49 protein-coding genes and 1 tRNA gene (2 of these 50 running past the window's edge) are annotated in these 57,671 nt (G+C 65.1%); 31 read left to right on the top strand and 19 right to left on the bottom strand.

What is annotated here, in order from left to right:
- Together ACDH77_RS07050 and ACDH77_RS07045 are read right to left on the bottom strand one after the other, a co-directional pair.
- A protein-coding gene (locus ACDH77_RS07050) for a DUF3298 and DUF4163 domain-containing protein (protein WP_127165951.1) crosses the window boundary here: on the bottom strand, positions 1–437 show its 5' portion. 409 nt of this gene lie to the left of the window's left edge; the window shows 437 of its 846 coding nt (coding positions 1–437); the start codon lies at positions 435–437; its stop codon lies off the left edge, out of view.
- Between the two features lie 51 nt (positions 438–488).
- Positions 489–758 (bottom strand): GNAT family N-acetyltransferase, encoded by a 270-nt coding sequence (locus ACDH77_RS07045; protein WP_057681604.1) that lies wholly within the window; start codon positions 756–758, stop codon positions 489–491.
- 226 nt (positions 759–984) lie between these two features.
- Here ACDH77_RS07045 and ACDH77_RS07040 point away from each other — a divergent pair, with 226 nt between their 5' ends.
- Complete coding sequence (locus ACDH77_RS07040; protein ID WP_005911777.1) at positions 985–1,173, top strand: hypothetical protein; 189 nt, start codon at positions 985–987, stop codon at positions 1,171–1,173.
- A 308-nt stretch (positions 1,174–1,481) separates the two neighbouring features.
- Here ACDH77_RS07040 and ACDH77_RS07035 read toward each other — a convergent pair whose 3' ends face one another.
- Together ACDH77_RS07035 and ACDH77_RS07030 are read right to left on the bottom strand one after the other, a co-directional pair.
- The gene (locus ACDH77_RS07035) at positions 1,482–2,090 is read right to left on the bottom strand and encodes a rhomboid family intramembrane serine protease (protein WP_003483519.1); all 609 of its coding nucleotides are present in this window, start codon (positions 2,088–2,090) and stop codon (positions 1,482–1,484) included.
- Between the two features lie 7 nt (positions 2,091–2,097).
- The gene (locus ACDH77_RS07030) at positions 2,098–3,663 is read right to left on the bottom strand and encodes an oligopeptide:H+ symporter (protein WP_372353777.1); all 1,566 of its coding nucleotides are present in this window, start codon (positions 3,661–3,663) and stop codon (positions 2,098–2,100) included.
- Positions 3,664–4,021: 358 nt separating this feature from the next.
- Here ACDH77_RS07030 and ACDH77_RS07025 point away from each other — a divergent pair, with 358 nt between their 5' ends.
- The 3 genes from ACDH77_RS07025 to ACDH77_RS07015 all read left to right on the top strand — a co-directional run bounded on the left by ACDH77_RS07025 (position 4,022) and on the right by ACDH77_RS07015 (position 8,386).
- Entirely contained in the window at positions 4,022–5,791 is a 1,770-nt protein-coding gene (locus ACDH77_RS07025) for a M14 family metallopeptidase (protein WP_109290655.1), read from the top strand.
- 178 nt (positions 5,792–5,969) lie between these two features.
- Positions 5,970–8,159, top strand: a complete 2,190-nt coding sequence (locus ACDH77_RS07020; protein ID WP_372353891.1) for a beta-glucosidase — start codon at positions 5,970–5,972, stop codon at positions 8,157–8,159.
- A gap of 140 nt (positions 8,160–8,299) precedes the next feature.
- Positions 8,300–8,386: transfer RNA gene (locus ACDH77_RS07015), tRNA-Leu, on the top strand.
- A gap of 131 nt (positions 8,387–8,517) precedes the next feature.
- On the opposite strand, the gene ACDH77_RS07010 is transcribed toward ACDH77_RS07015, so the two are convergent.
- The 7 genes from ACDH77_RS07010 to ACDH77_RS06980 form a co-directional block, all read right to left on the bottom strand.
- Positions 8,518–8,937, bottom strand: a complete 420-nt coding sequence (locus ACDH77_RS07010) for an STY0301 family protein (protein ID WP_317719137.1) — start codon at positions 8,935–8,937, stop codon at positions 8,518–8,520.
- A 155-nt stretch (positions 8,938–9,092) separates the two neighbouring features.
- Positions 9,093–9,554 carry a hypothetical protein gene (locus ACDH77_RS07005; RefSeq protein WP_011346915.1) on the bottom strand — a complete coding sequence of 154 codons (462 nt, stop codon included), beginning with the start codon at positions 9,552–9,554 and terminating at the stop codon, positions 9,093–9,095.
- A gap of 137 nt (positions 9,555–9,691) precedes the next feature.
- Positions 9,692–10,021 (bottom strand): beta-lactamase family protein, encoded by a 330-nt coding sequence (locus ACDH77_RS07000; RefSeq protein WP_228728937.1) that lies wholly within the window; start codon positions 10,019–10,021, stop codon positions 9,692–9,694.
- Between the two features lie 41 nt (positions 10,022–10,062).
- The gene (locus ACDH77_RS06995) at positions 10,063–11,643 is read right to left on the bottom strand and encodes a DHA2 family efflux MFS transporter permease subunit (protein WP_014089768.1); all 1,581 of its coding nucleotides are present in this window, start codon (positions 11,641–11,643) and stop codon (positions 10,063–10,065) included.
- A 6-nt stretch (positions 11,644–11,649) separates the two neighbouring features.
- On the bottom strand, positions 11,650–12,843 hold the full coding sequence (locus ACDH77_RS06990; protein WP_031421872.1) for an efflux RND transporter periplasmic adaptor subunit: 1,194 nt from the start codon (positions 12,841–12,843) through the stop codon (positions 11,650–11,652).
- A gap of 10 nt (positions 12,844–12,853) precedes the next feature.
- The gene (locus ACDH77_RS06985) at positions 12,854–14,344 is read right to left on the bottom strand and encodes an AdeC/AdeK/OprM family multidrug efflux complex outer membrane factor (RefSeq protein WP_181388247.1); all 1,491 of its coding nucleotides are present in this window, start codon (positions 14,342–14,344) and stop codon (positions 12,854–12,856) included.
- A 23-nt stretch (positions 14,345–14,367) separates the two neighbouring features.
- Positions 14,368–14,808: a MarR family winged helix-turn-helix transcriptional regulator gene (locus tag ACDH77_RS06980; protein ID WP_014089765.1), complete on the bottom strand. Its 441-nt coding sequence runs from the start codon at positions 14,806–14,808 to the stop codon at positions 14,368–14,370.
- A gap of 122 nt (positions 14,809–14,930) precedes the next feature.
- Between ACDH77_RS06980 and ACDH77_RS06975 the strand changes: the two genes are divergently transcribed.
- The 3 genes from ACDH77_RS06975 to ACDH77_RS06965 all read left to right on the top strand — a co-directional run bounded on the left by ACDH77_RS06975 (position 14,931) and on the right by ACDH77_RS06965 (position 19,105).
- The gene (locus ACDH77_RS06975; RefSeq protein ID WP_031421870.1) at positions 14,931–15,782 is read left to right on the top strand and encodes a helix-turn-helix domain-containing protein; all 852 of its coding nucleotides are present in this window, start codon (positions 14,931–14,933) and stop codon (positions 15,780–15,782) included.
- Between the two features lie 61 nt (positions 15,783–15,843).
- A complete protein-coding gene (gene parC, locus ACDH77_RS06970; protein ID WP_031421868.1) occupies positions 15,844–18,087 on the top strand; it encodes a DNA topoisomerase IV subunit A in 2,244 nt (747 codons plus the stop codon).
- Positions 18,088–18,448: 361 nt separating this feature from the next.
- A complete protein-coding gene (locus tag ACDH77_RS06965) occupies positions 18,449–19,105 on the top strand; it encodes a thiopurine S-methyltransferase (protein ID WP_031421867.1) in 657 nt (218 codons plus the stop codon).
- A gap of 264 nt (positions 19,106–19,369) precedes the next feature.
- On the opposite strand, the gene bfr is transcribed toward ACDH77_RS06965, so the two are convergent.
- Positions 19,370–19,855 (bottom strand): bacterioferritin, encoded by a 486-nt coding sequence (gene bfr / locus ACDH77_RS06960; RefSeq protein WP_003485327.1) that lies wholly within the window; start codon positions 19,853–19,855, stop codon positions 19,370–19,372.
- Between the two features lie 146 nt (positions 19,856–20,001).
- Between bfr and ACDH77_RS06955 the strand changes: the two genes are divergently transcribed.
- From ACDH77_RS06955 to hpaM, 3 genes are all read left to right on the top strand, one after another.
- Positions 20,002–22,416 (top strand): penicillin acylase family protein, encoded by a 2,415-nt coding sequence (locus ACDH77_RS06955; RefSeq protein WP_109290651.1) that lies wholly within the window; start codon positions 20,002–20,004, stop codon positions 22,414–22,416.
- 416 nt (positions 22,417–22,832) lie between these two features.
- Positions 22,833–24,971: a TonB-dependent siderophore receptor gene (locus ACDH77_RS06950; protein ID WP_372353776.1), complete on the top strand. Its 2,139-nt coding sequence runs from the start codon at positions 22,833–22,835 to the stop codon at positions 24,969–24,971.
- A gap of 441 nt (positions 24,972–25,412) precedes the next feature.
- Entirely contained in the window at positions 25,413–26,465 is a 1,053-nt protein-coding gene (gene hpaM / locus ACDH77_RS06945) for a type III secretion-associated outer membrane-bound protein HpaM (RefSeq protein WP_031421864.1), read from the top strand.
- A 67-nt stretch (positions 26,466–26,532) separates the two neighbouring features.
- On the opposite strand, the gene asnB is transcribed toward hpaM, so the two are convergent.
- From asnB to map, 6 genes are all read right to left on the bottom strand, one after another.
- Positions 26,533–28,227, bottom strand: coding sequence for an asparagine synthase B (gene asnB / locus ACDH77_RS06940; protein WP_011346904.1), 1,695 nt, complete (start codon positions 28,225–28,227; stop codon positions 26,533–26,535).
- A gap of 295 nt (positions 28,228–28,522) precedes the next feature.
- Complete coding sequence (dapE, locus tag ACDH77_RS06935; protein ID WP_011346903.1) at positions 28,523–29,653, bottom strand: succinyl-diaminopimelate desuccinylase; 1,131 nt, start codon at positions 29,651–29,653, stop codon at positions 28,523–28,525.
- 245 nt (positions 29,654–29,898) lie between these two features.
- Positions 29,899–30,255 carry an arsenate reductase gene (locus ACDH77_RS06930; RefSeq protein WP_209260954.1) on the bottom strand — a complete coding sequence of 119 codons (357 nt, stop codon included), beginning with the start codon at positions 30,253–30,255 and terminating at the stop codon, positions 29,899–29,901.
- Between the two features lie 192 nt (positions 30,256–30,447).
- Positions 30,448–31,644, bottom strand: coding sequence for a 2,3,4,5-tetrahydropyridine-2,6-dicarboxylate N-succinyltransferase (gene dapD, locus ACDH77_RS06925; protein ID WP_372353775.1), 1,197 nt, complete (start codon positions 31,642–31,644; stop codon positions 30,448–30,450).
- A 22-nt stretch (positions 31,645–31,666) separates the two neighbouring features.
- Positions 31,667–34,276, bottom strand: a complete 2,610-nt coding sequence (locus ACDH77_RS06920; RefSeq protein ID WP_218488387.1) for a [protein-PII] uridylyltransferase — start codon at positions 34,274–34,276, stop codon at positions 31,667–31,669.
- Positions 34,273–35,049: a type I methionyl aminopeptidase gene (map, locus tag ACDH77_RS06915; protein WP_008576697.1), complete on the bottom strand. Its 777-nt coding sequence runs from the start codon at positions 35,047–35,049 to the stop codon at positions 34,273–34,275. The genes ACDH77_RS06920 and map overlap by 4 nt, the downstream gene beginning before the upstream one ends.
- 290 nt (positions 35,050–35,339) lie before the next feature.
- Between map and ACDH77_RS06910 the strand changes: the two genes are divergently transcribed.
- The 16 genes from ACDH77_RS06910 to bamA all read left to right on the top strand — a co-directional run bounded on the left by ACDH77_RS06910 (position 35,340) and on the right by bamA (position 53,436).
- A complete protein-coding gene (locus ACDH77_RS06910; protein ID WP_008576696.1) occupies positions 35,340–35,891 on the top strand; it encodes a spore coat U domain-containing protein in 552 nt (183 codons plus the stop codon).
- 8 nt (positions 35,892–35,899) lie between these two features.
- Positions 35,900–36,670, top strand: coding sequence for a molecular chaperone (locus tag ACDH77_RS06905; protein WP_109290648.1), 771 nt, complete (start codon positions 35,900–35,902; stop codon positions 36,668–36,670).
- Positions 36,671–36,686: 16 nt separating this feature from the next.
- Positions 36,687–39,038, top strand: coding sequence for a fimbria/pilus outer membrane usher protein (locus ACDH77_RS06900; protein ID WP_109290647.1), 2,352 nt, complete (start codon positions 36,687–36,689; stop codon positions 39,036–39,038).
- The gene (locus ACDH77_RS06895; protein WP_031421856.1) at positions 39,035–40,069 is read left to right on the top strand and encodes a spore coat U domain-containing protein; all 1,035 of its coding nucleotides are present in this window, start codon (positions 39,035–39,037) and stop codon (positions 40,067–40,069) included. The genes ACDH77_RS06900 and ACDH77_RS06895 overlap by 4 nt, the downstream gene beginning before the upstream one ends.
- 48 nt (positions 40,070–40,117) lie before the next feature.
- Entirely contained in the window at positions 40,118–40,450 is a 333-nt protein-coding gene (locus ACDH77_RS06890; RefSeq protein WP_031421854.1) for a hypothetical protein, read from the top strand.
- 2 nt (positions 40,451–40,452) lie between these two features.
- Positions 40,453–41,178: a molecular chaperone gene (locus tag ACDH77_RS06885; protein WP_057680907.1), complete on the top strand. Its 726-nt coding sequence runs from the start codon at positions 40,453–40,455 to the stop codon at positions 41,176–41,178.
- Between the two features lie 421 nt (positions 41,179–41,599).
- Positions 41,600–42,397 (top strand): 30S ribosomal protein S2, encoded by a 798-nt coding sequence (gene rpsB / locus ACDH77_RS06880; protein ID WP_011346896.1) that lies wholly within the window; start codon positions 41,600–41,602, stop codon positions 42,395–42,397.
- Positions 42,398–42,566: 169 nt separating this feature from the next.
- Entirely contained in the window at positions 42,567–43,445 is an 879-nt protein-coding gene (gene tsf, locus ACDH77_RS06875; protein ID WP_008578287.1) for a translation elongation factor Ts, read from the top strand.
- A gap of 277 nt (positions 43,446–43,722) precedes the next feature.
- Positions 43,723–45,246 (top strand): GGDEF domain-containing protein, encoded by a 1,524-nt coding sequence (locus ACDH77_RS06870; RefSeq protein WP_065628302.1) that lies wholly within the window; start codon positions 43,723–43,725, stop codon positions 45,244–45,246.
- A 106-nt stretch (positions 45,247–45,352) separates the two neighbouring features.
- Positions 45,353–46,075, top strand: coding sequence for a UMP kinase (pyrH, locus tag ACDH77_RS06865; protein ID WP_005911727.1), 723 nt, complete (start codon positions 45,353–45,355; stop codon positions 46,073–46,075).
- Positions 46,076–46,262: 187 nt separating this feature from the next.
- Positions 46,263–46,820, top strand: coding sequence for a ribosome recycling factor (gene frr / locus ACDH77_RS06860; RefSeq protein ID WP_005921623.1), 558 nt, complete (start codon positions 46,263–46,265; stop codon positions 46,818–46,820).
- A gap of 17 nt (positions 46,821–46,837) precedes the next feature.
- A complete protein-coding gene (gene uppS / locus ACDH77_RS06855) occupies positions 46,838–47,596 on the top strand; it encodes a polyprenyl diphosphate synthase (protein WP_011346894.1) in 759 nt (252 codons plus the stop codon).
- Positions 47,593–48,420, top strand: coding sequence for a phosphatidate cytidylyltransferase (locus ACDH77_RS06850; RefSeq protein WP_011346893.1), 828 nt, complete (start codon positions 47,593–47,595; stop codon positions 48,418–48,420). The genes uppS and ACDH77_RS06850 overlap by 4 nt, the downstream gene beginning before the upstream one ends.
- Positions 48,421–48,422: 2 nt before the next feature.
- Positions 48,423–49,613, top strand: a complete 1,191-nt coding sequence (locus tag ACDH77_RS06845; protein ID WP_127171364.1) for a 1-deoxy-D-xylulose-5-phosphate reductoisomerase — start codon at positions 48,423–48,425, stop codon at positions 49,611–49,613.
- 26 nt (positions 49,614–49,639) lie between these two features.
- Entirely contained in the window at positions 49,640–50,986 is a 1,347-nt protein-coding gene (gene rseP / locus ACDH77_RS06840) for an RIP metalloprotease RseP (RefSeq protein WP_122273117.1), read from the top strand.
- Between the two features lie 83 nt (positions 50,987–51,069).
- Entirely contained in the window at positions 51,070–53,436 is a 2,367-nt protein-coding gene (gene bamA / locus ACDH77_RS06835) for an outer membrane protein assembly factor BamA (RefSeq protein WP_277574960.1), read from the top strand.
- A gap of 76 nt (positions 53,437–53,512) precedes the next feature.
- On the opposite strand, the gene ACDH77_RS06830 is transcribed toward bamA, so the two are convergent.
- Positions 53,513–53,704, bottom strand: a complete 192-nt coding sequence (locus ACDH77_RS06830) for a hypothetical protein (protein WP_005911715.1) — start codon at positions 53,702–53,704, stop codon at positions 53,513–53,515.
- 128 nt (positions 53,705–53,832) lie between these two features.
- Between ACDH77_RS06830 and lpxD the strand changes: the two genes are divergently transcribed.
- The 5 genes in view from lpxD to ACDH77_RS06805 are tightly spaced (at most 29 nt apart) and all read left to right on the top strand, a layout consistent with a single transcriptional unit that may run on beyond the window.
- The gene (gene lpxD, locus ACDH77_RS06825; protein ID WP_031421847.1) at positions 53,833–54,846 is read left to right on the top strand and encodes a UDP-3-O-(3-hydroxymyristoyl)glucosamine N-acyltransferase; all 1,014 of its coding nucleotides are present in this window, start codon (positions 53,833–53,835) and stop codon (positions 54,844–54,846) included.
- On the top strand, positions 54,843–55,301 hold the full coding sequence (gene fabZ / locus ACDH77_RS06820; RefSeq protein WP_003485378.1) for a 3-hydroxyacyl-ACP dehydratase FabZ: 459 nt from the start codon (positions 54,843–54,845) through the stop codon (positions 55,299–55,301). The genes lpxD and fabZ overlap by 4 nt, the downstream gene beginning before the upstream one ends.
- A 25-nt stretch (positions 55,302–55,326) precedes the next feature.
- Complete coding sequence (lpxA, locus tag ACDH77_RS06815; RefSeq protein ID WP_011346889.1) at positions 55,327–56,118, top strand: acyl-ACP--UDP-N-acetylglucosamine O-acyltransferase; 792 nt, start codon at positions 55,327–55,329, stop codon at positions 56,116–56,118.
- Between the two features lie 29 nt (positions 56,119–56,147).
- Complete coding sequence (lpxB, locus tag ACDH77_RS06810; protein WP_031421846.1) at positions 56,148–57,434, top strand: lipid-A-disaccharide synthase; 1,287 nt, start codon at positions 56,148–56,150, stop codon at positions 57,432–57,434.
- Positions 57,431–57,671 carry the beginning of a ribonuclease HII gene (locus ACDH77_RS06805; RefSeq protein ID WP_051876393.1) on the top strand. Its footprint extends 497 nt past the window's final position, so 241 of the gene's 738 nt are visible here — the first part of the coding sequence; the start codon lies at positions 57,431–57,433; its stop codon lies off the right edge, out of view. The genes lpxB and ACDH77_RS06805 overlap by 4 nt, the downstream gene beginning before the upstream one ends.

Below are 57,671 nucleotides of genomic sequence, written 5' to 3'. Positions count from 1 at the left end.
TCGCCATGCGCACCGCCGGTGTACCTGCTGCCGTCGGCGGAAATCACGATCAGGTCCGGGGTTTGCAACACGGTTTCGAATGCCAACGACAGCTCGTACGGCGCCGGCGGCTTGTCGTTGCCCAGGCCGGAAACCGCCTGCATCAGTTCGGCACGCGCATCCTGCGCATAGCCGCGAATGAGCGCAGTGAGTTCCGGATATGCATCCAGCCCGCGCGGATAGCTGATGCCCACCATGTAGGCCGGTGCATGTTCGATCACATCTTCCAGCGGGCCGCTCTGTACGACAGTCGGCTCTGCAGGCGCCGCCGCCGCGGGCGCCGCATCGGCTGACGGTGCACTTGGCTCTGCCGTTGTCGGTGCGCGCTGCGTACACCCTGCCAACACGGCCAGCACCAGCAAGCCCTGCACTGCCTTGAATCCAAGCAACCGCCCCATTACCACCCGCTCCCCTGATATGCATCGTGTTACGAAAAGAACCGCTGCTGGTCAGGCCAGCAGATCGTGATACTGCGGATGTCGCCGCAGATATGCATCGGCATAGCTGCACGCCGGAATCACCTTCAAACCGTGCTGCCGTGCGAATGTCAAAGCGTCCTCGACCAATGCCGCGGCAACGCCGTGTCCGCTGATCGCGTCCGGCACCTGCGTGTGCGTGATGGTCATGATCTCACCCTCGCGCCGATAGGCCAGCTCGGCGCGATGTCCATCGGTGTCTATGTTGAAACGCTGCCGGTCCGGATCGTGTTCTGCGTGCACTGTCGACGCCTCTTTCAAGTTCTGCGCCAGCAAGAAGTAAGGCGCAGTGTGACCAGCGCGATGCCGCGCCTGCGTGAAAGTGAATCGATGCTGTGATCGGCTGCGCAGCTTGCGCAACGCGCCCTCAAGTTCGCCCGGGGAGCGCCGATAGCTAACCCGAAGGCAATCGCGGCAACCGGTGTGCGGAAGCAGCGACGTCTTCGCCTTACCTACGAGGAGCCACCGCATGAACAACGATTCGGCAGGACACAGCGCAGACAGCGACAGCTCGTTGCTGGAGGGCTTGTTCCAGTTCGCTCTCAAGGGCGACACCCACAATCCGGATTTCACGCAGCTCAACGATACGGTGTACGAGCGCCTGCAGCAGGCCTACGGCGTGGCATCCAGCGCCGATCAGGAACGCAACGCGGCCTGAGCTGGCGCATCGCTGCGCAGCGGCCTCATCCGCTGTGCAGTCGTTGATCCCATCCAATACGTCTGTCGAGACCGTGCCATCGCGCGTGTCTGACATGGCTCGGCCGTATCGGGGCGGCTTTTCACCCGCTTCCTAAAACGCTCCGGTCCGTACACGCCGGCAGTCGTCGGGCATCCCATCGCGCTAGCTGGCAACCACGCGTTCGGCCTGCAGAAGGGACACGCTGGCCGCGCACAAAAGTTCACTTTCTAACCGCGGCAGCGTCCAGCGCGTTGAGCTTGGGCGAGCGTCACCATCGCCGGCCGCGCTCAGCCGAAGCGCGGGTTGGACAGCTGCTCCAGGAACACCTGCCACACGCGCGGTTCCATGATCAGCATGAACATCACGCCGAACGCAGCGCCAGCCAGATGCGCGCTGTGGTTGATGCGATCGCCGCCGCGGCGGTCCATCCACAGGCTGTAGCCCACATAGAACACCGCGTAGAGAATCGCCGGGGCCGGAATGAACAGCACCAGGATGATCGTCCACGGTTGCAGCAGGATGAAGGCAAACAGCACCGCCGACACCGCACCGGATGCGCCCAGGCTGAGGTAATTCGGATTCTTCTGGTTCTTCAGGTAGCTGGGCAGGATCGAGACCACCAGTGCGGCCAGATAGAACAGCGGATAGGTCAGCACGCTGCCGGTGAGCTGGGCCATCACGTTCTCGATCACCCGGCCGAAGAAGAACAGCGTGATCATGTTGAAGATCAGGTGCCCCAGATCGGCGTGGATGAAGCCATAGGTCACCAGGCGATCGTATTGCTTGTGCTTGTCTACCGCCGGCGGCCACAGGATCAGCCGGTCGCTCAACTTGCGATTGTTGAACGCCATCCAAGAGACGATGCCGGTGATGGCGATCAGGATCAGGGTAATCATGCAGACCTCAGACAGTACGGTAATTGTCGACCATGCGATACCGGCGTGCGTACAAGCCGAAGGCAAGTGCCGCCAGGAACGCGAAGGCCGCGAAGAAGAACATCAAGAAGGCCGCTTCACTGAGCCCAGTATCGGCGATATGCGCAGTCACCGTCGCATTGCGCACCGCCACGTTGGACAGCAGCACCCATAGATTGCCGACGGTGGTAGTGAGATACCAGAAACTCATCACCACGCCCTTCATCGACGGCGGCGCCTGGCTGTAGGCGAACTCGATGCCGGTGGCCGACACCAGCACCTCGCCGAAGGTGAGCAGTGCGTACGGCAGGATCTGCCAGGCGATGTGCATCGGCTCGCCACCGTCCATCACCATCTGGATCGCGCCTACCGCCACCCAGGCCACGCCACTGAAGGCGATGCCGCTGGTCATGCGGCGCAAGGGGGTCGGCTCCCAGCCACCACGGCGCAACAGCGGGTACAGCACCAGGTTGTTGAAGGGGATCAGCAGCATCACCAGCAGCGGATTGAGCGCCTGCATCTGGGAAGCGGTGAACCAGGCTGGCATGGTCATTTCGCGCCCCTGCAGCACCCAGGTCGAGGCCTTCTGGTCGAACAACGAAAAGAACGGCGTCACCAGCGCAAAGATCACCAACACCCGCAACAGCGCACGCACGCCTTCCACCGCAACATCCGGATGGGTGCCACGCGCACGTTCTAGCTGCCACCAGGTCCCGCCGCCGATCCCGGCCAGCAACAACACCAGCGCAATGCACAGGCACACGACGATGCCCAATTGCTCGACCAGCGCGAAGCCGGCCAGCGCCAGCAACACCGAGACGACCGCCAGCATCAAGCCCGGACGCCCCTGCCCGGGCGCGTACGTCAATAACGCAGTGCGCACCACCGCGCCGAACCCATGCGGGTCCTTCGGCGGCAGCGGCACCAAGACATAGCGCTTGCGCCCCAGCCAGAACACCAGCGTGGCCACGAACATCAGGATCCCTGGAATGCCGAATGCCCAGGCCGGGCCAAGATTCTTCAGCGCCAGCGGAATCAGCAGCGAGGCGAACAGCGAGCCGAAGTTGATGATCCAGTAGAAGGCGTCGAACACCACCTTGGCCAAGTGCTTGTTGGACTGGTCGAACTGGTCGCCCATGAACGAGGCCACCAGCGGCTTGATGCCACCTGCGCCCAGCGCGATCAGGCCCAGACCCAGAAAAAATCCGTCGCGGCTGCCCTCAAACAGCGCAAGGCAGGCATGCCCGGCGCAATACACCAGGCTGAACCACAGGATGGTGTTGTACTTGCCGAAAAAGCGGTCGGCCAGCCAACCGCCCAGCAACGGGAAGAAATACACCCCGATCATGAAACTGTGCAGGATGTGCTTGGCCTCGGCTTCGCGCCCTGGCCCGCTGATTTCCTGCAGCAACAGCGAGGTGATCAGGAACTGCACCAGGATGTTGCGCATGCCGTAGAAGCTGAAACGCTCGCAGGCCTCGTTGCCGATGATGAAAGGAATCTGGCGCGGCAGCCGCGCCCCGGCAGAAGCGCCTGGCGAGATGGAGGTGGTCAAAGGCAGTCCGGTCGTGCTGAAAACAGGCCCTATCGTACCGGCGCCCGCCCGCCGGCCGCCATTGCCCGCCCGAACATGTCGGACGCAGGAGCTCAGCGGACGCAGCTGGCGGACCTCGCCCAGCGTGATCGGTGTCGTCCAGGTTGGCCGACAACGCCATGGCGCCAAGCGTTGCACGGCAGCCGCGTAGCCTGCGCCTCCTCGAATGTTGCTCGCCCGATCAAGGGAAAGCCGCAGCGTGTCCGGGTGAAACCCACGCTTGGCACCGATCACAGCAAGACCATGACGCAGTGCAGATTGGCCTTGCACGCCGGCTCGGCTACATTGCAAACGTTTTCCTGGAACACTGGACCGCTGGATGCCCCGCTTCACTCGCCTTGCCCTGAGCCTGTTGCTGCTGACTTCCGCCCCCGCCGCGCTGGCTGCCGCGCCGCTGACCACCCAGGCAGAGCGCAGCGGTTTCATCCAGACCGGCCGCTACGACGAAGTCATTGCACTGTGCGATGCGTTTGCGCAGCGCTACCCGCAGGCGGTGCGTTGCATCCAGTTCGGCACCACGCCCGAGGGCAGGCCGATGAAGGCCTTGATCGTCTCCACCAGTGGCGCACTCGACGCGCAATCGGCCGCGCAACGCAAGCTGCCGGTGGTTTTGGTCCAGGGCGGCATCCATGCCGGCGAGATCGATGGCAAGGATGCGGGCTTTCTGGCCCTGCGCGAGTTGCTCGATGGCAAGGCCGGCCATGGCGTGCTGGACAAGCTGGTGTGGGTGTTCGTGCCGGTATTCAACGTCGATGGGCATGAGCGCTTCGGTGCCTGGAACCGCCCCAACCAGCGCGGTCCCGAACAGATGGGCTGGCGCACCACCGCGCAGAACCTCAATCTCAACCGCGATTACGTCAAGGCCGACGCGCCGGAAATGCAGGCCATGCTGCAACTGGTGCAGCAATGGGACCCGTTGATGTATGTAGACCTGCACGTCACCGACGGCGCCAAGTTCGAGCACGACGTCTCGGTGCAGGTGGAACCGGTGCATGCCGGCGATGCGGGCTTGCAGCGCGATGGCACACGCTGGCGCGACGCAGTGCTCGCCGATCTGAAAAAACAGGGCTCGTTGCCGCTGCCGTACTACCCGTCCTTCGTGCACGAAGACGACCCCAGTTCCGGCTTTGCCGATGATGTGTCGCCGCCACGCTTTTCGCACGGCTATTTCCTGCTACGCAACCGCTTCGGCATGCTGGTGGAAACGCATTCGTGGAAGGATTACCCCACCCGTGTGCGGATCACCCGCAATGCCATCGTCTCGGTGTTGCAGCAGGCCGCACGCCATGGCACGCAGTGGCGCGCCGATGCATTGGCTGCCGATCAGCGCGCCACGCGTTTGGCCGGCACGACCGAACCGTTGAGCTTCGCTGCTAGCCCAGACGCACGCACCGTCGCGTTCCGTGGCTATGCGTATACGCGCACACCGTCGCCGATTTCCGGGGCACTGATGACGCACTACGACGAAAGCAAGCCGCAAGTCTGGAAGGTGCCGCTGCGCGACCAGATCAAGCCCGATGTGGTGGTGGATGCGCCACGCGGCGGCTACCTGGTCCCGGCTGCGCAAGCCGCCCTGGTGGGCGAAAAACTGCGCCTGCATGGTATCCAATTCACGACCATCGGCACTGCGGCGCAGCGGCCGGTGCAAACCTTCCGCGCCGAAGCGGTCAAGTTCGCAGCACGCTCCAACGAAAGCCACCAGACAGTGGAACTCAGCGGGCAATGGCGCAATGAAACCCGCAGCGTGCCGGCCGGCTCGTTGTTCGTGCCGATCGCGCAACCCAAGGCGCGCCTGGTGATGGCGATGCTGGAACCGCAGGCACCGGATTCGCTGCTGCAGTGGGGCTTTTTCAATACCGCGTTCGAGCGCAAGGAATACATGGAAGCCTACGTCGCCGAAGAGGTGGCGCGCCAGATGCTTGCGCGCGATGCCGCGTTGAAGGCGCAGTTCGAACAGCGCATCGCCAGCGATCCGGACTTTTCCAACAACCCGCAGGCGCGGCTGGAATTTTTTGCCAAGCGCCACGCATCGTGGGATGAGCGCTACCAGCTCTATCCGGTACTCCGCACCGCGCAGACCGACTTCTAACCGCCTGCCGATTCTGCACGCGTCGGCGCGGCATCACCGCGCCTTCCAGACGTGGGCACTTAGTGCCCCTCTCATATGTTTTGACCCAGCACCACAAGGATATTCCGTGCCACAGCTCGATATGAAACCGTTTACAGTCCGCAAATACCGTCCGCGCCCCCTGGTCCTGGCGGTCGTGATGGGCTTGGGCATCGCCCTGACCGCGCCGCTGGCAGTTGCGCAAGGCGCGCCCTCTTCGCAGCCGTGGATGGACACTGCATTGACCCCGGACCAGCGCGCCGACCGCCTGCTGGCGCAGATGAGCGAGGATGAAAAATTCCAGATGCTGCGCAGCTATTTCGGCCTGGGCACCGACAAGATTCCCAAGCCCGAAGGCGCGCTCGGTTCGGCCGGCTACGTTCCCGGCATTGCGCGCCTGGGCATTCCCGCCCAGCAACTGGCCGATGCCGGCGTGGGCGTGACCAACCCCGGCGGCATCCGCAAGGGCGACTACGCCACCGCGATGCCATCCGGACCGTCGACCGCATCGAGCTGGAACAGGCAACTGGCGTATACCGGCGGCAAGACCATGGGGCGCGAATCCTGGCAGCAAGGCTTCAACGTGTTGCTCGCCGGCAGCGTCAATCTGCAGCGCGACCCGCGTAATGGGCGCAACTTCGAATACGCCGGTGAAGACCCGTTGCTGGCCGGCACCATGGTCGGCGAATCGATTCGCGGCGTGCAAAGCGAGCATGTGCTGTCCACGATGAAGCACTTCGCACTCAACGATATGGAAACAAGGCGCAACTTTCATAGCGCGCAGATCGGCGAGCAGGCGATGCACGAATCGGACCTGCTGGCCTTCGAGATTGCGCTGAAGATCGGCGACCCGGCCTCGGTGATGTGTTCGTACAACAAGATCAACGGCACCTATGGTTGCGAGCACGATTACCTGCTCAACCAGGTGCTCAAGCAGGAATGGAAATACCCCGGTTACGTGATGTCCGATTGGGGCGGCGTGCATAGCGGTTCCAAGGCGGCATTGGCCGGGCTGGACCAGCAATCGGCCGGCGAAGTGTTCGACGCGGCGGTGTTTTTCGATACGCCGCTGCGCATGGCGGTGTCTGCCGGCGTGGTGCCGCGCGCGCGCTTCGACGACATGGTCAGGCGCGTGTTGCGTAGCCTGTTCGCGCATGGTGCCTTCGATCACCCGACCCAGCGCCAGCCCATCGACGGCAAGGCCGGTCTGTTGGCTGCGCAACATGTGGCCGAAGAAGGCAGCGTGTTGCTGCGTAACGAGCAAGCCACATTGCCGTTGTCCAAGGACGTGCGCCGCATTGCCGTGATCGGTGGCTACGCCGACAAGGGCGTGATGTCCGGCGGCGGCTCCTCGCGGGTGGACTACACCATCAACGGCGGCAACGCGGTACCGGGCATCACGCCGACCACCTGGCCCGGCCCGGTGATCATCCACCCGTCTTCGCCGCTGCAGGCGCTGCGTGCGGCATTGCCGAACGTGCAGATCGATTACGTGGACGGCAAGGACCGCAATGCGGCCGCACGCGCCGCCAAGGCGGCCGATGTGGCGATCGTGTTCGCCACCCAATGGGCCGCCGAATCGGTGGACTTGCCGGATATGCGCTTGCCCGACAACCAGGATGCGTTGATCGAAGCGGTGGCCAAAGCCAACCCGAAGACCACCGTGGTGCTGGAAACCAACGGACCGGTGCGCATGCCGTGGGCCGAACGCGTGCCGGCGGTGCTGCAGGCGTGGTATCCGGGCATCGGTGGCGGTGAGGCGATCGCCAACCTGCTGACCGGCGCGGTGAATCCCTCCGGCCACCTGCCGGTGACCTGGCCGGTGGACGAATCGCAGCTGCCGCGCCCGTCGATTCCGGGGCTGGGCTTCAAGCCGGCCAAGCCGGGCGAAGACACCATCGACTACGCCATCGAAGGCGCCAACGTCGGTTACAAGTGGTTCGCCGCGCGCAAGCTGACACCACGCTACCCATTCGGCCACGGCCTGTCGTACACGCAGTTCCGCATGGGCGGGCTGCAGGTGGAGGCAAGCGGCAGCCAGCTCACCGCCAGATTCGAGGTGGAAAACACCGGCTCGCGCGAAGGCGCCGCCGTGCCGCAGCTCTACGTCACCCTGCCCGACGGCCACGCCACCCCGCTGCGCCTGATCGGCTGGCAGAAGCTCACGCTAAAGCCCGGCGAAAAACGCAGCGTGCAGGTGGTGGCAGAGCCCAGGACCCTGGCCGACTTCGATGCCCAGGCACGTCGCTGGACGATCGCCGCAGGCACGTACCGCGTACAACTGGCGTGCTCGGCGAGCGAGCCGGTGCAAACTGCCCAGGTCACGCTGCAGGCGGCACAGTTGCCGTGAGCGCACGTGGCGCATGCACTAACCCGTGCGTGCGCCACCATCGGGCCGGTTCGGTTGCCAGACTGCGTACGGGCGACGAAAAAATGTGTCGGGTGCGTTGACAGCCTCGCGCGCAGCTTGCACAATTCGCCCCCTGAGTCGCCCAGGTGGCGGAATTGGTAGACGCACTAGCTTCAGGTGCTAGCGGGGGCAACTTCGTGGAGGTTCGAGTCCTCTCCTGGGCACCACGACTCACGGTAGATCGTAAAAAACCTCGCTTCGGCGGGGTTTTTTGCGTTTGGGCGATCGCCTGGGCTGGGCAGCGCGCTGCGCTGATCGACAGTGCGCTGCCGCCTGCTCGGCTATCGGGTCGGGCGCGCTACTGGCAGTCGAAGGATGCGCTCCGCTCGGCTGCGGGCATGGGGTCGCTACGCAAGGTGCCTATGCAGGTGCGTGCGGCATCGCTGATGCGCAGGGACACCTGCACTGCCTCACCGTACGCGCAAACCACATAGGTGCCGTGCGGGTCTGCATCATCGAAACGCCAGACCCAGTGCGCCACGCCACGCGGCTGCGCTGCTTCCGCGTTGCGCGGCACCAGTGCGGCACGCTCGCGGGGGTGGCCCGAATACACGCCAATCGACGCTAACCGCAGCGCCTGGTGCGGGTCGACGCCGAGCTGCGCGCCCTCCGGCAGGTCCGGGCTCTGCAAGGTGCCATCGGTGATGTGCAAGGCTGCCGGGCACTGCAATGTGGGTTCGGCCAAGGCAGGCAAGGCAAGCACCGGTGCGAGAAGCACCGTTATGCACCGCAATGATCCAACGAACGACGTCCCTGCCATGATCGCAAACCCCTCGCGTGCAACTGCACCGTACGAAGCGGCAACATTGCCGCGTTTTGAAACCAGACCGCGCTGCAGACCTGGCCACGCTGGCCTGCAGCGCGTTGCGTGGCTTACTTGCTGCCGGCCATCTGCTCAAGATAATCGGTCAGATAATGCTCGGGATTGATCTGCTCCGAGACACCGGCGTCATAGCCGACGCGCGCCGGCTTCGCCGCACCTGGCAGGTACAACTCGCCGCCGCCTTCGTCGAGGATGAGCAGCACATACGGACGGCCTTTCAGCTGAACCGTGTAGCGGGTGTCCTTTTGCGTGGCAGCCGTCGTTGCCAGCAGGATCTTGTCGTCGATCTCGCTGTCGGCACCGGTCACCTGCATCAGCGCCTGATTCTTTTCGCGCGGGCCGTAACGCAAGGTCGACACCTTGACGCCATCGCTGGAGCTATACGCCTTGGCTTGCTTGGCCACCTCCGGACGTGCGGCCGCGGCCTGCGTCTGCGCAACGGCAGCGATGCCAAGGAGTGGAATGAGCAATGTCGTCGCACAGACGCGACGCCATGAGGATCGAAACATCATCGAAGCTTCCTTGTGTGATGAAAAACGCAGGCGGCATGCCCGCGCACGACGCCGCGCGTGGCCCTCGCGGAAAAAACAGGACCGCGCTAGCGGCAGCGACGCATGCTACCCCAACCCCTGCGAGATCGCCTGGCACCTTACCTGCGCAAGCGGCCCATCGTGCGCGCATGAGAGCCGCCCTCACGCTGCCAACCAATGGTGGATCCGGCCGTGTTGACGCCCCGCCCTAAGCTGGTCTGCAGCACCGGCGTTTTCGGTGCGTAGCGCATGGGCAAATGCCCGCATGTCGCCATCAGCCGGCGAGTGCAGCGGAAAGGCGATGCGTGTTTTTCGAGATGGCACCGACGCCAAACGAACCGCTTGCCCACCGAGAACGCGGCAAAGAGCTGCTCCGGCGTCGCTGGCTGTGTGGTGTCCAGATCGGCAAGCCCATCGACGACGCGAAATAGCGGCTTGCCGTTATGCACCACAGACACCGGCGATGGCGTAACGCTCTGGACAGAAGGGCTCAGTGCCCCCCTGCTGCTGCCGCGCTCCCGGCGCCGGCGCCGAACGGCGGCTTTGCCAGCCACAGGAAGAAGATGATCGCCAGGAAGGTCCATCCAAGCAGATAGAAGATGTCGTTGAAGCCCATCTGCGAAGCCTGGTGGTTGATCATGTTATTGAGCGATGCCGCGCCGCGTTGCAGGTCGCCCTGCCCCATCGCGGTCACCTGCTCCTGCATGCCGGGCGTGTACACCGAAATGTGCTCGGTGATGTGCGCGTGGTGCACCTGGGTACGGCGTGCCCACAGGTAGGTCGTCAACGACGCGGCGAAACTCCCGCCCAGCGTGCGCAGGAAAGTGGCCAGGCCCGAACCCGCCGCGATCTCGCGGCCATCCAGATCAGACAACAGAATCTGCAACACCGGCATGAAGAACAATGCCACGCCTACGCCCATCACCAACTGGATCGTGGCCACATGGCCGAAGTCCACCTGCAGGTTGAAATTGGAGCGGAAGAAGCTGGTGAAGGACATGAAGATAAAAGCGATGGTGGCCAGCATGCGCAGGTCGAAGCGCAGCGCGTATTTGCCCACGAATGGCGTCATCAGCACCGGCAGGATGCCGATCGGCGCAGTCGCAAGGCCGGCCCAAATCGCGGTGTAACCCATATCGCGCTGCAGCCATTGCGGGATCAGCAGGCTCACGCTGAAGAACGCGGCATACGCCACCACCATCGCCAAGGTGCCAGCGCGGAAATTGCGATGCCGGAACAGCTTGAGATCGACGATGGGATCCTTGTCGGTCAACTCCCAGATCACGAACACCACCAGCGCCACTGCCGCGATGCAGGCCAGCACCACGATCTTGTCCGAAGAGAACCAGTCTTCGTCGTTGCCCAGATCCAGCACCAACTGCAGTGCGCCCACCCCAACCACCAGCAGGATCAGGCCGATGTAGTCCATGCGCGGCTTTTCGAGTTGTTCGGGGCGATGCCGCAATTGCGAACCCACGATACTGCTGGCGATCACGCCCAGCGGCACGTTGATCAGGAAGATCCATTCCCAGCTGTAGTTGTCGGTGATCCAGCCGCCGAGAATCGGCCCGGCGATCGGGGCCACCACGGTAATCATCGCCAGCAACGCCAGCGCCTGTCCGCGTTTTTCGCGCGGATAGATCGACACCAGCAGACTCTGGGTGATGGGATACATCGGGCCGGCAACGAATCCTTGCAGCGCGCGCGCCACCACCAGCATCCCCATGCTCTGCGCCAGGCCGCACAGCAGCGAGGCGATGGTGAACGCCAGCGTGGACCACACGAACAACTTGGTTTCGCCAAACCGGCGACTCAACCAACCGGTCAGCGGCAGCGCAATGGCAGTGCTGACGGCGAACGAGGTGATCACCCAGGTAGCCTGCTGCGAACTGGCGCCGAGGTTCCCGGCGATGGTCGGCAGCGAGACGTTGGCGATGGTGGTGTCCAGCACCTGCATGAACGAGGCCATGGCCAGGCCCACGGTGCACAACGCCACGCTGGCCGGGCGAAATCCGGCGGCCGGCGCCGGTGCCGCCGGGCCGCCGGGCGCGGTGGGAGCTTGCGAAGACATGGTGGCTTAGCCCGCCTTGCTGGCAGCCTGCGAGGGCAGGTTGTCCTGGATGATGCGTTGGATGTCGGCGTCGGCAGCCTTGAGCTGCTGCGCATACACGTCGGTGGAAAACACCGCGCCGTTGGCGACCTTGGTCGGCAGCACGCTGCCCTGCTGATCGTGCAGGTTCACATCGACCTTCATCGACAGGCCAATCCGCAGCGGATTGCTGGCCAGCTGCTTGGAATCCACTGCAATGCGCACCGGCACGCGCTGCACGATCTTGATCCAGTTACCGCTGGCGTTTTGCGCCGGCAACAGCGAGAAGGCGCTGCCGGTGCCCAGGCCCAGGCTCTGGATACGGCCGGTGTAGCTCACGCCGCCGCCGTACAGATCAGAATGCAGTTCCACCTCCTGGCCCAGGCGCATGTGCTTGAGCTGGGTTTCCTTGAAATTGGCTTCCACCCACACCTGCTCCAGCGGCACCACCGCCATCAACACGCTGCCCGGCTGCACGCGCTGACCCACCTGCGCCGAACGCCGTGCGACATAGCCGGACACCGGCGCCACCACGCCGGTGCGCGCATGGTTCAAATACGCCTGACGCAGCTGTGCGGCGGCGGTCTGTACGTCCGGCTGGTTGGCCACCGCGCTGTCGTCCACCAACGCTCGGTTACGCTCCAAGCTCTCGCGCGAGCCGCTTACGGCCGCTTCGGCGGCGGCCAGTTCGTCGCGGGCATGCGCCAGTTCTTCGTTGGAGATCGCGCCGGTGGCGGCCAGATCCTTACGCCGTGCGAAGTCCGAGCGCGCACTGCGCAGCGTGACTTCGCGAGCGGACAACTCCGCTTGCGCACCTTCCACGGTGCGATACAGACCGCGCACCTGACGCACGGTCTTGGCCAGGTTGGCTTCGGCCTGCTGCAAGGCGACCTCGGTGTCGGCCGGATCCAGCTGCACCAGCAACTGGCCGCGCTCCACACGCATGCCGTCTTCGGCGCCGATGCTGACCACGGTACCGCCCACCATCGGGGTGATCTGCACCTGGTTGCCCTGCACATACGCATCGTCGGTGTCTTCGTGCCAACGGCCGACCAGGAAGTACCACACCACCAGACCGATGATCGCCAGGATCACCACAATGGCCACGATGCGCAGCGCAGCGCGGCGCTTGCTGGGCGCGGCCGGTGCGGGTTGAGGAGAAGTTGAAGTCGTCTGGCTCATCGTCGATGTCTCAGGAATTCGGTTGTGCGGAAGTGGGCGCGGCGTGGGCGGTGTCGCGTGCGGGTTCCGGCGTGAATCCGCCGCCCAGCGCACGCTGCAACCTCACCGAGGCCAGAAGTTGTTGCGACTGCAGCCCGGCCATGCGTTGGCGTGCGAGGAGCAACTGCTCCTGTACGCTGAGCACTTCCAGATAGCTGCCGATGCCGGCGCGGTAACGCTGCTGGGCCAGATCGAAGGCGGCCGTGGCGGTCTGCACGGCATCGTTCTGCGCCTGCGCGCGTTGCTCCAGCGAACGCACGGCGGTGACCTGGTCGGCCACTTCGCGCAGCGCAGCGATCACTTTCTGGTTGTAGTCGGCCACGGCCAGGTCGTATTGCGCGTCGCTGCCGGCCAGATTGGCGCGCAGCTTGCCGCCGTCGAAGATCGGCAGGCTCAGCGCCGGCGCGACCAGCCCGAACACCGAGCCGCTTTCCAGCAGCTTGCCGACATCCGGGTTGATCACACCGCCCAGCGCGGTGAGGTTGAGGCTGGGATAGAAGCGGGTCTTGGCGACTGCGATGTCCTTGTCGGCCGCCTCCACGCGCCAGCGTGCCGCCACCACGTCGGGCCGACGACCCAGCAGGTCGGCCGGCAGCATGCTCGGCAACTGCGTGGCGATGCCCGCGCCGAGTACGGGACGGGCGATGTCCAAACCGCGATCCGGGCCCTGCCCGACCAAGGCCGCCAGCGCGGTGCGGGCTTCGTCGATCTGCTGCTGCGCCGATTGCAGCTGCTGCTGCGCGGCCGGCACGCGCGCTTGCGCCTGGCGCACCTGCAACTCGCTGTCGATGCCGGCGCTGCGGCGTTGCCGGGTCAGCTCCAGGGTCTTCTGCGCACGGCTCAATTCGTCGTTGGCCAGGTCGTGCAGGCTCCACGCGTACGCGAGCTGTGCATAGCCTTCGGCAATCGCAGACGACAGATTCAATCGTGCCGCCTGCGCATCCACTTCGGCCGCATGCGCCTGGTCGACCGCCGCTTCCCACGCGCTGCGCTTGCCGCCCCACAGATCGATGCCGTAGCGGAAATCCAGCACGACCTGCGCGCTGCCGCCGTAGCTGCCGCCGAGCTCTTCGCCGACCATCGATTCAGGTAGCTGCAGGCCGGTGTAGCCGCCGGACGCCGACAGGCTGGGGCCGCGCTCGGCCTGCGCAGTGCCGATACGCGCCTGCGCCTGATGCAGGCGCGCATCCGCCGCAGCGAGGCTGGGACTGTGCTGCAGGCCTTCGGCGATCAGCGCGTCCAGCTGCGCATCGCCCAGCGCGCGCCACCAATCGCTGGCCGGCCACGCGGCCGGACTCAACGTGGTTTGCTGCGCCAGGGTGCGCTCTGCATGCAGCGTGCTCGGATCCAGCACGGCGCCTTGCGGATTCAGCCCACGGCTGCTGGCGCAGGCGGCCAACGCCAATGCCAGGGCGGTGATAACGAGCGGCCGCGCCAGGCGCATCGAGCGCGGGCGCAGCATCTGGGTCGGGGAACTAGCAGCGTTCATGAGTTGAGTGCATCGCGGACACGGATAAGAAGTGAGGTAAGAAGTTCGCGCTCGGCCGCGGACAGGTCGCGCAGGCCGTGCTCGATGGCGCGTTCGCCGCGCAGGCGCAACCGCTCCCACAGCGCCACGCCTTGCTCGGTCATGACGATCTGCAGCGCGCGCCGGTCTTGCGCATGCGGCTCACGCCGCACCGCGCCCAGCGCTTCAAGCTTGTCGAGCAGGCGGGTCACCGCGCTCGGGGTCTGGTCCAGCGCCAGCGCCAGTTCGTTGGCCGTGCACGGGGAGCGCACCGCCAGGATCTTCAGGCCCACGTAGTGGCTGAAACCGAAATCGGGCAGTTCGCCCTTCATCTCGGCATCGAGCTGGCGCATCAGCGCATCGCGCACCTGACGCAGCAACAGGCCGAACGACGGTGTGGCGGAAGACGAAACATTCATGCCGCACATTTTGTTCCGAAAAATATATTTGTCAACGCAATTATCCCGCCAGGGATTAAACCGCCCGCAAGGATCGCCACCTTACGCGGCGCGTGCGCTGGCTCGGTAATACAATTCGGCCAATGAGTATCGAAAACCCGCCAACCCAGATCGATGCCCTGCCGCCAGGCGTACGCGCCAGCTTTGAAAGGGCCGATGGGCCGGTGCTGATCGCGTTCCTGGCGGAGCTGCGCGAGGTGTGGGCGCCGGAAACTGCCTGGCACGCGCATGTCCGCGGCCAGCTGATGTATGTGGAGCATGGCGTGCTCACCGTACATACCGAACAGGGTGCCCTGTCGCTGCCGCCGGGCTGCGCCGGCTGGATGCCGCCCGGGCAGCAGCACACCGTGGAGCTGGCCGGGCCGATGCGCGGGTGGGGCGTGATTGTGCGGCCGGATGCCTGCGCCGCCCTGCCTGCGCAAGGCGGGGTGATCCGGCTGACCGGGCTGGCCCGCGAGGCCATCATGCGGGCCGCCGACTGGCCACTGGATCAGCCGCTGGATGCCGCCCAGCAACGCCTGGCCGCGGTGCTGCTGGACGAGCTATGCCAGGTGCAGATCGACCACCTGCACCTGCCGATGCCGGCCGACCGCCGGCTGCTGCGGATCGCCCGCCAGTTGCTCGACACGCCCGCCGACCCGCGCCCGCTCGACGCCTGGGCCGACTGGGGCGGATTGTCGCCGCGCAGCCTGAGCCGGCATTTCCGCGACGAGACCGGCCTGAGTTTTGCGCAGTGGCGGCAGCAGGCGCGGCTGACCGAAGGCCTGCGGCGGCTGAGCCAGGGCCACGCGGTGGCGCAGGTGGCCGACCAGCTTGGCTACAGCAGCCCCAGCGCCTTCGTCAGCGTGTTCCATCGCCATTTCGGCGCCCCGCCCACCCGTTATCTGGCCGGCCCGCATGCGCGCGGCTTGGCATCCCCCGCCGCATCCGGATAATCGGCGCTCTTCGAGCCCGCGCCCCGGCGCGGGTTCCTCTTCACGCAGGACCTGGCTTTACATGACCGATCTGACCCGCCCTACCTTCCACGGCTTTGAACAGCTGCCGCTGCGCGAATACGCCGAACGCGCCTATCTCGACTACTCGATGTATGTGGTGCTCGACCGCGCCCTGCCGTTCCTGGGTGACGGCCTGAAGCCGGTGCAGCGCCGCATCGTCTACGCGATGAGCGAGCTGGGCCTGAACGCCGCCGCCAAGCCGAAAAAATCCGCGCGTACCGTGGGCGATGTGATCGGTAAGTACCACCCGCATGGCGACAGTGCCTGCTATGAGGCGCTGGTACTGATGGCGCAGCCGTTCTCTTACCGCTATCCGCTGATCGAAGGCCAGGGCAACTTCGGCTCCACCGACGACCCCAAGTCGTTTGCAGCGATGCGCTACACCGAGTCCAAGCTGACCCCGATCGCCGAAGTGCTGCTGGGCGAGCTTGGCCAGGGCACCACCGATTGGGCGCCCAACTTCGACGGCACCCTGGAAGAGCCCACCTGGTTGCCGGCACGCCTGCCGCACCTGCTGCTCAACGGCACCACCGGGATTGCGGTGGGCATGGCCACCGACGTGCCGCCGCACAATCTCAACGAGATCGTCAGCGCACTGCTGCGGCTGCTCGATGACCCTGACGCCACGGTCGCGCAGCTGTGCGAGCACGTGCTGGGCCCGGATTACCCGACCACCGCCGAGATCATCACCCCGGCTGCGGACCTGCGGAACATCTACGAGACCGGTCACGGCAGCGTGCGCGCGCGCGCCACCTACAAGAAAGAGCACGCCAACATCGTCATCGATGCGCTGCCCTACCAGGTCTCCCCGTCCAAGGTGATCGAGCAGATCGCCCAGCAGATGCGCGCCAAGAAGCTGCCGTGGCTGGAAGACATCCGCGACGAGTCCGACCACACCAGCCCGGTGCGGGTGGTGCTGGTGCCGCGCTCCAATCGCGTCGATGCCGAACAGCTGATGGGCCACCTGTTCGTCACCACCGATCTTGAGCGCAGCTACCGCGTCAACCTCAACGTGATCGGTCTGGATGGCCGCCCGCAGGTCAAGAACCTCAAGCACCTGCTGAGCGAATGGCTGAGCTTCCGCAGCGATACGGTGACCCGCCGCCTCAACCATCGCCTGCAGAAGGTCGAGCGTCGCCTGCACCTGTTGGAAGGCTTGTTGATCGCCTTCCTCAACCTGGACGAAGTGATCCGCATCGTCCGCAGCGAAGACGAACCCAAGCCGGTGCTGATCTCGCGCTTCGCGCTGAGCGAAGAACAGGCCGAATACATTCTGGAAACCAAGCTGCGCCAACTGGCGCGCCTGGAGGAAATGAAGATCCGCGGCGAACAGGAAGCACTCGCCAAGGAACGCGCGCAGCTCATGGCGATCCTGGAAAGCAAGACAAAGCTGAAGAAGCTGATCAAGGACGAACTGACTGCCGATGCCAAGAAGTTCGGCGATGCGCGGCGTTCGCCGCTGGTGCAGCGTGGCGCCGCGCAGGCCATCGACGAAACCGAAATGGTGGCCAGCGAACCGATGACCGTGGTGCTATCGGAGAAGGGCTGGGTGCGTGCAGCCAAGGGCCACGAGGTGGATCCTGCGGGCATGTCCTACCGCGAAGGCGATGGCCTGCTGGCGGCAGTGCGCAGCCGCAGCACGCATCAGGTGGCGTTCCTGGATTCGGATGGCCGCGCCTATTCCACCGCCGTGCACACCCTGCCCTCGGCGCGTGGCAATGGCGAACCGTTGACCGGACGGTTCTCGCCGGCCTCGGGCGCAGCGTTCCAGGTCATGGCCAGCGCCGACAACGCCACCCGCTTCGTGCTGGCATCCTCGCACGGCTACGGCTTCGTCACCCGTTTCGAAAACCTCACCGGCCGCAACAAGGCCGGCAAGGCGATGCTCAATCTCACCACCGGCTCGCATGTGCTGACGCCGGCCCAGGTAAGCAACCCGCAAACCGATCGCATTGTCGCCGTGACCAGTGCCGGCAATCTGCTGGCGGTGCCGGCCACCGACGTGCCCGAGCTGGACAAGGGCAAAGGCAACAAGATCATCGAGATCCCCAAGGCCAAGCTCGGCACCGAACGCGTGGTGGCCGTGGTGGCGGTCGCACCAGGCAACACGCTGCTGGTGCGCAGCGGCGCACGCACCATGAGCCTGTCGTTCAAGGACCTGGATACGTATGTGGGTGCGCGTGCGAGCCGTGGATCGTTGTTGCCGCGTGGGTGGCAGAAGGTGGACGGGTTGGAGGTGCAGTAGGAGACGGCAATTCACTCGCCCGGCGCGCAGCGGCGCGGTGGGGACTGCGGTCGCCTCAGGCTGCTGGGGCGGCCCAACACACGCAGGAGTCTGCCCTGGCGGAGGAACTTATCCTCCTTCAACGCGCCACCCCTCCGCTGCAGGACGTTGCTCCCCTACTGCTCCCGTGCAACGCAACCAGGCGTCCGCACACCTGGGGCATTGCAGGCAATAAAACTGCTGATGCACTGGCATCAAGTATTCTCATCCAGGCGCAACGATGCAGTCGCAAACGCACAGCCAACGCCGCGCACCGCTTCAGAACGCGCCACGCCCCACGCTCGCATGACCACAGTGGAGACAGCCACTGACAAGGCAACGCATGGACACGAATTTCTGGTTGGAACGTTGGCAGCTGGGACACACCGGCTTTCATCAGCAAGAGGTATTGCCGCTGCTGCAAAAGCACTGGCACGCGCTGGATCTGCCGAAGGAAGCGCGCGTGCTGGTGCCCCTGTGCGGCAAGACGCTGGATATGCATTGGCTGGCGGCGCAAGGCCATCGCGTGCTTGGCGTGGAGCTGTCGCCGCTGGCGGTGACGCAATTCTTCGATGAGGCAGGGCTTCAACCGAAGCGTCACAGCAGCGCTGCTGGCGAGCATTTCATCGCCGGCCCGATCGAGATCATCTGCGGCGATGCATTCGCGCTAGACGCCAGCGCGCTGGCCGACTGCACGGCCGTCTACGACCGCGCCGCACTGGTCGCGCTACCGGCCGAACTGCGCCAGCATTACCTGCAAACGGTCTACGCGCCGTTGTCCTCGCGCTGCCGCGGCCTGCTGATCACCCTGGAATATCCGCAGGCTGAAAAGGCCGGCCCGCCGTTCTCGGTGGACGCAACGCACGTGCATGCACTTTTCGATGCCGCCTGGCAGGTAGACCAGCTGGAACACCGCGACATCCTCGATCAGGAACCACGCTTCCGCGATGAAGGCGTCACCGGGTTATCGACGGCTGTCTATCGCCTGCAACGCCGCTGAAAGGCCGTCGGGCGCTGCACGCCCATCACGTGGCAATTGCATGTCTGCATGCTGCAATCCTCGGTGGCGGATCAGAACAGCGCGGCATTGCGCCATGCGGTCGTTCTGCAGCAAAACGCGACAAAACGAAATCCTGCAGCCAGCTGCAGGAGTGGCAGGCAGGCCGCACAGAGCATCGTGGGAATGGCTAGGCACGCGTATTCCATGCCGAGCCGGTTCACGCCGCGTCAGCCAGCCAAGCGACTGCGCAGCGGCGTTGCCGGCTCAACCGGCGACGTGACCCTTGTCGATCTTGGAGGTCTGATACAACTCCAGTCCGATGCGCTTGATCAGGCCAAGCTGCTGCTCCAGCCACCACGCATGATCTTCTTCGGTGTCCTGCAGCTGCTTGAGCAGCACGTCGCGGCTGACATAGTCGCCATGTTCTTCGCACAGCTTCATGCCGGCAGCGAGCGCAGCGCGCACTTCGTACTCGACCACCAGGTCGCGCTCCAGCATTTCGACCACGGTCTTGCCCGGGGTGAATTCGGCCGGGCGCATGTCCGGGTCGCCTTCCAGGAACAGGATGCGCCGCAGCAGCGCATCGGCGTGCTCGGTCTCCTCTTCCATCTCATGGTTGATGCGCTCGTACAGCGCCATCAGGCCCTGATCCTCGTACCGGCGCGAATGCAGGAAATATTGATCGCGCGCCGCCAATTCGCCGCGCAGCAGCTGCTTGAGGTAATCGACGACTTCGGGATGGCCTTTCATGGTGTGCTCCAGCGACGCAATGCGCGCATGGTGCCCTAAGCCGCCGGGCAATGATCTAATCGGAATCACTTTCAGTTGCGCTTGCGGCCGGACCCGCCACGGTCATGTCCGCCGGCCACACTTCACCGGGGTCCAAGGAACCGACAATGCGTAAATGGCTGGGCCGGCTGCTGCTGGGAATCGTGTTGCTGGTCCTGGCGGCCAGCCTGGGGCTGTATCTGTTGATGCGCGGCAGCCTGCCGCAGTTGGACGGCGACAGCGCGCTCAGCGGCCTGGCTGCGCCGGTCAGCGTGCAGCGCGACCGGCTGGGCGTGGTCACCATCGATGCAGCAAACCAGCTCGATGCGATGCGCGCGCTCGGCTACGTGCATGCGCAGGAACGCTATTTCGAGATGGATCTGATGCGCCGCGCACCGGCCGGCGAGTTGTCCGAGCTGTTTGGCGCCAAGGCCGTGGACCTGGACAAGCGCAACCGCGTGCATCGCCTGCGTGCCCGCGTGCAGGCCAGCCTGGACATCGCCACCAGCAGCCAGCACGCTGCATTGCAAGCCTATACCGATGGCGTCAACGCAGGACTGGCGGCACTGCGCGTACGGCCCTGGCCCTATCTGCTGCTGCGCCAGACACCGCGCGCATGGACGCTGGACGACTCCATCCTCACCGGCCTTGCGATGTACGCGGACCTGCAGGACAGCGATAACCAGACCGAGCTGGCCGCCGCGCGCATCCGTGCCGTGGTGCCGCCTGCGCTGGCGGCACTGCTCGACCACCAGGGCTCCAGTTGGGACGCGCCGTTGTTCGGGGAGCCGCAGGGCGATGCCAGCTTGCCGGATGCGACCACGCTGGATCTACGGCGTCTACAGCATCGGCCTGCCGCGCCCCACGCGGAAACGCCGACACCGGGCAGCAACAACTTCGCGGTAGACGGCAGCCTCACCGCCGACGGCCGCGCCATCGTTGCCGACGACATGCATCTGGGCCTGCGCGCGCCCAATATCTGGTTCCGCGCACGCCTGCGCTATGCAGACAGCAATGCGCCCGAGGGCAAGGTGGATGTCACCGGATTCACCCTGCCGGGTTTGCCGGCGGTGGTCGTGGGCAGCAATGGGCACGTGGCTTGGGCATTTACCAACAGCTATATCGACACCGCGGATTTCGCGCGCATTCCTGCACCCACGCCGGGTCACCCGCAAGCACTGACCAGGCATGTGGAAACCATCCGCGTGGCGGGCGCAGCGCCGGTGCAGTTCGAGGTCCGCGAAGCGGCGTGGGGACCGCTGCTGCACGTCAACGCCGACGGCAGCGCGCTGGCATTGCGCTGGGTGGCGCAGTTGCCCGGTGCGATCCGGTTGGACTTCGCGCAGATGAGCACGGCGGGCGATCTGCAGGCGGCGTTCGCGGTGGCCGACCGCTCCGGCATTCCGGCGCAGAACCTGCTGCTTGCCGATCGCAGCGGGCGCATCGCCTGGCGGCTGATCGGCGCGCGCCCCGCCCGCAATGCCGGGTGCGGCCCGAGCGGGATTGCCGAACTGGCGACATCGACGCCCGTCCCTGAGGCAGCATCCGGCGCACCTGCAGAACCGGCTGCAGCGCCGATGTCGGGCACCTGCCTGCCATGGTCGCTGCGCAGCGATGCTGCGCCTGCGTTGATCGATCCACCGTCGCACCGGCTCTGGACCGCCAACAACCGTATCGTCGATGCGCAGCAACTGGCCACGCTTGGCAACGCAGGTTACGACCTTGGCGCGCGTGCCCAGCAGATTCGCGATGATCTTTTCGCAAAGCAGCGCTTCAACGAACGCGATCTGCTCGCCATCCAGCTCGACGATCGCGCCGTGCTGCTTACGCGATGGTGGCAACTGCTGCGTAGCGTGGTCGAGCACAGCAAGGACCCGGCACTGCAACAGATTGCACATGCCACGCGCGACTGGGACGGGCACGCATCGACTGGCTCGGCCAGCTATCGCATCGTGCGCGAATTCCGCAACAAGACCATCGAAGCGGTGGAAGCCGGCCTGCTGGCCCCGGCAAAAGCCGCACTTGGCGAGGAGTTCCTGCCGCCGCGTCGCGCGCAACTGGAGGGCGTCGTCTGGCCGTTGCTGCAACAGCGCCCGGCCCACCTGTTACCGCCCACCGCCGCAAGCTGGGACCAGTTGCTCGACGATGCTGCGCGCAGTGCGCAGTCAGAGGTGATTGCAGAAGACGCACAAAGCGAACCGCGCGGCCAGCACACCTGGGGCCAGCGCAACACCGCCACCATCTGCCACCCCATCGCGCGTGCCCTGCCCGCCCTGGCCAAGCGCTGGCTCTGCATGCCGCCCGATCAACTGCCGGGCGACCGCGACATGCCGCGTGTGCAAGGCCCGGGCTTTGGCGCCTCCGAGCGCATGGTGGTTTCGCCCGGCCACGAGCAGGACGGCATCGTGCACATGCCCGGCGGACAGAGCGGCCACCCGCTCTCGCCGTTCTGGGGCGCAGGGCACGACGATTGGGTGCATGGCAGACCCACACCATTCTTGCCCACTGCCACGCGATATACGCTGCAATTGCATCCGCAGTAACAGCGGGCGGCAACGCGGCTGCGCAGCGTCCAGCGAAGCAGGACGAAGACGTCAACAGCATCGCCGCTTCAGGCGCCTCTCCCCTCGGGAGAGGGGGTGGGGTGAGGGTACGGCCATCAGCACGATTGGACGAGTGCGTGATGTGCCCCTGCGCGCGCCCATCAGGCTTCGCACGTACCCTCATCCGCCCTTCGGGCACCTTCTCACCCGTGCAGCAGGACAATATTCCGGCAGGAGAGGGGAGGCTGCACTCATGCCTCCATTTCAGGGCTCCGCATCTTCGCGTCGCATGTCTGCATCCGCACAGGTGCGCGCGCATCTGCCACCAAACAGGGCGCCCCACACCCGGCCACCTCCGTGATCAAGCAAACACATCATGCTAAGATGCATTTGATAACCATTCCCATTAGTGATCAATGCACCCCACGCCTCTTGTCACCGCGCTCGCCGCTGCGCTCGCTCTGCACACCCTGCCCGCCTTCGCTCAGCACACCACCACGCCAGCCGTGACCGAGCTGGATGGCGTGGATGTCATCGGCCGTGCGCAGACGCTCTACAAGTCCGAAGACGCAGCTGTTGCCACGCGCACCGATACCCCGCTGGCACTGGTGCCGCAGTCGGTGCAGGTGCTGCCGCGCGAGTTGATCGACGACCAGGCTGCGCGGCAGATCACCGATCTGTATCGCAGCATCAGTGGCATCAGCTTCTTCAGCTATGCCGGTGTGACCTTGCGCGGCTTCCGCCAGGAAAACGTGCTGTACGACGGCCTGCGTGGCGACCCGTATGCCGGGTTCTCGGTGCCGCAACTGTTCAACATCGAGCGTGTGGAAGTGCTCAAGGGTCCAGCCGGTGCGCTGTACGGCGGTGGCGAACCCGGGGGTGTGATCAACTATGTCACGCGCAAACCCGCTCATCAGGCGGCCCGACGCATCGAGCTGCAGCTGGGCAATCAATCCTTCGGTGCAGCCTCGTTCGAGGCCACCGGCCCTGCGCGCGCAGATGGCCGCATCCGGTACCGCATCGGCGCCTATGCCGATGGCGAAGACGGATTTCGTTGGAATACCGACAGCCAGAGCCAGATCGGCGATGCGTCGGTGGCCTTCGATCTGGGCGATACCGGCGAGCTCACCCTGCAATACACCGACATCACCCAAAACCTGGGCGGCAACCGCTTGCGCGGCGTGCCGGTCGATAACGCCGGCAACTTCCTCACCGACCGGCGCTGGAACCACAACGAACCCACAGATTTCCTGGACATGCGCGCCAAGGTGGCGCTTGCGCAATATCGGTTTGCGCCGTCCAGCGCGTGGGAGGTGGACATGGCGCTGCGCTGGTTCAAGAACCAGGAGCATCAGATCTATCACGAGCCAATGGGGTTGATCGACCGCGATCGCGACGGTACCGCCGAGTGGATGACCCGGCAGCTGCGCAATCAATACCGCGACAACGATGCGATCTCCAGCAACGTCAACGCGATATTCCGCACCAGTACCGGGGCAATCGACCACACGTTGCTGATGGGCGCGGACTACTACCGCCTGGACGCGGATTTCCGCGCGCAAACCGCCAACACCGCCGACACCGGACGCGTACGTGGCCCGGTGCCCGGCATCGATTTGTTCAACCCGGTGTACGGCCGCAGCGGCTTCTACGACTACGGCTTGGATGCCCTGCCCTGGCGCACCACCAGCACGCGCAGTCAACGCTACGGTGCATATCTGCAGGACGAACTCACGCTGACGCCGCGCTGGTATGCAATGGCCGGGCTACGCTGGGACGGCTTCAAGGACGACGACCTGCTGACTGGTTCGCGCGTCACCGGCAACGATCTCAGTTGGCGCGTCGGCAGCACCGTCGTGTTACGCGACGGCATCAATGCCTACGCAAGCTATGCCAGCGGCTTCCTGCCGCAGGACGCGGCCAACCAGGACAGCAGCGTGGGCGGCCCGTTCGCACCGGAACGCAGCACCCAATGGGAAGTGGGCCTGAAGACTGCGCTCAACGATGGCGGGCTCACCCTCAACACGGCGCTGTATCGCATCGAGCGTAGCAACATCGTGCAGGCGAACGGGCGCGTCGTCGACGGCGTCAATCAACTCTCCGCGCTTGGCTTGGTGCGCAGCGAAGGGCTGGAAGTCGACCTGCTGGCCGACCTGACCGAACGTTGGGTGCTCAATCTCACTTATGCCTACAACGATGCACGCGTGCTCGATGCCGGCACCAACGGCATCACCAATGCCTCTGGCGATCGCTTCGCCAATGCACCGCGCAACACTTTTGGCTTGTGGACACGCTACGACCTGCCCGCCTGGCGCTCGGCGATCGCCTTCGGTGCCGACTACGTGGGCGAACGCGTCAGCCTGGATGGGCAACGCGTCAAACCGTACGCCATCTACGACATCAGCTGGCAGACGCAATGGAACGCGTGGAAGCTGCAGATCAACGTCAAGAACCTGTTCGACAAGGTGTATGCAGTGAGCGGTTTCAATACGCGCGCCGGGCACTTCCCCGGCGAGCCGCGTCGCCTTTACGCGCAGCTGGCTTACAGCTTCTGACCAGCGCGCAGCGGATCGGTGGCGCGCCGCCGGCCCGCTGCGACGGCAACGCAAATAGCGCAGCGTGCCTGCGTTCGCCACCCGCTCAAGACACGTGTCTCTCCTGTTTGGAACGACAAACCGCGTCTGGCTCGGTGTGCAAGTTACATGCGCAAAACACCTGGAAACGGCCGCAGCCGTCGCTTGAAGGCGCCAAGACGTTCGACGCAAGACGAATCGCACGCTGACGACACAGCGTGCGCAATGTGATGCAGGTCAGCCAAGCCGACCGTGCGGTGTGTTCAAGGCAGCCTCGACTGCGGCAACGTAATGAACCTGCGCCGAATCGCGCGGCTGCGCATGGGCTGGAACTTAACGTTCGGTGGGACACACTAGAGCCCGTCGCGAATGTGGAGTCTTGCTCCGCACATCGCCCTCCTTCCCCCACTGACCGGAATCCGCATGCCTTTGCTTGCCCGCTCCGTTTCCGCCCTGTTGCCACTGATGTTTGCGACTGCCTGCACGGCAGCGCCGCCAGCCAAATCCGGCCCGCCGGATGCGCCCGTGGCCGCATGCACTGCCAAGGTACGTCCTGGCCAGGACCTGCAGAAAGCCATCGACAAACTGCCGCAAAGCGACAAGCCCACGGTACTTTGCCTGGAAAAGGGCGAGTTCCCGCTCAACGGCTTGGTGTCGATCCATCGCGGCAACTTCACCTTGCGCGGCCAGGGCCCCAGCACCATCGTGCGCATGGCCGACGGCGTGCAGCAGCCGGTGCTGGTGGTTGGCGATTACGAAAACCAGCAGCCCACCGGTGTGATCCGCAACGTCAGCATCGAAGACATGCAGATCGTAGCGAGCACAGGCGACAAGGAGTTCATGCCCGAGCGCCCCTACCTGAGCAACAGCGCGGTGGTGGTGCGGTCCGGGCAAGGCATCCGGCTTGCAGGCCTGCAGGTCAACAAGTGCCGCAGCGCGTGCCTGCTGAGCGAGTACGACACCCGCGAGATCACCATCGAAAACAACGATGTGTCCGGCGCAATCTGGGACGGCGTCTCGTTCAACCGCACCGCCAAGGTCACGATGGTCAACAACTACATCCACGACAACGTGGCCGCCGGCTTGACCACCGAACACCTGGAAGACAGCGAGATCCGCAACAACCGTTTCGAGCGCAACGGCAGCCAGGGCATCTATCTCTCCGATGCGCGGCGCAATCGCTTCAGCAACAATCAATTCGACGGCAACAAGGTGGCCGGCGTGTTTCTGGCCTGCGCGATTCGTTATCGCACCCCGGAAATTTTGTGCTGGGACAACAGCATGAGCCAGGACAACGTGTTCGAGAACAACCGTTTCGCCAACACGCCATTTACCTACACCATCGGCGTGGACCGCGCGGCCAACTGCACGTCGGCCGACTTCAAGCCGAACCTATGGCGCAACAACCAGGCCGACATGGCCGGTGTGGATATCGATCCGCAGCGCTATGGGTACTGCGTGCGTCACGAGCAATAAGACGCGCCGATCAACACAGCGGCCGGCCGTGCAGCGATGCATGCCGGCCGCTGCAGTGACTGCAGCCTTACGAAGCCAGCGCCTGCGCGTGCACCCCGGCAATCGCGCGGCCCGATGGGTCGGCCATCGCGGCAAAACTTGCATCCCAGGCAATCGCCGTTGGCGACGAACAGGCAATCGACTTGCCGCCCGGCACGGTTTCCGCCGCCGCCTGACCGGGGAAAAACTGCTCGAACAAGCTGCGGTAGAAATACGCCTCCTTGGTCTGCGGCGGATTGACCGGGTAGCGCCGGTCGGCGGCGGCGAGTTCGCGGTCGCTCACCTGCGCCTGTGCATGCGCCTTCAGCCCGTCGATCCAGCCGTAGCCCACGCCGTCGCTGAACTGCTCTTTCTGACGCCACAGGATCGATTCGGGCAGATAGCCGGCAAATGCCTCGCGCAGTACGCCCTTCTCCATGCGCGCTGCCCCACCGCTGGTCTTGTCGATCATCTTGAACCTGGCATCCATGCGCATCGCCACATCCAGGAATTCGCGGTCCAGGAACGGCACGCGTGGCTCTACGCCCCAGGCCATCATCGACTTGTTCGCGCGCAGGCAATCGTAGTTGTTGAGCGCGTCGAGCTTGCGGACCAGCTCTTCGTGGAATTCGCGCGCGTTCGGCGCCTTATGGAAATACAGGTAGCCGCCGAAGATCTCGTCGCTGCCTTCGCCGGAAAGCACCATCTTGACGCCCATTGCCTTGATCCGCCGCGCCAGCAAGAACATCGGCGTGGAGGCGCGAATGGTGGTGACGTCATAGGTTTCGATGTGGCGAATGACGTCGGGCAATGCATCCAGGCCTTCGTCGAAGGTGTATTCGAAGCCGTGATGCACGGTGCCGAGCGCCGCGGCGGCCACTTCGGCGGCGGCCAGATCCGGCGAGCCTTTCAAGCCGATCGCGAACGAGTGCAGGCGCGGCCACCAGGCTTCGGTGGTGTCGTTTTCTTCGATGCGGTGACGGGCATAGCGCGCGGCAACGGCCGCAACCAGCGAAGAATCCAGTCCACCGGACAGCAGCACACCGTACGGCACATCGGTCATGAGCTGACGGTGCACGGCGCGCTCGAATGCTTCGCGCAATTCCTGCAGTTGCACCTGTACACCTTCCACCGCGTCATAGTGGCGCCAGGCGCGCTCGTAGTAACGGCTCAGTGCGCCGGTGGCGCTGTCGTACCAATGGCCCGGCGGAAACTGCGCTGCATCGGCGCAGTCGTCCACCAGCGATTTCAGTTCCGAGGCCACACGCAAACGGCCTTCGCGGTCGTGTCCCCAGTACAGCGGCACCACGCCGATCGGGTCGCGCGCGATGATGACGCGCCCTTCCGTCTTGTCCCACAGCGCGAATGCAAAGATGCCGTTGAGGCGGTTGAGATAGGAGGCCGGCGTATCTTCGCGATACAGCGCATTGATCACCTCGCAATCGGAGCCGGTCTGGAATGCGTACGGCTGCAGCAGCTCCGCCTTGAGTTCGCGGTGGTTGTAGATCTCGCCATTGACCGCCAAGGCGAGCTGCCCGTCATCGGAGAGCAACGGTTGCGAGCCTCCGGCCGGATCGACGATGGCCAGGCGCTCGTGCACCAGGATGGCACCGGTATCGACGTAGACGCCGCTCCAGTCGGGCCCGCGATGACGCTGCCGCTGCGAACATTCCAGCGCCTGCCGGCGCAGCGCCTGCAGGTCGTCACCGGGTTGCAGGCCGAAAATACCGAAGATGGAACACATGGAAACACTCCTGAAGAACTGCGGGGGGGGTGGCGGCCGGGTGAGAGCGTGCTGCATGGATTGACGCCCATAAAAAAACCCGCATCGGCCGATGCGGGTTTTTCTGGTTCCTGGGCGCTTGGTGGACGTCGCCTAGTCGCAGATCCGCATCGGCCGCGCACGATTATTCGCGCGCAGATTGCTGCGGTTGGCGTTATTGAGGTTGGCGAGGCGAAGGACCATGTCGGCGACGCTAACGGTTCGGTGGTACCGGCGCAACTGTTTCAGTGGCAACGACGGCGTCTGCGTGGCCCGCTCACTCGACCAGCAGGCGCTCGATCAACGTGCGGTACAGCGCCGGTAGCGCCTGCAGGTCGGCGACGCGCACATGCTCGTCGACCTGGTGGATGCTGGCATTGACCGGGCCCACTTCGATGCATTGCGCACCCAGTGGCGCAATGAACCGCGCATCGGAGGTGCCGCCCCCGGTGCTTTCTTCCGGCGGCGCACCGGCGAACTCCCCCAGGACCTCACGCGCGACGCTGCGCAACCGCCCTTCCGGGGTATAGAACGGCTCGCCGCTGCGGTGCCAGCGCAGCGTGTAGTCCAGCGCATGCCGATCGAGCAGCGCGGTGATTTCAGCCTCCAGGCGCGGCGCGTCCCAGTGCGGCGTATAGCGCAGATTGAAGGCCACCTGCAGCTCGCCAGGAATCACGTTATTGGCGCCGGTGCCGGCATGGATGTTGGAAAGTTGCAGGCTGGTGGGCGGAAAGCTTTCGAAGCCGTCGTCCCATTGCCGCGCCACCAGTTCGGCCAGCGCAGGCGCTGCCAGATGGATGGGGTTGCGCGCCTTGTGCGGATACGCCACATGCCCCTGCACACCCTTCACGGTCAACGTGCCGGACAGGCTGCCGCGACGGCCCACGCGCAACAGATCGCCCAGGCGCTCGGTGGACGACGGTTCGCCGGTGATGCACCAGTCGATCGTTTGCCCGCGTTCGCGAAACACCTCGGCAACCCGGCGCACGCCATCGATGGCATCGCCCTCTTCGTCCGAGGTCAACAGCACCGCCAGCGTGCCGGAGTGCGTTGGGTGTGCAGCGACGAATTGCTCTGCGGCGACCACGAAGGCGGCCACGCTGCCTTTCATGTCCGCTGCACCACGCCCATACAACACGCCGTCGCGGATCTGCGGATCGAACGGGTCGCTGGTCCACGCCTCGCGCGGGCCCGGCGGCACCACATCGGTATGCCCGAGCAACACCAGCACCGGCGCACCGCTGCCATGGGTTGCCCACAGATTCTCGACCTCGCCAAGGCGCAAGTGCTCGCAGCCGAAGCCGGCTGCGCGCAGGCGCTGCGCAATCGCGGCCTGGCAACCGGCATCTGCCGGCGTTACCGAGGCACGTGCAATGAGGTCACAGGTCAACTCCAGCACATCGCTCATGAAACGTCACCGCAGTAGGGCCGCAGCGCGGCGTTGATGGAGGGATCGTGTCTGCATCGATCGGCGTGGCTTGAACGCACTTGCAGTGGTGGAAGCTAACCGGTTTGCAGGCAGTCGTCGCGTCATTGCCGGCGCGAGGTCGAACGGCTTGCCCGGCCGATGAGCGCGCGATCAACATGCCAGACATCACGCATCACGACGATAGCGGCAACACCGTCCGCAGCACCATCGAAAACCGCAGTCGCTTAGCCAACGCCGAATAGCTTCTTGAAGCCGTTGTCGGAAAAGCCCTGATGCAGCGCGCCCTCGTCGGTGATGACAAGCGGCCGCCGGATCAGCTGCGGGTACTCGCGCAGCAACAGCTTCCATTCGGCCGCACTGCCCGCCGCCTTGCGGTTGTCCGGCAACTGCCGCCAGGTGGTCGAAGACTTGTTGATCAACACATCGAATCCACCAACTTGCTCCGCCCACGCCGCCAGAGTCTCCGGCTCCGGCTTGTGATCGCGATAGTCGACAAACGTATACGCCACACCAAAACGATCCAGCCACTTGGTGGCTTTCTTGCAGGTATCGCAGTTTTTGAGTCCGTAGAGCGTGGTCATGCGAAATATCCCAAAAGGCGGTTTGCAGAGCCCCTCACTTCTCGAAAGGGGGTGCGATAAAACTGCGTGTAACGCGACCGGCAGGCGATCTCACAAGCGCGCTTGGACGCGCGTGTCATCGCAGCGGCCGAGAGTGCCAAAGGCGCACCCTCGACCGGCGCTGCGCGTCATCTGTTGCCGCCGCGAAGCGGATTAATCCGCCAGACCACGCAACAGTTCGTTGACGCTGGTCTTGCTGCGCGTCTTGGCGTCCACCTGCTTGACGATCACCGCGCAATACAGCGAGTGCGAGCCGTCCTTGGAGGGCAGCTGCCCGGACACCACCACGCTGTACGGCGGCACATAGCCATAGGAAATCTCGCCGGTAGCGCGGTTGTAGATGCGTGTGCTCTGACCGATGAACACGCCCATGCCGATCACGCTGTGGTGCCCGATGACCACGCCTTCCACCACTTCCGAGCGTGCGCCGATAAAGCAGTGATCTTCGATGATGGTGGGGCTGGCCTGCAGCGGTTCGAGCACGCCGCCGATGCCGGCGCCACCGGACAAATGGCAGTGCTTGCCGATCTGCGCGCACGACCCCACGGTGGCCCAGGTATCGACCATGGTGCCTTCACCGACATAGGCGCCGATGTTGGTGAAACTCGGCATCAGCACCACGTCCTTGCCGAAGTAACTGCCGCGACGCGCCACCGCGCCCGGCACGACGCGCACGCCGGCCTTGCGGAATTCGGCTTCATGGAAGCCGGCAAAGCGCGATTCCACCTTGTCCCAGAACGGCGCCGGCTGCGCTTCGATCACCGCCATCTCGTTGACGCGGAAATACAGCAGCACCGCTTTTTTCAGCCACTCGTTGACGGTCCAGCCGCCCTGTCCGTCCGGCTCGGCGACGCGAAACTGCCCGCTTTCCAGTCCGTCGATCACGCGATTGACAATGGCACGGGTGGAACCGTCGATCTCGTCCATGGTCAGCGTGGCGCGCCGTTCGAATGCGCTTTCGATGCCCAGTTTGAGTTCGTCGCTGCCGACCTGCGTTGCGGCGCTGTGCACGACCTGCTCTGCAATCGGCAGCTTCTTTGCCGCCGCAGCCTTCTTTGCGGCCGGTGCAGCAACCACCTTGGTCGGCTGCTTGGCCACGCGCGGTGCAGCGGACGTCGCGGACTTGCCGCCGGTCTTCCTTGCAGCGGTTTTCGGGCTTGCCGCATCAGATGCAGCAGCCTTTTTGCCGACAGCGCCAGCTGCCGCGCCCTGCTTACCGACGCCAGCGCCTGGCTTGGAAGCGGCAACAGCCGGCACCTTGGCGGCCTTGGCCGTTGCACTCGCGCGCTTGGACGCTGCGGTGGGGGTGGTCGCGCTCTGCTTGCGCGCGGTCTTCTTGCTGGTGGCCATGGGGGGTCTCCGGAGTTGCTAGCTAGATAGGGTCAAGGCAGGCGCACAGCGCATCGCGCAAGGCCTGCCTGGCGGATTCGGACAACGGGCGGTCATGCTCGTCGGTGATCTGGAACTGGTCTTCGGCACGCTCGCCGAAGGTGGCGATACGCGCGTCGTGCACGCGCAGGTGCTGCATGCGCAACACGTGCGCGACATCGGCGAGCAGGCCGGGGCGGTCGGGTGCGACCAGACTGATGCGGGTGCGGCGGCCGCCGGCGCTTTCGCTGAATTCCACCCGCGGTGCGAAGCGGAAATGGCGCAACTGGCGCGGCACTGCGCGGCGCGCCGGGCGCACCTTGTGCAGATCGCCGGCCAACACCTGACGCAGCGTTGCCGCCAGCCGCTGCGGGTCGCCGTCGGCATAGGTCTCCTGCGGCAACACTTCGAACACGTCGAAGATTGCATCGTGTGGCGCATCCAGCACACGTGCGCGATGGATGCCGTAGCCCTTGCGATCGAGCGTGGCCACGATGGCCGCAAACAGCCCATCGCGGTCCGGCGAATACACAAACACTTCCAGTGCGTCGTTGTCCGGCACCGCGCGACGCGCCTTGACCAGGGTCTGGCCGATCTCCACTTCGATCAGCGAGGCCGCCTGCCAGGCCAATTGCTCGGGACGGAAGCGCAGGAAATTCTCGTCCGGCATGCCGGCAAACTGGCGGTCGATGGTGACATCATCGTGCCCCTGCGCCTGCATCAAGGTACGCGCCGATTCGCGCGCTTCGCGTAGCCGTTCCTCACGCGGCGGCGGGTGTTCCAGGCCTTCGCGCAACGCGCGACGCGCGGCGAAATACAGATCCGCCAACAGCCGGTCTTTCCAGGCGTTCCACAGCTTGGGACTGGTGCCGGCAATATCGGCGCAGGTGAGCAGGTACAGATAGTCCAGACGCTCGCGTGTGCCCACCAACGTCGCAAAACGGTGAATCACCTCCGGGTCGGAAATGTCCTGCTTCTGCGCGGTGACCGACATGCGCAAGTGCTGCTCCACCAGCCAGGTCACCAGCTCGGTATCGCCTTCGCTCAAGCGGTGCGCCAGGCAGAACGCGCGCGCATCCACCGCGCCCAGTTCCGAATGATCGCCGCCGCGGCCCTTGGCGATGTCGTGGAACAGGCCCGCCAGCAACAGCAGTTCCGGCTTGCGCAGACGCGGCCAGACTTCATGGGCGATGGAGAAACGCTCATCTGCACGGCCGGCGGCAAACAACGCGATGTTCCGCAGCACCATCAAGGTGTGCTGGTCCACCGTGTAGACATGGAACAGGTCGAACTGCATGCGCCCGGAAACGCTGGCGAATGCCGGAATCCACTGGCCCAGCACGCCCAGCCGCGCCATGCGATTGAGCGTTTCCACCGCACGCGGGCCGCGCAGCAACGCCATGAAGCGTTCCCGGGCCGTTGCATCGGCAATGTCGTACGCCGGCAGATCGCGCAGGACCTCGGCCAGCGCGCGCGCGGTCAGTGAATGCAGTCCGCGCACCTCGCGATGCGCGGCCCACTGCGCAAACAGCGCGAACACCTGCAGCACATCGCCCTCCGGCCAGCTTTCGGCGTCGGCAGCCAGATAGCCGCGGCGCAGGCTGAAGCCGCCGCCCAGCGGCTCCGGCGTCGCTTCGCCATCGAACTGTTCTTCGAAGCGCTGCAACAAGCGGTCGCTGATGCGGCGGATCAGTGCAGCGCTGCGATAAAAGCGCTGCATCATTTTTTCCACGCCCAGGCTTTCCGGGTCGTCGGCGAACCCCAACCGTTCGGCCAGGGTCTTTTGGTAATCGAACCGCAGGCGCTCTTCCGGCCGGTTGGCCACGATGTGCAGGCCGAAACGCAGACGGGCAAGTTCTTCGCGCTCGCGACGCAACGCGGCGGCCTCGTCGAAGCCGACATGGCCCAGCCCGACCAGGGCCTCCAGGTCCTTGACCCCGAACGCGCGCAAGGCCATCCAGCCCAGCGTCTGCAGATCGCGCAGACCGCCGGGGCCGTCCTTGATATCCGGCTCGAGATTATCGGCGGTGTCGCCGAAGCGCTGATGGCGCGCCAGCAATTCCTCGCGCTTGGCCTGGAAGAAATCGCGCGGCGGCCACACCTGCGGCGGCGCGATCGCCGTGGCCAGCGCAGCACGCGCCTGGCCGTCGGCCACCAGTGCGCGCGATTCGATCAAGGCAGTGAGCACGGTCTGGTCCGCCGCCGCAGCGGTGCACTGCGCTGGCGAGCGCACCGCGTGACTGATCGGCAAGCCCACATCCCACAGCAGCGCGAATAAGCGTGCCAGGGCCTGCTCGTGCTGCTGTTGCGCGGCGGTGTCGCCCAGCACCAGCACATCCACGTCCGAGCGCGGAAACAATTCGCCGCGCCCATAGCCGCCGACCGCATGCAGCGACAAACCGCTGTCGGCCGGAATACAGCGCATCCAGGCATTGCGCATCAATTGGTCGACCGCGCGTGCGCGCAGCGCGACCAGACGCTCGATCGGCTCGCCCTGATCGAAGCGTTTGCACAGGCGCATGTCCGCATGCACCAGCAGCGGACGGGCCTGCGCGGCCCAGTCCGCGTCGCCGGCGACGCCCGGGTCGGGTCGCTCCGCCGGCGTGTCGGTCATACCGGCGCGGGCGAATTGGCCGACAGCGTCAACACATCTACGCCGTCTTCGGTCACCGCAACCATGTGCTCCCACTGCGCAGACAACTTGCGGTCCTTGGTGACCACGGTCCAGCCGTCCGGCAGCGTCTTATGGTGATAGGTGCCTTCGTTGATCATCGGCTCGATGGTGAAGGTCATGCCCGGCTTGAGCACCAGCCCTTCGCCCGGACGGCCGTAATGCATGACCTGCGGCTCGTCGTGATACACCTTGCCGATGCCGTGGCCGCAGTAATCGCGTACCACGCTGAAGCGCTCGGCTTCGGCGAACTTCTGGATGGCATGGCCCACATCGCCCAGCGTGGCGCCCGGCTTGACCGCCCGGATGCCGCGCCACATCGCTTCATATGTCGTTTCGACCAAGCGCTTGGCCATCACCGACGGGGTGCCGACGTAGTACATGCGGCTGGTGTCGCCATGCCAGCCGTCCTTGATGACGGTGACGTCGATATTGACGATGTCGCCGTCCTTCAACACCTTGGCTGCACTCGGGATGCCGTGACAGATCACGTTGTTGACCGAGGTACACACGCTCTTGGGGAAGCCGCGATAGCCGACATTGGCGGGGATGGTGCCCTGCACGTTGACGATGTGGTCATGGCAGATGCGGTCCAGCTCGGCAGTGGTCACGCCCGGCTTCACGTGCGGCGCCACCACATCGAGCACCTCGGCGGCCAAGCGGCCGGCGACACGCATCAGTTCGATTTCTTCTTTGGTTTTCAGATTGACGCTCATGGCCACGATTATCGCCGATCCGGGCTGAATCTGAACGACCAGCGCACGCGCTTTTTTGCGGACGCAACGACTGGCCTCAAGCGGACCGCACAGCAGAAAACCGGCGCAGCCGCCTATTCATGCGTGACGCCGTGCACGCGGCGTCAAGAAACATCTTAACGAAGTCATCCGTAGGACATCGCACTTTTGTCAATAAAGCGAGCCAGGACAGCTAGATAGCGTGTGAATTCGGCGTTATGTTTGGCACAGCTGATGCATTGCAGGGAAGGCGACGACTCGTCGCGTCATCAATGACCAGAACGGTCAAGGAAATGTCCATGCGTACTGTCCGCCCTGTCCTGCTATCGCTCGGCCTGCTTTCGACCATTGGCATGGCGAGCGCGGCAGACACCACCACCTTCAACGTCAAGATCGCGGTCACCAAGGCCTGCACGATCACCGCCGCATCCGCCACGGACGTCGACTTCGGCTCGGTACTCTCGACCTCGACCGCCAATGCGGACGCCAACGGCAGCGTGACGGCCCAGTGCACCGCGTTGACGCCGTACAACATCGCACTGAGCGCGGGCAGCAATGCCGGGACTGCCAACGACGTCACCACCCGCCGCATGAAAAATACCGACGCGCTGGTGACCACCAACAACTACATCGCCTACCAGCTCTACCAGGATCTGGGCCGCAGCACGGTCTGGGGCAGCACTACCGGCACCAACACGCTCAGCCGCACCGCCACCGGCCTGAACCAGGTCTACCCGGTCTACGGTCGCGTGACCAACCCGTCGGCCAACAACCCTGCGACCGGTAGTTACCAGGACACGATCACTGCCACGATCGTCTATTGAGCCCGCGCATGCCTGTGCATCACCGCCCGTTGTCACGTTTACCTGCCTGGCTGATATCGGCCGGGCTGGCGATGACGCTGGTCATGGCCAACGGCGCCGTGCCGACGCCGGCGCATGCCGCCAGCCTGCAGTTGGCACCCACATCGCTGAGCCTGAGCGCCCAGCAGACCGCCGACGGCCTGTGGCTGAGCAACAGCGGCAGCGCGCCGGTCCAGGTGCAGACCCGCGCCTATCGCTGGACCCAGCGCGATGGGCAGGATCAGCTCGACCCCACCCAGGATCTGCTGGTCAGCCCGCCGATGCGCACCCTGGCCGCTGGCGAGCGCCAGTTGATCCGGGTCATCCGCGCCGGGCCTGCCCCGAGCGGGCAGGAGCAGTGTTACCGCATCATCGTCGACGAGCTGCCCAGTGCCGATGCCGACCGCAAAGGCATGCAGTTCGTGCTGCGTTATTCGGTGCCGATCTTCCTGCTGCCGCCCGGCAACACCGAACCTTCGCCGACCCTGAGCGCGCAGGTGGTTGCCGGCAGCGATGGCAAGGCGCAGATCCAGATCAGAAATACCGGCACCGGCCATGCGCAGGTCGCCGACCTGCGGCACCAGGTCGATGGCGCAACCAAGACCGCGTTGAACGGCTTGGTCGGTTATGTACTGCCCGGGCAGACCATGCGTTGGTCGCTGGGTGCGCCGCTGGCGCAGTTCGGCCGCGGCACCATCATCGCAAGGATCAATGGTGAGGCTGACGAACGTATCTTGTTGGCCGCGCCGACGGCGCCTTGATGCGGCGCGGCTGGCGATGACGCTCCTTGCGACCGCCAGTTGCCTGGGCAGCGCCGCAGCCGGCGATCTGGCCGATGTGACGTCGCTTCCCGATCAGCCGCCACCCAGCGCTACGCCACAGCCGCAAACGCTGTATCTGGACGTGACCTTGAACCAGGCCGACCGCGGCTTGGCACCATTCGAACTGGTCGACGGGCGGCTACGCGGCTCGGTGGAAACCCTGCGCAAACTCGGCTTCATCCTGGCCGACCGCGTGCCTGGCGAATTGGTCGATCTGGACCGCCTGCCCGACGTGGAAGTGCGCTACGACGCGGCGCTGCAGCGGCTGGCGCTGCAGGCGCCGCTGGCGCAGCTGTCGTTGTCCACCACGGTGCTCAAAGCCGAAGAAGTGGCCCCGCCCAGCGCCACTGCATCGCCCGGCATGCTGCTCAATTACGACCTGTATGCCACCCGCAATGCCGGCGTCAGCAGCGCGTCGCTGGCCACCGAAGTGCGCGCGTTCGGCATCGGGCGCGGCATGGTCGATACCACCGCGGTCTTCCTGGCCTACGATCGCCCCCAGGACAAACGCTGGCGCAGCGAAGCGGTGCGTCTGGACAGTGCCTGGCAGATGGATTTCCCGGACAGCGCCACCAGCCTCAGCGTGGGCGATTTCTATAGCGGCTTTGTCGACTGGAGCCGCTCGATCCGCCTGGGCGGCGTGCAGATCGGCCGCAATTACGCCTTGCAACCGTATCGGGTGCTGACGCCAACGCCGAGCTTTCTCGGCGAAGCGGCAGTGCCTTCCACCGTTGAGCTGTATGTGGACGGCTTGCGCCAGTACAGCGGCCAGGTGCCGGCCGGCCCGTTTCAGCTGGCCGCGCAACCGGGCATCAGCGGCACCGGCCAGGCGCAGATCGTGGTGACCGATGCGTTCGGACGCGTGCGTCGGCTGGATTTCGCGTTCTATGGCACACCGCAGTTGCTGGCGCGCGGCATTTCCGAATGGTCGGCCGGCATCGGCCATCTGCGCCGCGACTACGGCGTGCGCTCGTTTTCCTACGACCGACGCCGTGTGGCCAGCGCCACCTTTCGCAAAGGCCTGCGCGACGATTTCACGATCGAAGCGCATGCCGAAACTGGCGGCGGCGTGATCAACGCCGGCGCAGGCGGCGTGTGGCTGCTTGGCGTGGGCGGGGTGGTCAATGCCGCCTACGCGCACAGCCGGATGGACGCGCTACGGGGCGGCCAGTACGTGCTGGGCTACGCCTGGAACAACCGGCGTTTCAACGTCAATCTGGGCAGCCAGCGCACCCATGGCGATTATCGCGACCTGGGCGCACTGCAAGGCGCCCTGCCAGCGCGCGTCAGCGACCGCGCAGCACTCGGGGTCAACGTCGACCCGATCGGCTCGCTCGGCACCAGCTATGTGCGGCTGAGCTATCCGCAAGGCGATACCTCGCGCTATGCGAGCGTGTTCTGGTCGCGCAGCTTCGGGCGCAACTGGGCGGCCAATCTGTCGGGCAATCAGAATCTGGATGTCTCCAGCGATCGCAGCCTGTACCTGTCGCTGTCGACCACCTTCGGCGAAGTGCGTCAGGCCAGCGCATCGATGCAGCGCAACGGCGAGCGTACCGGCCTGGTGGCCGACGTCAGCCAGCCGCTGCCTGGCGATGGCGATCTGGGCGGCATCGGCTGGCGCCTGCAAGGCCGTGCCGGCGACGACGCCAGCGGCGGGCTGGCCGAACTGGGCTGGTTGAACCGGGTCGGCCGCTACAACCTCGGCGCCGCAACCCAGGACGGCGACAGCTTCGGCTATGCCAGCGCCAGCGGTAGCCTGGTGTGGATGAATGGCCGCACCTTCGCCGCGCGCGATATCCAGGACGCGTTCGCGGTGGTCTCCACCGACGGCCAGCCCGGCATTCCGGTCCGCCTGGAAAACCGCCTGATCGGAGTCACCGACGCGCGCGGCACCCTGCTGGTGACGCCGTTGCAATCGTGGCAGCGCAACCAGCTCTCCATCGACACCTTGAGCCTGCCGGCAGACCTGCGCGTAGACCGTGTCGACACCACGGTGACACCACGCCAGCAATCCGGCGTGGCGGTGCGCTTCGGCATTACCCGCGTGCGCGCCGCCATCATCGTGCTGCACGACGCGCAAGGCGCGCCGCTGCCCGTCGGCAGCGTGGTGCAGCGCGACGGCAGTACCGAACGCGTGGTGGTCGGCTACGACGGCGAAACCTATCTGGACAATCTGCAACGCGACAACCGCATCCTGGTCGACCTGCCCGAGGGCCGTTGCGTTGCGCAGTTCGCGTATTCCGCCGATCCGGGCAGCATTCCGCGGGTGGGGCCGCTGCAGTGCATCCCTGAGCAGACCACGCCATGAGCATGTCCACGCTTTGGCGCCTGATGCTCGCGCTGACGATCGCGATGGTGTGGCTTGGGCCCAGCGAGCGGGCGCACGCAGAGACCACCTGCACCGTCACCCTCGGCACACCGTTGGCATTTGGCAACGTGGCGGCCAACGGCACCACCGATGCAGTGGCAACACTCAACGTTTCCTGCGCGACTGCTGCGCTCAGCGTGCTGGGCTACGTACAAGTCAGCCTCTGCCTGGACCTTGGCCCCGGCAGTGCCAGCAGCGGCGTGTATGCCCCTCGTCGCATGCTCAACTCCACCACCGACAGCCTGGATTTCCAGATCTACAGCGAGGCAACCCGCACGCAGATCTGGGGCGCCACCGGGTCGGCGGCCCCCTCGCCGCGCACCTTGACACTGTCCTACAACGTGCCGGTCATCACCGGCGGCTCGCAGACCGCCACCATCACCGTGTATGGGCGGATTCCGGCCAACCAGATCCTTTCGGTCGGAAACCACACCAGCAGCTTTGGTGGCGCCGACACCGTGCTGCGCTACTCCTACAACGAAAGCATCACCGGGATGCCCTCGCTGCCGAGCAGTTGCACGGCGGGCGGCACCGGCTCCAAGACTGCCAGCAACGCCTTCCCGTTCACTGCCTCGGCCACCGTGCCGGCACGCTGCAATGCCTACGTCACCACCGATCTGGACTTCGGCAGCATTGCCGGCAGCATCGACACCGCCATCGATCGCACCTCCACCATCAGCCTGGCCTGCACCAACCGCACCGCGTGGAATATCGGCCTGGACAATGGCAGCAATGCCAGCGGCAGCGTGCGGCGAATGCGCCACGCCAGCAGCGCCAATTACATCAATTACGAGCTCTACAGCAATACCGGCCGCAGTAATCGGTGGGGTACCGTCATCGGGGTGGATACGCTGGCAGGCACCGGCAACGGCACCACCCAGACGGTCACCGTCTATGGCCGTGCGCCGGCCCCACAACTGCCGATTGCCGGCGCCTATACCGACACGGTGACCGTCTCCATCACTTACTGACAGTTAATAAAGTTCGTATCGGGGGCGTCGCTATTCGTTACGTCTCCAATGCAAACGATTGCCTCCATGACGCAGGTCACCTTCCTGAAGCGCTTGGCCCTGGCTGCTCTCGCTTGCGCCGCGACATCTACCGCGGCGAACGCAGCCACCGCGCGGGGGCCGGAAAATTCCACCCTCCACATCGGCCTGCGCCTGCTCAGCGGTTGCGAACTGCGTACCGCGCCGCCGCGCGCCAGTTGCTCCAGGGGCACTCCGATGGCGATCGCCGAGCCGCCCAGCAGCAATGAGGCACCCGCCGTCACCAGCACCGGCCAGGACGCCAGCGCGCTTGCCGGGCCGCTGCCCGCCGGCAGCGCGCGCATCACCACCATTGCGTTCTGAGCATGGCCACTGCTCGCCACCTTCGCGATCTGTTGGCCCGGGTCCTGGCCCTGGGCTGTATGGCAGCAAGCGGCGCCGCCAGTGCTGCCGAGATCGCCATCGCGCCGACCACCGCGCACATCCCGGCCGACAGCGACCAGGCAACGGTCTGGCTCTACAACCAGGCCGCGCAACCATGGCGTGCCGACGCCAAGCTCTACCGCTGGCGCCAGGACGGTGAGCGCGAACTCCTCGAGCCAGCCACCGGCGTCACGATCAGCCCGTCGCACTTCGAAATTCCGTCGCAAGGCCGGCAGCTGTTGCGCGTGATCCGCCTCGGCCCCAGCCCCACGCAGGCCGAAGACAGCTACCGGCTCGTGGTGACCCAGCACGCGATCGGCAACGAGACCGACCTGCTGCGTTATTCCACCCCGGTGTTTGCACAGCCCAGCCAGGCCAGCGCAGCGCAACCGGCGTTGCACGCCAGCCTGGCCGGGCACGGCAGCCAGCGCGCGTTGCGTATCCACAATTCCGGCTCCAGCCATGCGCGCCTGGCCGACCTGGCCTATATCGATGCCGGCGGCACCCGCCGCAATATCCGCGGCGACCTGGCCGGCTACGTCCTCCCCGGCCAGACCCGCCAATGGGCCCTGCCCGCCAACCTGCCCGCAGGCAGCGGCCGCTTCGTGGCGCGTATCAACAGCGATATCGAAAGCACGTTGGCGCTGGAGCCGGGAATCGGGAATTGAGAATTGGGAATGGGTCAAGCCGATTGCGCTAGCTGATCGTGGGCTGGTGAAGGCCCAAGCGAACCAGGCTCTCCGATTCCCGATCCCGATCCCGATCCCGATCCCGATCCCGATTCCCGATTCCCGATTCCCGATTCCCGCCAATTGCGCCACGCCCACTCGCCAGCTATACTCCGCCGGCTGTTTTGCGTCTCTTGCGCATTGCGTCGTCCACGTCGGACGTCACCGACGAATTCACACCTGCTGCCGCCATCCGCGCCGGGGTGCCCTCACACAGGGTTCGTCGCGGAGGCAACAGGGAAGCCCAACCCCGGAATCGTGTGCGTTTTGATGCGAGCCCCTCGCAACAGCCCGCACATCCATGTGCGGACTTTTCAACCACAAGCCGCGCACGGCGATTCCGCTATCAGGAGTTTTTTCAATGCCCCAAGTCACCATGCGTCAGATGCTGGAAGCCGGCGTCCATTTCGGCCACCAGACCCGCTACTGGAACCCCAAGATGGCGCCGTACATCTTCGGCGCGCGCGGCAAGATCCACATCATCAACCTCGAGAAGACCGTTCCGCTCTTCAACGACGCGATGAACTTCCTCTCCTCGGTTGCGCAGAAGCGCGGCACCGTGCTGTTCCTGGGCACCAAGCGCAGCGCGCGCGAGTCCATCAAGGAAGAAGCCGAGCGTTGCAACATGCCGTTCATGACCCAGCGCTGGCTGGGCGGCACGCTGACCAACTTCCGCACCGTCAAGCAGTCGGTTGCCCGCCTGAAGGAACTGGAAGCCGCTGAAACCGACGGCACCTTCGACAAGCTGGTCAAGCACGAAGTGCTGGGCCTGCGTCGCGAGCGCGAAAAGCTGGACGCCTCGCTCGGTGGCATCAAGGAAATGAACCGCCTGCCCGATGCGATCTTCGTGATCGATATCGGCCATGAAGACATCGCCATCAAGGAAGCCAAGAAGCTCGGCATTCCGGTGATCGCCGTGGTCGACACCAACTACGATCCGGCCCTGGTCGACTACGCCATCCCGGGCAACGACGACGCCATCCGCGCCGTGCAGCTGTACGCACGCGCCGCTGCCGACGCCGTGCTGGAAGGCAAGGCGGCTGCGCCGAACTCCGCTTCGGTGCGCGAAGAAGAGTTCTCGGCCGAGTCCGCCGACGAAGGCAAGGGCCGTCGCGCTCCGGCCAAGAAGGGCGACAAGAAGGCTGACGCCGCCGAGTAATCGGCGTGCAATGCGGCCGCACCATGCTGTGCGGCCGCAGTCCCGACGGCGCCCTCGCGCTCCGTCGCTGAGGCTACTGCATACATCTACGGGGGCGGCGGCATGCCGCACCGTCTCCTACTGGCGGAATCGCTTCCGCCGCACGCATTCGTCCATATGAGGTAATTCCATGGAAATCACTGCTTCCCTGGTCAAGGAACTGCGCGAGCGCACCGGCGCCGGCATGATGGAGTGCAAGAAGGCACTCGTCGAAAACGCAGGCGACATCGACGCCGCGGCCGAGTGGCTGCGCAAGTCGGGCCTGGCCAAGGCCGACAAGAAGGCTGACCGCGTCGCCGCCGAAGGCCGCATCGCCACCGCCCAGGCCGGCGGCAAGGCCGTGCTGGTCGAAGTCAACTCCGAGACCGACTTCGTCGCCAAGGACGAGAACTTCCTGGCCTTCACCGAGGTCGTGGCCAATGCCGCACTGAACTCGGACGCTGCCGATGCCGAAGCGCTCAAGAGCGTCAAGCTCGACAGCGGCGAGACCATCGAAGAGCGTCGCGCTGCGGTGATCGCCAAGGTCGGCGAAAACCTGCAGGTGCGTCGCCTGGTCCGTATCGACAGCGCCAACAACGTCGCGGCCTATGTGCACGGCGGCCGTATCGGCGTGCTGGTCGAACTGAAGGGTGGCGACATCGAGCTGGCGCGCGGCATCGCCATGCACATTGCGGCGATGAACCCGCCGCACGTCAAGGCCTCCGACGTTCCGGCCGAATTCGTTGCCAAGGAAAAGGAAATCGAACTGGCCAAGATGTCCGAAAAGGACAAGGCCAAGCCGGCCGAGATCCTGGAAAAGATCATCAGCGGCAAGATCAGCAAGATCGTCAACGAAGTGACGCTGTACGGCCAGCCGTACGTGCTCAACACCGACCAGACCGTCGAGCAGGCAGTCAAGGCCGCCGGCGCCGACGTGATCGGCTTCCAGCGCCTGGCCGTTGGCGAAGGCATCGAGAAGGTGGTGGAAGACTACGCCGCCGAAGTGATGAAGCAGGCCGGCCTGGCCTGATCTTCCCCGCTCGGAAAAAAGCCGCGGCATGCCGCGGCTTTTTTTTTGCCTGTCGGTCGCGCATCCGCACACTGGCGCGAACCTGAAGCGAACGCATCCGGCACGGCGGCAAGCGGCCTCAACTCTACAGATGTCATCGGCATTGCCGTTACCTGAAGATGCCGACCAGGTTCTGGCGTTCCATCACGCATGTTTTGTGGCGCGGCGATGGCGGAGCATGGCGCGCCCTACTCAACGACCGCAGCTGTATGCTTGTGGCCACTGTTGGCGATGACTCATGCAACCAGATCTCCAGGCCGCCCTGCACTACTGCCGTAACCTGCCCTCGCCGCCCGGCGTTGCGTTGCGCATCATCGAACTTGCGCAGGATCCGGACGTGGACATGACCACCACGGCCAAGGTCATCGGCATGGACATGGCATTGAGCGCACGTATGCTGCGGGTGGCCAATTCGCCGCTCTACGCCAGTCGCCGCCGCATCGACAATCTCGGCCAGGCGCTGACCATGCTCGGCCTCAACGCGACCTTGAGCCTGGCACTGGGCTTTTCGATGGTGCACGGCGTGCGCAGCACCTTCATCGCCCACCCCTTGCACGAGCGCATCTGGCGCCGCGCCGGCCTATGCGCGCTGGCCAGTCGCATCCTCGGCCAGGCCTACGGCATCCGCAAACCCGAAGAATTGATGCTGGCCGGCCTGCTGCAGGACATCGGCAAGCTGGCCCTGCTGCAGGGCGCGCCCGATCTATACGGGCCGCTGCTGGAACAGGCCGCCGACAACACCGCGCTGCTGGTTGCCGAACGCGAACAGCTGGGCGCCACGCATGCCGAAGTCGGCGCCTGGCTGGCGCATCAGTGGCAGCTGCCGCCGTATCTGCAGAATGCGATTGCGCAGAGCGAAGAAGAACCGGCAGGCCTGGAACCGTTCATGGCCTGCGTGGCGCTATCCGGGCGCCTGGCCGATATCTGGCTCTCGGCCAGTGCGGTCACTGCAACCGAACATGCGCAGCAGCAGGCGCAGGACGTGCTGGAGCTCGATGCCGAACGCTTCGAAAAAGTGATCGAACGCATCGCCGAATCGCTGCCGGAACTGGAGGCGCTGTTCGACATCCGCGTGCCGCAGCCCGAGCACATCCAGATGATCTTCGAGCAGGCGCGTGAACTGGCGATGCTGCGCAGCCTGCGCGAATTGCAGGACGTGGCCGAAGCGCGCCGGCATGCCGACGAATCGGAAAACCGCATGCGTCATCTGGCCGAACAGGCCAGCCGCGATGCGTTGACCGGGGTATTCAATCGGCATCAGCTCGGTACCGCGCTGACGCATGAGTTCGAACTGGCCTCGCGCCAGGGCTGGCCGCTGTCGATCGCCTTCATCGACCTGGACGAGTTCAAGCGCGTCAACGATGCGCACGGACATCTGGTCGGCGATGAAGTGTTGCGCAATTTCGCGCAAACGCTGCAACGCATGGTGCGCACCAGCGACCTGGTGGCGCGCTACGGCGGCGAAGAATTCCTGGTGATCCTGCCCAATACACCTGCCGATGCGGCGCTGATGGTGATCGAACGCATCCTGGCCGAAACCGCGCGTACGCCGATGGCGCAACTGCAGGGCGGCCCATTGCATATCACCTTCTCTGCGGGTCTTGCCACGCACGGCGGTGCCGAGCGCCAGTTCGACAGCATCGACCATTTGTTGCAGGCCGCCGACAGCACGCTGTATCGCTCCAAGCATCGCGGCCGCAACCGCGTCACCGCGTACGATGCGACCGATGTACCAACGCCGCCGAACCCGCGCGCGCATTGAGCAACCGGTCACGCCACTGCCAACAAAGGAATTTTTACCACGCCAGGTGACAGGCTTCCGCTAGAATTGCCGGCGTTTGCCGATCCCCCACCCCCGAGGTTTCCCCATGTCCGAACTTTCCTATCGCCGCATTCTTCTCAAACTTTCCGGGGAGGCGCTGATGGGGGACGGGGATTACGGCATCGACCCCAAGGTCATCAATCGCCTGGCGCATGAAGTGATCGAAGCCCAGCAGGCCGGCGCGCAGGTGGCGCTGGTGATCGGCGGTGGCAACATCTTCCGCGGCGCCGGCCTGGCTGCCAGCGGCATGGACCGCGTCACAGGCGACCACATGGGCATGCTGGCCACGGTAATCAACGCGCTGGCGATGCAGGATGCGCTGGAAAAACTCGGCGCCAAGGTGCGCGTGATGAGCGCCATCAAGATCAACGATGTCTGCGAAGACTTCATCCGTCGCCGCGCGATCCGTCACCTGGAGAAGGGCCGCATCGCGATCTTCGCCGCCGGCACCGGCAACCCGTTCTTCACCACCGACTCGGGCGCAGCGCTGCGCGCGATCGAGATCGGTGCCGACCTGCTGCTCAAGGCAACCAAGGTCGACGGCGTGTACGACAAGGACCCGAAGAAGCACACCGATGCGGTGCGCTACGACAGCCTGACCTACGACCAGGTGATCCTGCAGGGCCTGGAAGTGATGGATACCGCCGCCTTCGCACTGGCGCGCGACAGCGACCTGCCGCTGCGCATCTTCGGCATGAGCGAACCGGGCGTGCTGCTGCGCATCCTGCACGGCGAGCAGATCGGCACGTTGGTGCAGGGCCGCAGCTGAGGTCGGGAATCGGGATTGGGGAATCGCAAGAGCGCATGGCCGCAGGCTGCACAGCGATCTCCAACCCGGCGCCCGGCGTGAAAAGGGGCGCCAAGTGAACCGGCTGCGCGGGTGCTGACGGCCCGCGAGTCGTGAAACCCCAGTCCCGGCTATAATCCCCGGATTCAGCTCCACACGGATTCCGGCGATGCTCACCCAGATCAAACAAGACGCGCAGACGCGCATGACCAAGAGCATCGATGCTCTGCGCCATTCCCTCACCACCATCCGCACCGGCCGTGCCTCGCCGGCGCTGCTGGACGGTATCAAGGTCAAGGCCTACGGCGCCGATACGCCCCTGAATCAGGTTGCCAGCATCAGCGTGTCCGAAGGCCGCTCGCTGGTCATCAGCCTGTTCGACAAGGGCATGATCAAGGACGTGGAAAAAGCCATTTACGCTTCGGATCTGGGCCTGACCCCGACCGTGGTCGGCACCGTGATCCGCCTGAACCTGCCGCCGCTGACCGAGGAGCGCCGCAAGGAGCTCAGCAAGTCCGTGCATGGCGAGGGCGAAGACAGCAAGGTCGCCATTCGCAACATCCGCCGCGACGCCAACCAGCAGGTCAAGGATCTGCTCAAGGACAAGGCCGTCACCGAAGACGAAGCCCGCAGCGCCGAGGACGATATCCAGAAGCTCACCGACAAGGCCATCAAGGACGTGGATGAGGTCGTCAAGGGCAAGGAACAGGAATTGATGACGGTCTGATCGTGGCATCGCCTGCCATGCATCCAGTCCCTTCTGCTGCTGTGCCGCGCCACATCGCCATCATCATGGATGGCAATGGGCGTTGGGCGCAGCGTCGGCGGCGTCCGCGCATGATCGGCCATCGCGCCGGCGCGCGCGCGGTCAATCGCACGATCGATTTCTGCCTGGAAAAAGGCGTGTCGGCGCTGACCCTGTTCGCGTTTTCCAGTGAAAACTGGGGCCGTCCGCAGGATGAGGTCGACGCGCTGATGAAGCTGTTCCTGCATGCGCTCGACCGCGAGGTCGAAGAACTGCAGCGACGTGGCGTGCAGGTGCGCTTCATCGGCGACCGCAGCCGCTTTGCCGCACCATTGCGCGAGCGCATGGCCGGCGCCGAGCGCAGCACCGCAACGAACTCGCGGCTGGTGCTGAGCATCGCAGCCAGCTACGGCGGCCGCCAGGACATCGCAGCGGCTGCCCGCGCATTGGCCGAAGACGTCGCTGCAGGCCGCCTGCAGCCAGAGCAGATCGACGAAGCGCTGCTGTCCAGCCGGGTCGCCCTGGCCGACCTGCCCGCGCCGGACCTGTTCATCCGCACCGGTGGCGACACCCGCATCAGCAATTTCCTGTTGTGGCAGCTGGCTTACACCGAGCTGTGGTTCACCGAAACCCTGTGGCCGGAGTTCGATGCCGGCGTGCTGCAGCAAGCGCTGGACGACTTTGCCGGGCGTGAACGCCGCTTCGGCCTGACCAGCGCACAGATCGCCGACAAGGCGACGGAGAGCTCCTCCGCATGACCAAGACTCGCGTGATTGCCGCGCTGATCATGGCGCCGCTCGCGATTTGCGCGATCGTGCTGCTGCCCACCCAATGGCTGGCAGCGCTGGCGGCGGTCCTGTTCCTGACCGGCCTGTGGGAGTGGCTCAAGCTCTCCGGGATCGACGACAGCCTGCCGCGCACCGTGCTTTTGACGCTCAACCTGCTGCTGATGGTGCTGATGGTGTGGGCCTCGGCCGGCTCGATGGTGCTGTTCCAGATTGCGTCGCTGGTCGGCGTGGCGTGGTGGCTGTTGGCGCTGCTGTGGCTGCGCTTTTTCACCTTCGGCGCCGATCATGGCAACGGCCAGGCGCGCGCACTCAAGCTGGCCGCCGGCACCCTGGCGGTGCTGCCGGCATGGGCAGCGCTGGTGCTGCTGCATGCCAGCCCGGACAAGGGCAACCTGTGGTTGCTGACCGCGCTGACCATGGTGTGGGCGGCTGACTCCGGTGCCTACTTCGCCGGCCGCGCGTTCGGCAAACACAAGCTGGCGCCGCGGGTCAGCCCCAACAAGACCATCGAAGGGTTGCTCGGAGGCCTGCTCGCCGGCATTGCGGTTGCCTGCGCGTTCGGCTGGCTGGCCGGGCTGACGCTGGCACATGTGCCGCAGCTGGTGCTGGTCTCCGCACTGGCGGTGCTGGCATCGGTGCTGGGCGACCTGTTCGAAAGCCTGCTCAAGCGCCACGCCGGCGCCAAGGACTCGGGCACGCTGATTCCGGGCCATGGCGGCGTGCTGGACCGCATCGATGGCGTGCTCGCTGCCCTGCCGGTGTTCGCACTCGGCAAGGAAATTCTCGGATTCTAGGCATGGCTGGCTCCTCTCTCCGTCAGGTCGCCGTGTTCGGCGCCACCGGCTCGATCGGTGCATCGGCACTGGACGTGATCGCGCGTCACCCCGAGCGGCTGCGCGCCAGCGTGCTGTCGGCCGGCAGCAAGGTCGATGAGCTGCTGGCGCTGTGCGCCACCCACCGGCCTGCGCATGCGGTGATTGCCGATGCAGCGCTGTATCCCGCGCTGCGCGATGGCCTGCGCGCGCTGGGCCTGGCGACCCAGGCGCACGCCGGCGCCGAGGCGTTGGACGCACTGGCGAGCGGCGATGTGTGCGACACCGTGGTGGCGGCGATCGTGGGTGCGGCCGGGCTGCCGTCTACGCTGGCGGCAGCGCGCGCCGGCAAGCGTCTGTTGCTGGCCAACAAGGAATCGCTGGTGCTGGCTGGCGAGCTGCTGACCCGCACCGCAGCCGCTGCCGGCGCTGAAATCATTCCGATCGACAGCGAACACAGCGCCATCTTCCAGTGCCTGCGCTCCTGCGACGCCAGCCGCGGCGTGCGCCGGGTCATCCTGACTGCCTCCGGTGGCCCGTTCCGCGGCCGCGACCGCGCGGCACTTGCCGCAGTCACGCCCGCGCAGGCAGTGGCGCATCCCAAGTGGTCGATGGGCCCGAAGATCTCGGTGGATTCGGCAACCCTGATGAACAAGGGCCTGGAAGTCATCGAGGCGCATCACCTGTTCGGACTGCCGGGCGAGCAGATCGATGTGCTGGTGCATCCGCAGAGCCTGGTGCATTCGCTGGTGGAATTCGTCGACGGCTCCACGCTTGCCCAGCTTGGCCTGCCGGACATGCGTACCACCCTGGCGGTGGGCTTGGCCTGGCCGGAGCGGGTCGACTCCGGCGTCGGCGGGCTGGACCTGCTTCGCCAGGGCCGGCTGGATTTCGAGGCCCCCGACACCGCCGCGTTCCCATGTCTGCGCCTGGCCTGGGACGCGTTACGGGCCGGCGGCACCGCCCCGGCGATCCTGAACGCGGCCAATGAAGTGGCTGTTTCAGCCTTTCTTCAGGGCCAGGTGGGTTTCCTAGCGATCCCTGCGTTGGTCGAACACACACTGACAACGCTCCCGCGGCACAATGCCGATTCCCTCGACACCCTGCTTTTTGCCGATGCGCAAGCTCGGCAAATCACTGAACGCGCCCTCGCCCACCACGCCCTTCATGCCTGATCGTTCCACGCACGCGAGTTGCACACATGGGTGATTTCATCGGTTCGGTCTGGTGGATGATCGTCAGCCTGGGCGTGTTGGTGACCTTTCACGAATTCGGGCATTTCTGGGTGGCGCGGCGCTGCGGCGTCAAGGTGCTGCGCTTTTCGGTGGGCTTCGGCAAACCGCTGTGGATGCGCCGCAACCGCCACGGCACCGAGTTCGTGGTTGCCGCGATTCCGCTGGGCGGCTACGTCAAAATGCTCGACGAGCGCGAAGGCGACGTGCATCCGGCCGAGCAGGACCAAGCCTTCAATCGCAAGACCGTGTGGCAGCGCATCGCGATCGTCGCAGCCGGTCCCATTGCCAACCTGTTGCTGTGCATGGCGATGCTGTGGGCGATGTTCGTGGTAGGCAAGCAGGATTATTCGGCAACCATTGGTCGGGCCGATGGCCTGGCCGCCGAGGCCGGGCTGGGCCCGGGCGAGCGCATCGTGCGCATCGACGGTCGCAGCGTGAGCAGCTGGAGCGATGCCAGCATGCAGCTCACCACTGCGGCAATGGACAGGCGCGATGTCCGCGTCCTGACCACCTCTGACACTGCGGGTAGCAGTGAGCACACCTTGCGCTTGTCGCAGCTGCCGCTCGGTTTCGACGAACGCCGCGTGGCCGCACTGGCCGGCATCGGCTGGCAGTTCATGCTGCAGCCACCGGTGATTGCCGAAGTGGTGAAGGGCTCGGTGGCCGATGGCCTGCTCAAGCCGGGCGACCGCATCATGGCCATCGACGGCCAGCCAATCCGCTCGGCCGAAGACATCATTCCGCAAGTGCAGGCATTGGGCGCCCACGGTGGGCCGGGCATGATCGAGGTGGCGCGCGGCGAAGACCGGCTGGCGCTGGAAATTGCCCCGCGCAAGTCGCCGCAGGGCCAATGGATGATCGGCGTGCGTCCGGCCGCCGCGCCGGCTCCGGAATACGACAGCCGCCAGCAGTACGGGCTGTTCGCCGCCGTGCCGGCTGCGATCCGCGAAACCGGTCGGATGACCGCCGACTCGCTGGGCATGATGAAGCGCATGCTGACCGGCCAGGCCTCGGTCAAGAACATCTCCGGCCCGGTCACCATTGCGCGTGCCGCCAACGCCTCGGCCGAACGCGGGCTCGACTGGTTCCTGTATTTCCTCGGATTGCTGTCGCTCAGCCTTGCGATCATCAACCTGATGCCCATCCCGATCTTGGACGGTGGGCATCTGCTGTATTACCTTATCGAGTTGATCAAGGGCAGCCCGATCAGCGAACGGGCCATGATTGCCGGACAATACGTCGGCCTGGCGGTCCTGGCCGGGTTGATGGGACTGGCGTTCTACAACGACATCCTCGGCCTGGTTCCACGATGAAGCTGCTCCACTCTTTCCGCCTGTTGTCGTCGTCATACGCCGGCATCCAGCAACACCCGAATACGACTCCAACCGGATGTGACATGACGCGTCTTCCCACTCGCCGCCTGCTTGCCCTCGCTCTTGCCGCCGGCCTCAGCCTGCCGGCCGTTGCTCTGGCCGTCGAGCCGTTCGTTGCCAGCGACATCCGCGTCGACGGCCTGCAGCGCATCGCCTCCGGCACCGTATTCACCTATCTGCCGGTGAACCGCGGCGACACCGTGGACGATGCCAAGGTGGCCGACGCGATCCGTGCGCTCTACCGCACCGGCTTCTTCGAGGACGTGCAACTGGACCGCCAGGGCAACATCCTGGTGATCACGGTCAAGGAGCGCCCGGCGATCAACAAGCTCACCGTGACCGGCAACAAGGACATCAAGTCCGAGGAACTGCTCAAGGGCCTGGGTGACATCGGCCTGTCCGAGGGCGGCACCTTCGATCGCCTGAGCCTGGACCGCGTGACCCAGGAACTGACCCGCCAGTACAACAACCGCGGCAAGTACAACGTGGAAATCACCCCGACGGTGAGCCCGCTGGACCGTAACCGCGTCGACGTGGCCATCGCGATCAAGGAAGGCAAGGCGGCCAAGATCCGCCACGTCAACCTGATCGGTACGGAAAAGTTCGCCAACGAGGACATCCTGGACAACTGGGAATCCAAGGAGCACAACTGGGCCTCGTGGTACCGCCGCGACGACCAGTACTCCAAGGAAAAGATGTCCGGCGACCTGGAAAAGCTCAACTCCTGGTACCTGGACCGCGGCTATGTCGACTTCAGCATCGACTCCACCCAGGTCTCGATCAGCCCCGACAAGCGCGATATGTTCATCAGCGCCGGCGTCACCGAGGGCGATCAGTACAAGATTTCCGAAATCAAGGTGACCGGCGACACCGTGCTGCCGCAGGCCGACATCGAGCGCCTGGTGATCCCCAAGGCCGGCGACATCTTCTCGCGTGCATTGCTGGAGTACACCTCCGATGCGATCACCAACACGCTGAGCAACGTCGGCTACGCGTTCGCCAAGGTCAACCCGATCCCGACGCCGAACCGCGAAGACCGCACCGTGGCAGTGAACCTGCAGGTGGTGCCCGGCCCGCGCGTGACCGTGCGCCGTATCCTCTACAAGGGCAACAGCCGCACCTCCGACGAGGTCTTGCGCCGCGAAATGCGCCAGTTCGAAAACACCTGGTATTCGCAGGCGGCGATCGACCGTTCCAAGATCCGTCTGCAGCGGTTGGGCTACTTCGAAAGCGTGGACGTGGAAACGCCCGCGGTGCCCGGCAGCAACGACCAGGTCGACGTGGTCTACAACGTCAAGGAGACCACCTCCGGCAGCTTCGTGTTCGGCCTGGGCTACTCGCAGAGCTTCGGTGTGACCACCTCGGTGCAGTTGTCGCAGAACAACTTCCTGGGCGGCGGTAACCGCGTGGCAGTGGAGGCTTCGCGCAGCAGCTATCAGCAACGCTACGCGTTCTCCTACACCAATCCGTTCTTTACCGACGACGGCGTGTCGCTGGGCTACAACCTGTCCTGGCGCGCGCTGGATTACTCGGACTTCAATACCGCGCAGTTCAACAGCAAGAATGGCTCGGCGCAGGTGGTGTTCGGCGTGCCGATCACCGAAAACGACACCGTCTCGGCGATGGTGGGTATCGACAGCAACCAGATCACGACCTTCGCGGGCACCACACCGCAGGCGATCATCGACTACATCAATGCGATCGGCACGCGCACCTTCCATGCCTGGCGCACAGAGCTGGGCTGGGCACGCGACACCCGCAACGACTTCTTCATGCCGACCCGCGGCATGTACCAACGCGTGGGCCTGGAGACCACCCTGCCCGGCTCCACGGTCGAGTACTACAAGCTCAATTACCAGATCTCCAACTACTGGCCGATCATTCCGGCGCTGGTGTTGAACACGCGCTTCGAACTGGGCTACGGCGACAGTTACGGGAAGGACAGCACCCGCGTGCTGACCAACCCGGATGGCAGCACCCGCACGGTCACCGCCACCGGCCTGCCGTTCTACGAGAACTTCTACGCCGGCGGCACCAATTCGGTCCGTGGCTTCGAAGACAACACCCTGGGCCCGCGCTCGGAAGCGATCAATGGCTTTACCCGTGGCCAGCCGCTGGGTGGCTCGTTCAAGACGGTGGGCTCGGTGGAAATGTATTTCCCCAAGCTGTTCGACAGCCCGTCGGCGCGCGTTTCGGCATTCGTCGACTTCGGCAACGTGTACAACGGGGTGGACAACTTCAAGGCCAACGAGTTGCGCGCCTCTACCGGTGTGGCGCTGTTGTGGCGCGCGCCTGTCGGCCCCATTTCGATCAGCTATGCATTCCCGCTGAAGAAGGAAGACAACGACGAGATCGAGCGTCTGCAGTTCACCTTCGGCGGCCAGTTCTAAGATTGGCACGCGAAACAATGGCGGCCCGGACGCCCGGGCCGCCATTGTTGTTTGAACACCCTGGTATGAAACAGCTTTAGAAGTAGTTGTTCCAGACATTGCCCAGGCAGGTGGCGGTGGCGCCCCAATCGGATGCGTCCACGCATTGCACCTGCTGGTCCCAGAAGCTCAGCGCGTTGGTGCGCTGCTGCGCGAAATCGTCGGCCGATGCACTGGTGACTGCGCCCAGCAGGATCACGCTACCGAAAATGGAGAGAACAGTTTTCATATGTTTCTTCCTGGGTTCGCCGCTTCGTTGCGGCCCCGCAAGCAATACGCTCGACTGTTTAGCCAACTTTTGGCGACGTTTTCCCCCTGTTAAACCAGCCACTTACCGTTTACGCGAGGTTTACCCTGATGCGATTGACCGCCAGTGCGATTGCCGAACAATTCGGGTTGACCGTCGTCGGTGACGGCACCACCGAAGTCAGCGGCGTCGCCACCCTGGCCCATGCCGGCGCAGGCCAGCTGAGTTTTCTGTCCAACCCGCGCTATCGTCCGCAACTGGCCGACACCCAGGCCGCCGTCGTGGTGCTGCGTGCCGACGATGCCGACGCCGCCAAGGGCACCGTGCTGGTCGCCAAGGATCCGTATACCGCATTCGCCAAGATCGCCGCGCTGTTCGACGTGGCACCGGTGCGCGAACCGGGCATCCATGCCTCTGCGGTGATCGACCCGACCGCCCAGGTGTCGCCTGGCGCGCATGTCGGTCCGTTCGTCAGCATCGGTGCGCGTAGCCGCGTGGGCGATGGCTGCGTGATCGGCACCGGCAGCATCATCGGCGAGGACTGCGTGGTGGACGAGGGCAGCGAACTGCTCGCCCGCGTCACCCTGGTCACGCGCGTGCGGTTGGGCAAGCGCGTGCGCATCCATCCCGGCGCGGTGATCGGCGCCGACGGCTTCGGCCTGGCCATGGATGCCGGGCACTGGATCAAGGTGCCCCAGCTCGGCGGTGTGGTGATCGGCGACGACTGCGAAATCGGTGCCAATACCTGCATCGACCGCGGTGCGCTGGAAGACACGGTGCTGGAAGAAGACGTGCGCGTGGACAACCTGGTGCAGATCGCGCACAACTGCCGCATCGGCGCGCACAGTGCGATCGCTGGCTGCACCGGCATTGCCGGTAGCGCCAAGATCGGCCGTTATTGCCTGCTGGGCGGGCATGTCGGCGTGGTCGGCCACCTGGAGATCTGCGACAAGGTGGTGATCACCGGCAAGTCTGTCGTGCGTAATTCCATCCATGAGCCGGGCGAGTACTCGTCCGGCACCCCTCTCACCGACAATCGCACGTGGCGCAAAAACGCCGCGCGCTTCAAGCAGCTTGATGTGCTCGCTAGGCGCATCCTGGCTGTGGGCAAGGAGAAAGAATGAGCCACCACGTTTACGAACTGCCGATCGACGTCAGTCAAATCCAGACGCTGCTCCCGCACCGTTACCCGTTTCTGCTGGTCGACCGCATCCTCGAACTCGATCTTGAAACCAAGTGGATCGTGGCGCAGAAGAACGTCAGCATCAACGAGCCGTTCTTCCAGGGCCATTTTCCGAACCGCCCGGTGATGCCTGGCGTGCTGATCATCGAGGCGCTGGCGCAGGTCGGCGGCGTGATGACCCAGCTCGGTCTGGGCCGCGATGCCTTGTCGCAGCTGTTCTATATGGTCAAGGTGGACAAGGCCCGCTTCAACAAGCAGGTGGTCCCGGGTGACGTATTGATCATGGAAGTGCAGATGAAGCGCCTGATCCGCAACGTGGGATGCTTCTACGGCGAAGCCAAGGTCGATGGCGAAGTGGTGGCCAGTGCCGAGGTGATGTGCGCCGGCGCCAGGTAATCACCCGCTTTCGGAGTAAGACACGATGCGCGATTCAACACCTTTGATTCATCCGACGGCGGTCATCGATCCATCGGCAACGCTGGCAGACGACGTCCGCGTCGGCGCCTTCTCGTTGATCGGCGCCGATGTGCAGATCGGGGCGGGCACCGAGGTGGGGCCACATTGCTCGATCCACGGCCCGACCCGGATCGGTCGCAACAACCGCTTCATCGGCCACGCCGCGATCGGCGGCGAACCGCAGGACAAGAAGTACGCTGGCGAGCGCACCGAACTGGTGATCGGCGACGGCAACGTGATCCGCGAATTCGTCACCATCAATCGCGGCACCGGCGGCGGCGGCGGCGTCACCGTGGTCGGCAACGACAACTGGATGCTGGCCTATACGCACGTGGCGCACGACTGCCATGTAGGCAACCACTGCGTGTTTTCCAACAACACCACGCTCGCCGGCCACGTCACCGTGGGCGACTACGTAATCATCAGCGGCTTTGCCGGCGCGCATCAGTTTTGCCGCATCGGCGCGCATGCCTTCCTGGGCATGGGCGCGCTGACCAATGGCGACGTCCCGCCGTTCACCATGGTGGGCAGCGACTCGCTGGGGCGTCCGCGCGGCATCAATAGCGAAGGGCTCAAGCGTCGCGGTTTCGACGCCGAACGCATCACCGCGATCAAGCGCGCCTACCGCACGCTGTACGTGGCCGGCCTGCCGCTGGCCGATGCCAAGCTGCAGCTGGCCGAACAGGCCAAGAGCAGCGAGGATGTGCGCGGCATGCTCGAATTCATCGAAGCGGCAGAACGGCCGTTGTTACGATGAAGGGAATCGGGAATCGGGAGTCGGGAATCGTGGACGGTCAGCGCAACGGCGCGTCGGTCGGCAGCGCCCCGACTGCGCTGCCGATTCCCCATTCCCCACTCCCCATTCCCGGCGCGCATGCGCGCCCTCCCCGCATCGCGCTGATCGCTGGCGAGGCCTCTGGCGACATCCTGGGCGCGGGACTGATCGAGCAGCTGCGGCTGCGCTATCCGAATGCCGAATTCGTCGGCATCGGTGGCGATGCGATGCGTGGCGTCGGTTGCCAGACCTGGTTCGATGCCAGCGAGCTGGCGGTGATGGGCCTGACCGAGGTGCTGCGGCATTTGCCGCGCCTGCTCAAGCTGCGCAGCGCGTTCCGCGAGCGGGTGCTGGCGTGGAAGCCGGACGTGTTCATCGGCATCGACGCGCCGGATTTCAACCTCCCGGTGGAACGCTGGCTCAAGCAGCGCGGGATCAAGACCGTGCACTACGTCAGCCCGTCGGTGTGGGCGTGGCGCGAGAAGCGTGCCGAAAAAATCGGCGTCAGCGCCGATCTGGTGCTGTGCCTGTTTCCGATGGAACCGCCGATCTACGCCAGGCATGGCGTGGACGCCCGTTTTGTCGGCCACCCGATGGCCGACGATATCGCCTACCAGGCCGACCGCGCAGCGGCGCGCGCAACGCTGGGCCTGTCCGCCTCCAGCACCGTCCTGGCAGTGTTGCCGGGCAGCCGGCACGGCGAAATCAGCCGCCTCGGCGACACCTTTTTCCAGGCCGCCTGGCTGGTGTCCGAGCACTTGCCCAACCTGCACGTGCTGGTACCGGCCGCCAATCCGGGCTGCAAGCAACTGCTGGCCGAGCAGCTCTCACGCTCGTCGCTGCCGGTGATGCGCTCCCACCTGCTCGACGGCCAGGCACGCACTGCGATGCTGGCCGCCGACGTGGTGCTGCTGGCCTCCGGCACCGCCACGCTGGAAGCGATGCTGGTCAAGCGCCCGATGGTGGTGGGCTACAAGGTCGCACCGCTCACCTACCGCATCGTCAAGCTGCTGGGCCTGCTCAAGGTCAACCGCTACGCCCTGCCCAATATCCTGGCCAATGACGACCTGGCGCCGGAACTGATGCAGGACGACTGCACCCCCGAGCGCCTGTGCGTGGCGCTGCTGGACTGGTTCAAACACCCCGACAAGGTCGCCTCCCTGCAACCGCGCTACCTGGCCCTGCATGCGCAGTTGCGCCGCGACGCGTCGGCGCGGGCAGCGGATGCGGTGGCCGGGCTGCTGGAAGGCAGGGATTCGGAGGTCGGGATTGGGGATTCGGCAGGAGCGAAGGCATGAAAATCATTGCTTTAGGCACCCAAGCCGATAGCGCCGACGCTGAGGCGCGCCAGTCGCCCTTGTTTGACCAATCCCAAATCCCGAATGTCGAATCCCGGCGTTTGATCGCCGGCGTCGACGAAGCTGGCCGCGGCCCGCTGGCCGGTCCGGTGGCCGTGGCGGCCGTGGTGTTCGACCCCGGCAAACCACGCATCAATGGGCTGGACGATTCCAAGCAGCTCACGGCCGAGCGGCGCG

Origin of the sequence: Xanthomonas axonopodis pv. maculifoliigardeniae, from assembly GCF_041519315.1 — a bacterium.
Classification (GTDB): domain Bacteria; phylum Pseudomonadota; class Gammaproteobacteria; order Xanthomonadales; family Xanthomonadaceae; genus Xanthomonas; species Xanthomonas euvesicatoria.
Note: the sequence above shows the minus strand (reverse complement) of the source record. Positions and strands in the feature narration are given on the sequence as shown.

Excerpts from the sequence above, each read along its gene's own strand:
- ACDH77_RS07040 (WP_005911777.1), top strand. The coding sequence starts at position 985 with ATGAACAACGATTCGGCAGGACACAGCGCAGACAGCGACAGCTCGTTG.
- ACDH77_RS07035 (WP_003483519.1), bottom strand. The coding sequence starts at position 2,090 with ATGATTACCCTGATCCTGATCGCCATCACCGGCATCGTCTCTTGGATG.
- ACDH77_RS07025 (WP_109290655.1), top strand. The coding sequence starts at position 4,022 with ATGCCCCGCTTCACTCGCCTTGCCCTGAGCCTGTTGCTGCTGACTTCC.
- ACDH77_RS07020 (WP_372353891.1), top strand. The coding sequence starts at position 5,970 with ATGGGCTTGGGCATCGCCCTGACCGCGCCGCTGGCAGTTGCGCAAGGC.
- ACDH77_RS07005 (WP_011346915.1), bottom strand. The coding sequence starts at position 9,554 with ATGATGTTTCGATCCTCATGGCGTCGCGTCTGTGCGACGACATTGCTC.
- ACDH77_RS06995 (WP_014089768.1), bottom strand. The coding sequence starts at position 11,643 with ATGTCTTCGCAAGCTCCCACCGCGCCCGGCGGCCCGGCGGCACCGGCG.
- ACDH77_RS06990 (WP_031421872.1), bottom strand. The coding sequence starts at position 12,843 with ATGAGCCAGACGACTTCAACTTCTCCTCAACCCGCACCGGCCGCGCCC.
- ACDH77_RS06985 (WP_181388247.1), bottom strand. The coding sequence starts at position 14,344 with ATGCTGCGCCCGCGCTCGATGCGCCTGGCGCGGCCGCTCGTTATCACC.
- ACDH77_RS06980 (WP_014089765.1), bottom strand. The coding sequence starts at position 14,808 with ATGAATGTTTCGTCTTCCGCCACACCGTCGTTCGGCCTGTTGCTGCGT.
- ACDH77_RS06975 (WP_031421870.1), top strand. The coding sequence starts at position 14,931 with ATGAGTATCGAAAACCCGCCAACCCAGATCGATGCCCTGCCGCCAGGC.
- parC (WP_031421868.1), top strand. The coding sequence starts at position 15,844 with ATGACCGATCTGACCCGCCCTACCTTCCACGGCTTTGAACAGCTGCCG.
- ACDH77_RS06965 (WP_031421867.1), top strand. The coding sequence starts at position 18,449 with ATGGACACGAATTTCTGGTTGGAACGTTGGCAGCTGGGACACACCGGC.
- bfr (WP_003485327.1), bottom strand. The coding sequence starts at position 19,855 with ATGAAAGGCCATCCCGAAGTCGTCGATTACCTCAAGCAGCTGCTGCGC.
- ACDH77_RS06955 (WP_109290651.1), top strand. The coding sequence starts at position 20,002 with ATGCGTAAATGGCTGGGCCGGCTGCTGCTGGGAATCGTGTTGCTGGTC.
- ACDH77_RS06950 (WP_372353776.1), top strand. The coding sequence starts at position 22,833 with ATGCACCCCACGCCTCTTGTCACCGCGCTCGCCGCTGCGCTCGCTCTG.
- hpaM (WP_031421864.1), top strand. The coding sequence starts at position 25,413 with ATGCCTTTGCTTGCCCGCTCCGTTTCCGCCCTGTTGCCACTGATGTTT.
- asnB (WP_011346904.1), bottom strand. The coding sequence starts at position 28,227 with ATGTGTTCCATCTTCGGTATTTTCGGCCTGCAACCCGGTGACGACCTG.
- dapE (WP_011346903.1), bottom strand. The coding sequence starts at position 29,653 with ATGAGCGATGTGCTGGAGTTGACCTGTGACCTCATTGCACGTGCCTCG.
- ACDH77_RS06930 (WP_209260954.1), bottom strand. The coding sequence starts at position 30,255 with ATGACCACGCTCTACGGACTCAAAAACTGCGATACCTGCAAGAAAGCC.
- dapD (WP_372353775.1), bottom strand. The coding sequence starts at position 31,644 with ATGGCCACCAGCAAGAAGACCGCGCGCAAGCAGAGCGCGACCACCCCC.
- ACDH77_RS06920 (WP_218488387.1), bottom strand. The coding sequence starts at position 34,276 with ATGACCGACACGCCGGCGGAGCGACCCGACCCGGGCGTCGCCGGCGAC.
- map (WP_008576697.1), bottom strand. The coding sequence starts at position 35,049 with ATGAGCGTCAATCTGAAAACCAAAGAAGAAATCGAACTGATGCGTGTC.
- ACDH77_RS06910 (WP_008576696.1), top strand. The coding sequence starts at position 35,340 with ATGACCAGAACGGTCAAGGAAATGTCCATGCGTACTGTCCGCCCTGTC.
- ACDH77_RS06905 (WP_109290648.1), top strand. The coding sequence starts at position 35,900 with ATGCCTGTGCATCACCGCCCGTTGTCACGTTTACCTGCCTGGCTGATA.
- ACDH77_RS06900 (WP_109290647.1), top strand. The coding sequence starts at position 36,687 with ATGACGCTCCTTGCGACCGCCAGTTGCCTGGGCAGCGCCGCAGCCGGC.
- ACDH77_RS06895 (WP_031421856.1), top strand. The coding sequence starts at position 39,035 with ATGAGCATGTCCACGCTTTGGCGCCTGATGCTCGCGCTGACGATCGCG.
- ACDH77_RS06890 (WP_031421854.1), top strand. The coding sequence starts at position 40,118 with ATGCAAACGATTGCCTCCATGACGCAGGTCACCTTCCTGAAGCGCTTG.
- ACDH77_RS06885 (WP_057680907.1), top strand. The coding sequence starts at position 40,453 with ATGGCCACTGCTCGCCACCTTCGCGATCTGTTGGCCCGGGTCCTGGCC.
- rpsB (WP_011346896.1), top strand. The coding sequence starts at position 41,600 with ATGCCCCAAGTCACCATGCGTCAGATGCTGGAAGCCGGCGTCCATTTC.
- tsf (WP_008578287.1), top strand. The coding sequence starts at position 42,567 with ATGGAAATCACTGCTTCCCTGGTCAAGGAACTGCGCGAGCGCACCGGC.
- ACDH77_RS06870 (WP_065628302.1), top strand. The coding sequence starts at position 43,723 with ATGCAACCAGATCTCCAGGCCGCCCTGCACTACTGCCGTAACCTGCCC.
- pyrH (WP_005911727.1), top strand. The coding sequence starts at position 45,353 with ATGTCCGAACTTTCCTATCGCCGCATTCTTCTCAAACTTTCCGGGGAG.
- frr (WP_005921623.1), top strand. The coding sequence starts at position 46,263 with ATGCTCACCCAGATCAAACAAGACGCGCAGACGCGCATGACCAAGAGC.
- uppS (WP_011346894.1), top strand. The coding sequence starts at position 46,838 with ATGCATCCAGTCCCTTCTGCTGCTGTGCCGCGCCACATCGCCATCATC.
- ACDH77_RS06850 (WP_011346893.1), top strand. The coding sequence starts at position 47,593 with ATGACCAAGACTCGCGTGATTGCCGCGCTGATCATGGCGCCGCTCGCG.
- ACDH77_RS06845 (WP_127171364.1), top strand. The coding sequence starts at position 48,423 with ATGGCTGGCTCCTCTCTCCGTCAGGTCGCCGTGTTCGGCGCCACCGGC.
- rseP (WP_122273117.1), top strand. The coding sequence starts at position 49,640 with ATGGGTGATTTCATCGGTTCGGTCTGGTGGATGATCGTCAGCCTGGGC.
- bamA (WP_277574960.1), top strand. The coding sequence starts at position 51,070 with ATGACGCGTCTTCCCACTCGCCGCCTGCTTGCCCTCGCTCTTGCCGCC.
- ACDH77_RS06830 (WP_005911715.1), bottom strand. The coding sequence starts at position 53,704 with ATGAAAACTGTTCTCTCCATTTTCGGTAGCGTGATCCTGCTGGGCGCA.
- lpxD (WP_031421847.1), top strand. The coding sequence starts at position 53,833 with ATGCGATTGACCGCCAGTGCGATTGCCGAACAATTCGGGTTGACCGTC.
- fabZ (WP_003485378.1), top strand. The coding sequence starts at position 54,843 with ATGAGCCACCACGTTTACGAACTGCCGATCGACGTCAGTCAAATCCAG.
- lpxA (WP_011346889.1), top strand. The coding sequence starts at position 55,327 with ATGCGCGATTCAACACCTTTGATTCATCCGACGGCGGTCATCGATCCA.